We start from the raw sequence: 54,888 nt of genomic DNA on the forward strand, positions 1-54,888 counted from the left end.
CCAAGGCGTCGATCGGGTCCGACTTCCCGCGGGTGCGCGCGACCCGGCGCTGCTCGGCCATCATCTTCGGCGGCACCCGCACCACCGCCTGCCCGGCGCCGAGCAGGTCCCGCTCCAGCCGCGCGGACAGGTGCCGGCAGTCCTCGATCGCCCAGGTCAGCTCGTCACCGAACTCGCGCCGGGCCCACCCCAACGCCTTCCGATGCCCGGCCGTGGTGGCCGCGACCGTCATCTGCCCGACCTGCTTGCCGACCCCGTCGACCGCGACGAACGTGTGCGTCCGCTTGTGCACATCAGCGCCAACAACAACCATGGTGGTTGCCTCCTTCACCTGATCAGTGACTGGACGGTTGGGCCGGTCGGCGGACACATCTCAGTGGGGGCGATGCCACGCTCCTATCAAGTCACGCCGGCCGGTCCGTCACACCGGTCGCCGGCAAAACGCATGAACGCCAACCCAAGGGCGGCACCGACGCTATGAGCCAGACAACCGATGATCAGGACCCAACCACCGCGTGAGCGGTGCTGTCACCCTGACACTGACGTCGACGCTAGGCCGAGGCGACCCAGAGCACCAATGCATGTCACTTCGACTACTCATACGATCAAGGCATGAGACCGAGCGACTTCCGTGCGGTGGTGCGTCTGCTGCCCGTCTTCGTCGTGGTCGCCGAGGTCGGCCAGGTCACCACCGCTGCCGCGGTCCTCGGTATGCCGCAGCCCACCGTCAGCCGCGCCCTGGCCCGCCTCGGCGTGCTGCTCGGGACGCCGGTCGTCGAGCGGGAGGGGAGGGGCATCGCCCTCACGGCGGCGGGCCGGGCGCTGCTGCCCTTCGCGCAGGAGGGCGTCGCCGCGCTCGAGCGGGGCGTCGACGCCGTCACCGGGTCGGGCGTCATCGGGCACGGCACCGTCGGGCTGTCCTTCCAGACGCTGCTCGGCGAGGCCGTGGTGCCGGCACTGATCCGGCGCTTCCGCGACCGGTTCCCCGGCGTGCGGTTCGAACTGTCCCAGGGCTCGCGCCAGAAGGCCCTCGACGACTTCGAGGCAGGCCGGTGCTCCGTCGCCCTCGTGGCCTCCCCGCCGGAGGTCGCCGGCGGGTCGAGCACCGTCCTCTACGACGAGCCGCTCGTCGTCGCCGTCCACCGGTCGCACCACGCGGCCGGGGCCGCGTCGGTGTCCGTCGAGAGCCTCGCCGCGGACGGTCGCGACGACCTCATCGTGCTCAAGACCGGCTTCGGTCTGCGCGGCCGCGTCGAGGAGATCTATGCCGACGCCGGGGTGCCGCTTCGGGTCGGGTTCGAGGCCGAGGACGTCCACACCGCAAGGGGACTCGTCGGCGCGGGCCTCGGAGTGGCGATCCTGCCGGCCTTCGCGCCCGAGGGTGACGTCGTGCCCGTCGCGCTCGACCACCCGCAGGCGCTGCGCACCATAGGCGTCCTGGTGCGCAACCCGGCGCACGACCCGACCGTCGCGGCGTTCGAGGAGTTCGTCGTCCGGTCGGGCCGGACGGTCGCACTGGCGGCGCTCAGCCGGACAGCGTGATGACGAGGGTGATGAGTGCGGCGACGAGCAGCCCGGCGGCGGCGATGCCGGCGACCGCGAGGGTGACCCGACGGTCGCGGCCCCGCTGCTCACGCCAGCCGAGGGTCTGGGCGGCCTCGCGGACCAGCTCGCGGCCCTCGCCGTCGGGTGCTGCCTCGTCCCAGCGGGCCGAGTGGGAGACGTCGGTGATCGACAGCTCGTGCGCCGCCTCGTCGACGCGGACCCGGTGGGTCACCACGGGCTCGAGCCCCTGCTGCCCGAGCCGGTCGGCCGAGCGGGCGTCCGCCTCGTCGACCGTCAGGTCGAAACCGTAGGGCCGCTCCACGACGAGGTAGCGGCCACCCGCGGCGACCGAGCGCACCCGCTCGATGAGGTGCTGGGTGTCAGCGGATCCTGAGGGCATGGGCACTCCATCGGTGGGCGGGCTCGCGCGTGGCTGCACGAGTGTTGTGGCACAAGGCAAACGAGCCTAGCCCTGACCGCGTCACGCCGGTGACCGAGCCCCGCTCAGACCGCCGACGGCGCGTCGAGCGCAGGCCGTGTGCCACCGAGCTCCTCGTTGACCGCCCGGGCAGCCCGGACGGGGTCGCCGTCGAGGAAGGACGCGTCGCACAGCTCGCCGACGTCGTCGCTCGCGCCGGGGCCGGCGACGTGCAGTGACGCGGACGCCGCGATGCGTCGCAGCGCCGGCCCGTGCGTCTCGAACGTCTCGTGACGGTGTGCCGAGAGCACGACCGCGTCCGGCTGGAGCGTCGCGCAGGTGAGGGCGAGCTCGGAGATCGGGGTGTCCGCGCCGAGGTAGCAGGTGCGCCAGCCGAGACGCGAGAGGGCGAGCGACATCGCCATCTGGCCGAACTCGTGGTGCTCGTCGGGCATGCAGGCCAGCACGGCCAGGGGCCCCTCGGTGCGTGCCTCGGAGTTCATGAGCAGCGACAGCCGCGACCGCAGGACGTTGCTCGCGAAGTGCTCCTGCGCGACGCCGATCGCGCCCCGGGACCACCTCTCGCCCATCGCGTGGAGGTACGGCAGGACGACGACCGAGAGCGCATCCTCGAGCTCGAGCTGCGTGAAGACCTGGCTGAGCACCCGGTGCCCGCCGGCCTCGTCGAAGCTCTCGAGGGTCTGCTCGAGCTGGTCGACCCACTCGGTGGGCGTGGTGCGTGAGGACATGGTGGAGGGCTCCTTCACGGGTGGTGCCTCGAGTGCCCGGCTGTCGGGCCCGGGAGCCGAAGCCGAACCGACGCGTCATACCCAGTTGCCCCTCCCTCGTCACACTGGCGCGGAGGGAGCCGTCCACCTCCCACCTCGTCGTGGGCGATGGACGGCTCCGGTCGGATGAGGGTCGGCTCCGTCGAGCGGTCGGACGTGGCCGGTGGTCAGACCTGGGGCAGCCGGGTGACGGAGAAGGATGCGGTCGCGGGGGACGGCACGCCGAAGCGGGCGTTGACGACCCACAGCGAACCGAGCGCGGCCGTCGCGGTCGACGGCACGTCGAGCGAGGGGTCGGTCAGCGTCTTGAGCCACTCGGCGCGCCACTTGTCGCCGTGGCGTCGCATCCGGGTGACGACGACCTCCGCGCCGCCGGCCCCGCGCACGTTGTAGAGCTTCGTGCCGACGAGCTCGAGCCCGTCGCCGCTCGTGATGGCCGGCCCACCCTTCACCATCATCCGCCGGGCGTAGCCGGTCTTGCGGTTGACCTGCCACAGACCACCGACACGACTGTTGTTGAGCACGAGCGCGCCGTCCGGCAGGCTGCGGATCCCGTTGGCGTTGAACGTGTTCGGCGGGCTTGGCGGCCACTGCCCCCGAAGGGTCACGAAGTGGGGCATGCCTCCGGTCGGCCGCCCGCTGCTCGTGAGGCGGAGCATCGTGAGCCGGCCGACGGCCGAGTCGGTGACCCACACCGAGCGCCGGGTGACGACGAGGTCGTTGAGGAACCCCGCACCCGGCACCACGGTGTCGCTCACGACACGACCGGACCTGGAGCTGACCGCCCAGACGTGGCCGACGGCACCGAGGCTGCCGACGGCCCACACGAGACCCGTGCGGTGGTCGAAGAACAGACCGCGCAGCGAGCGGCCGGCCGCCCCGGCGAGGAGCGTGCGCACCATGCCGGTGCGGAGGTTGCCCTTGACGATGCGCCCGTCGGCGACGGACCCGACGTAGAAGGTGGCGCCCGGTCCGGACGTGATGCCCTCGGGCTGCGTGCCGTTCGGGAGGGCGACGCTGTCGGGGAGGTGCCCGCTCGTGCGGCTCCTGGCGGAGGCGACCGGGGTGGTCAGCGCGGTGACGGCGACGGCGGCTGCCGAGCCGAGGACGAGGCGACGCGAGGGGGTGCCTAGCACGGCGTTGTGGTTGTCCATCCTCCATGCTGTTCCGCCGTCTCGAAAGATGTCGAGACGCTGCCGTTGAACCTTTGGCGCGGATGTGCCGTTACACCGCGACGGCACATCCGCGCCTGCTGGACCGGTCCGGTCAGCGGAAGAGGTCGAGCTTGTCGTGCTTCTCGGCGAGCAGGTAGTAGACCGTGACGCGGTTCTTCGTGCGGTCACCCTTGAGCGTCTGTCCCACCTCGACGAGCGAGGCGTCGAGGTCGGCGTCGGACCCGGTCAGGCCGAGCTTCTTCTTCATGAAGCCGTCGCGCACGCGGTCGAGCTCGCTCTTGTCGCTGAACGACACGAGGGAGGAGTCCCGCTTCTGCAGGGCGATCCCGCAGTGGCGCACGATGCCCTTGATCGCGGCGTCGTCGGCGTCGGGCGAGTACTTCTTGACGTCTGCTGCCCAGTCTTCTGCCATGTGTCGTGCCCCTCTTCGTTGAATGGCGTGAACACGGACGACGCTAGACCCAAAGCCTTCGGTTGGTGACGTCTCTTCGCTGAGAAGTCGCGACGAGACCTCCGCCCATCAGACGGTGAGCTTCGCCCAGGTGCGTGGCCCGACGATCCCGTCGGCGGTGAGGCCCCGCGACCGCTGGAACGCCTGCGTCTTCGTCGTGGTCGTCGAACCGAACGTGCCGGTCGCCGACACCCCGAAGCCGCGGTGCGCGAGCAGCTTCTGCACGGCGACGACGGCCTGTCCGGTCGAGCCCTGCTTGACCGTGGCGACGAGGGCCGTCCACGTCCTCGGCCCGACGATGCCGTCGGCGGCGAGAGCCTTCGAGCGCTGGAAGGCGATGACGCGGCTCTCGGTCGTGGGGCCGAACACGCCGTCGACGGTGAGGGAGTAGCCGCGGTGGCGCAGCAGGTGCTGGATCGCCGTGGTGCGGAAGCCGTTGGCGCCTCGCCTGACCGTCGTCCACACGATGGGCGCCGGCGCGGGTGCGCCGCCACCGATGCGCCGGGCGAGGGCCGCGAGCCGGGCGTCGCCGGGACGCACGTTGATCTCGAAGTGCATCTCGTCCTTGCGGCCCGAGTAGTCGCCGCCCCAGCGCACGACGCCGTTGCAGGCGGAGACGATGGAGTGGATCCTCGTGCGCTGCGCGGTGGAGAAGGTGCCCGCCTTGCCGAGCGGGTGGCGGGGGGCGTTGAGGTCGATCGCGGTGCCGCTCGAGTGGTTCGAGAGGGAGGTGCTGCCGGAGATGACGCGGTAGCTGTGCCCCCAGCACCAGCCCTTGACGAGCGCCTCGACCTCGCGGTCGAACCGGCGGGCCACGTAGCCGAGCACCGTGTGCACGTCGCCGCGTCGAACGCCCGCCGGGAAGGTGGCGGCGCCGACGGCGAGGGTGGCGAGCGGGATGGCGGACGACGAGCCGGCCGGCCAGCCGTTCTGTGATGTCGCGGCCTGGGCCGCGGTGCCGGTGACGCCGACCAGGCCGCCGGCGAGGAGGAGGCCACCGGCGCCGCGGATGAGCGTGCGGCGACCGAGTTCGGGCGTGGACGTTTCGTGGAGCTCACACATGACTACCCCTGCTCGTCGTTGGTGCGGGCCGCGGGTGCGTCCGCAGCGCCGAGGCTAGGGGCGGGCGCTCGGCTGGTACATGGGGAGAACTACCCGGCCGGCAGCTCGGTGCCGGAGGCCACGAGGGCGTCACCGACGGCGGTGCGCCAGTAGAGCACCTCGCGGCCCGAACGGCGCCGGAGCACGAGCCCGGCCGCGAGCAGCACCTTGAGGTGGTCGCCGACCGAGCCGATCGCCAGGCCCGTGGTCGCCGCCAGTCCGCTTGTGCTGGAAGGCGATTCGAGCACGACGAGCAGCCGCGCGCGGTTGCGCCCGACGAGCCGTTCGAGCCCGTCGGGTGCCCCGGCGTCCACCCGGGCCAGCGCTCCCGCGACGGGGTAGTAGACGGCATACCTGCTCGGGAGCAGCCAGCCGACCCAGCGCGCACGGTGGTTGACGGGCACGAAGAAGAGGTCGGCGTCGTCGGGCAGCACGCGCGAGGGCAGGTCGTAGTTGTTGATGCGCAGGTGGCCGTCGCCGACCCACTCCCGGTCGCGGCCGAGATCCCTCAGCACCGACGCCCAGCCCTGCGTCGCGAGCCGCGAGGTGCGTGAGACGACGTCGGCGCGCAGGATCCGTTCGCGGCGAGCCCAGTCGGTGGCGAGGACGTGCGTCCAGACCCACTCGAGCAGCTCGACGCCGTGCTCGGTGAGGCCGTCGCGCAGCAGCACGTCGGGCAGGTCGCGCGTGGGTGAGCTCTCGGCGAGCTGCTCGCGCATGACGGCGTCGCCGAGGTCGCGCACGTCGTCGAGCTCCTGCTCGAACGTGCGCCCGCCGGTGGCCGGCGGCAGGCAGAGCCAGTCGGAGATCCACTGCGGCCTCCAGCTGTGGTCGAGCACCACGCGACGGACCGGGTGCTCGTCGAGCATGGCGCGGAAGGCCTCGCCGTGGGCGGCGGCCAGAGCCCGCCCCTCGGGGTCGGACGGGCGCACGAGGTCGTTGAGGGCGCCCACGGTCTCGATGCGCGGCGACACGACGAAGCGGCTCCGGGCCAGCAGGTCGGCCGAGATCTGCCACGTCCCCATGTTTCGCCTCCGTCCGAAACATTAGCCCGCCGGTCGGTCGGGCGGGCACCGTGTGCGGGTGCAGACGTACCGCCAGCTCTTCTCCGTCCCGGAGTTCCGCGTCCTCTTCCTCGTCACCTGCCTCAACGTCGGGTCGTACGCCGTCGCCTCCCTCGCGCTCGGCACCATCACGTTCGCCGCCACCGGCTCACCCGTGCTCACGGCCCTCGCGATGTTCGGGGCCCCGCTCATGCGGATCGTCGGCCAGGCCCTCTTCGGGTCCGGCTCCGACCTCGTCCGCCCCCGCACCGCGCTCGTCCTCGTCGCGACGACGACCCTCGTGACCGACCTGCTGCAGGCGATCCCCGGGCTGCCGTGGGGCTGGCGGTTCGTGCTGCTGGCGGTCGGGCCGCTCATCACCTCTGCCCTCGGGGGCAGCATGATGGCGCTCGTCTCCGACATCCTCCCGCCCGACGGCTTCATCCTCGGGCGCGCGACGCTCAACATCGCGGTCGGCGGCATGCAGTTCGTCGGCTACGGCATCGGTGGCCTGCTCCTCATCCGCTTCACCACCACTCAGCTCTTCCTCGGCTCCGCTGCGGCCCTGCTGGTCGCCGTGGTGCTGCTCCGGCTCGGCCTCTCGGACCACCCGCCGCGCCACACGGGCTCGTCCGTCGTCCGGCGCACGCGCGAGATGAACCGCCGCCTCCTCGGCTCGCCCGTGACCCGTCCGATCTACCTCGCGCTGTGGGTGCCGAACGGGCTCATCGTGGGTTGCGAGGCCCTCTTCGTCCCGTTCGCGGGGCAGGGGGCCGGCTATCTCTTCGCCGTGACGGCCGCCGGCATGCTCGTCGGGGACGTCGTGGTGGGTCGCTTCCTCTCGGTCCCGTGGCGCGACAGGCTGATCGGGCCGCTTCGCCTGCTGCTGGCCGTGCCGTACCTCGCCTTCTTCCTCGTGCCGTCGTTGCCGTATGCCGCCGCGCTCGCCTTCGTGGCGTCGGCGGGCTACGCGGCGAGCCTGCCACTGCAGGAGCGGCTCGTCACGCACACCGAGTCGGGGGCCCGCGGGCACGTGTTCGGCCTGCAGGGCACCGGGCTCATGGTCGGTCAGGCGCTGGGCGCCCTGCTCGGTGGCGCGGTAGCGAGCGCGCTCGGGGTCGGCCCCGAGGCCGCGGCCGAGGCCATGGGCGTCATGGCGGTGGCCTCGGTCCTCGTCTCCGTCGCCCTCACGCCCGGCCTGCGCCGCTCCCGCCCGGTCGCCCCGGCAGTCGCCACGGCAGTCGCCCCGGTGGAGGCCGCCTCTCGCTAGGAGACGATGCCGCGCCGCCTCGCGATGGCGGCGGCCTCGGTGCGACCGGAGGCGCCGAGCTTCGACAGCAGGTTGGAGACGTGCACGCTCACGGTCTTGGTGCTGATGTAGAGCTGCTTGCCGATCTGGCCGTTGGTGAGGCCCTGGGAGAGCAGCTCGAGCACCTCCAGCTCGCGGGGGGTGAGGTCGTGCGACGGCGCGGTGCCGGCGGCACTGCGACCGCCGGCCGACCCCGGCCGCACCTCGTCGAGCTCGCGCAGGAGCGGCTCGGCCTGGAGCCGGACCGCGACCCCACGGGCGGCCTCGGCCTCGCGGCGCGAGCCCGCGGCGTCGCCGGCGCTGCGCAGGGCGGCGGCCAGGCGCGCCCGGGAGCGAGCCGTCTCGAAGACGTGGCCGTAGCGCTCGAACGCCGCCGTGCTCGTGCGCCACGCCTCGACGAGCTCGTCGGCCGTGGGTGGGTCGTCGAGCTCGACCGCGTGGCGCAGCCGGAGCACCTCGGCCTCGAGGCGCGACGTCCACGCCCACGTCTCGCGGCTGGTGTCCTCGAGCGACTCAGCGGCGGACCGCTCGAACTTCGGGCGGCTCGCCTTCTCGACGGCGGGTCGCAGCTCGCCGATCTCGCGACCGCGCTGCGTGAGCTCGTCGACGAGCGCGACGGCACGCTCTCGGAGGGGAGGGTCGGCGGTGGGCGCGAGGCGGGCGACCTGGCCGGCGAGCAGCGCAGCGAGCCGGACGACGGCGTGGTACTCGCCCCACGCGGCATCGAGGGTGCGGACCGCGGCCTCGGTGAGGTCGAGCAGGCCGGTGAGGTCGCCGGCGTCGCCGAGCACGTCGACGGCGGGCATGACCGTGAGGACGACGCACAGGCCGTCGACCGGCCACCACTCGCGCAGGGCGTCGAAGAGATCGGGGTCGATGGGCTCACCGCGACCGGCCCGGACCAGCAGCATCGCGCCGGTGAAGATCGTGCGACCCGGCTGCGGCGCGGGGCGTCCGGCGAGGTCGAGGCGTCGGACAGAGCCGTCCCAGTCGGCGAGCTCGTAGGCGGTGATGCCGCCGAGCAGCCGGCACTCCTGGCCCCACGGCGCCCACTCGCGGTGCAGGCGTCGGGCGACGTCGGCGCCCCGGTCGTAGAGGGAGAGGGCGCCCGGCAGGTCGCCGCGGCGGTGGGCCAGCGAGGCGAGCTGGTGCAGGGCGCGAAGCAGCAGCGGGTCGTCCGGGTCGATGTCGTCGACGAGGGCGCGGAGGTGGGTCTCGACGGCGGCGAGGTCCTCCTGGGCCTCGAGCACTCGCGCCATGATGGTGCGCACCTCGGCGACCGCGCCCACCATGCCGAGACGCTCGGCGAGGAGCGAGACCTCGTTGCCCACGACCGCCGCCTCGATGAACGAGCCCTGGTCGACGAGGGCCTGCACCCGAGCGACGAGCACGCGGACCCGGCGCTCGCCGGCCTCGTCGCCGAGCAGGCACATGGCCTCGTCGGTGAGGGCGATCGAGTCGACGGGCAGGTCGAGGATGCGGGCCCGGATGACGAGCGTCGACAGCAGGTCGGCCCGGACGAGGGGGTCCTGTGCGGTGCCGGGATGGTCGAGGCGGTCGCGCAGCAGGTCCATGGCGCGCACCGACTCGCCCGCGACCATGGCTGCCCGTGAGGCGCGCAGGGTCACCTCGTCGCGCTCGGCGTCGTTCTCGTCGAGCCACGTCAGGGCGCGCTCGAAGTGCAGCAGGGCCTCCTGCGGGCCACCGACGGCCATCGCGGCCTCGCCCGCTGCCCGGCTCGCGCGCACCGCGGTCGGCAGGTCGCCGACCGCGGCAGCGTGGCGCGCCAGCTCCGACGCGGGAGCGAGGTCGGGGCGCTCGGCGAGCACGGCGGCATACGCCCGGTGGAGCCTGAGGCGCTCGCCCGGGAGGAGGCCGTCGGCGACGGTCTCGCCCAGGAGCGCGTGGCGGAACGTGTAGGCCGGGGGCCAGCGCGCCTCGAGCACGTGGTGCTCGACAGCGGAGGCGAGCGCGGTCTCGAGCGTCTCGTCGGGCAGGTCGAGCACCTTCGAGAGCAGCTCGTGGTCGATGAACTGGCCGCCCTTGAGGGCGATGGCGCGCAGCACCCGCTGGGCGGTGTCGTCGAGCTGCTCGACGCGGGCCCGGAGTACGCGGCTCAGGCCGCCGGTCAGGGTCTGGCCCGCCGCGGCGCTCGCCACGAGCTCCTCGGCGAAGAACGGGTTGCCCTCGGAGCGACGCGCGATCTCGGCGGCCGTCGTCGCGTCGGTGGGGGCGCCCTCGATGCCGGAGACGAGCTCTCGGACGGCATCGGCGGGCAGGGGTGCGAGCTCGACGTGCTCGAGCCCGGCGATGCGGGCCCAGACGGCGAGGGTGTCGTGGAGCGGGTGCCGGCGGTAGAGGTCGTCGGAGCGGTAGGTCACGACGAGGCCGACGGCCTTGGCGAAGCCGCGCGTCAGCAGCAGGGTGATGAGGTCGCGCGACGAGTGGTCGGCCCAGTGGACGTCCTCGACGACGACGAGGGAGGGCTGTGCGTCGCCGAGCGCCGACAGCAGGGCGTGCACCGCCTCGGCCACCTGGCCGGGGTCGGTGGTGCGGCCGGCGCGCTCGGGGTCGTGCGACTCGGGGCGGCCGGGCAGGAGGTGGCCGAGGCTCGGGTGGGTGACGAGCACGCGCTCGACGACCTCGGGGTGCCCGGCGTCGACGGCACCGGCGAGCTCGACGAACGGCAGGTAGGCGAGGCTGCTGCCTGCCTGCCCCACGCAGTGCCCGACGGCGGTGAACCAGCCGGAGTCCTTGGCCTCGGTGACGAGCTGCCCGACGAGACGCGACTTGCCGATGCCGGCGTCGCCCGACAGCACGACGACGCCACCGGGCTGGCCACCCGGGGTCGGGCGCAGTCCGATGGCGTCGGCGAGATGGGAGAGGTCGGAGTCCCTCCCGATGAGGGGGCCGGTGCTGAGCGGCATACGCGGAATTCTCGCGTACTCCGCCGACAGCGCGAGGACGGTGGACGACACGGTGCGTGTCGCCGTCGTCACCGCGTGCGGCCCGGGTTGTTCTCCTCACGGGAGATCCGCGCCAGCGTGCGTCGCATGATCTCGAGCGACGAGCTGCTGCGGGGGCGGCGACGCTGCGGGTAGCGGGCCTCGATCTCGGCCTGGACGGTGCGGTAGTCGTAGAAGTGAGTGGTCACGGTCTTTCCTCTGTTCGTGCCTTTTCTGGACTCCTCCAGAGTCGGCTCCTGAGGTAGACCCCCACATCGGGTGAGCTCCCTATCCGTGCGCGCCCACTACCTCAGATCCGCGGTGCCGCCCTACCTCAGACAGGCCCGCCGGCTACCTCAGCCGAGGACGAGGGTGGCGGCGATCGCGAACATGACGAGCGCGATGACGACGTCGAGCACGCGCCACGTCGCGGGACGGGCGAAGAGCGGGGCGAGCAGGCGGGCCCCGTGGCCGAGCGCGGTGAACCACATGATGCTGGCGGCGATCGCGCCCGCGGTGAACCACCAGCGTCCGTCGGGTCCCTGCTGGTTGGCGATGGAGCCGACGAGCAGCACCGTGTCGAGGTAGACGTGCGGGTTGAGCCACGTGAGGGCGACGACGGTGGTGAGCACGCCCCGGCGCGACGTGGCGGTGCCGTCGGCCTCGAGGGCCTTGGGGTGTCGCGCGTTGCGCAGGCACAGCAGGCCGTACCCGACGAGGTATGCCGCCCCGACCCACCGCACGACGGTGAGCAGGGTGGGGTGGGCCGTGACCAGACCGCCGACGCCGAGGACCCCTGCGACGACGAGCACCGCGTCGCTGAGGGCGCACACGGTCACGACGAGGCCGACGTGCCGGCGCGTTAGCCCGGTGCGCAGCACGTAGGCGTTCTGCGCCCCGATGGCGATGATGAGCGAGGCCATCGTGAGGAAGCCGGGCAGGAGGGAGGTCACCGTTCGACGGTACGGGCCGACAGCAATTCAGTGAAGCGAAGGATTCTTCCGCATCATTAGCATGACTTCATGAGGTTGCAGCCCGAGCACCTGGCGACCCTGCTCGCCATCGTCGACACCGGCACCTTCGACGCGGCGGCGCGGCGCCTGCACGTGACGGCGTCTGCCGTGAGCCAGCGCGTCAAGGCCCTCGAGGCGGAGGTGGGGCAGGTCGTCGTCGTGCGCGCCAGCCCGTGCCGTCCCACCGCCGCCGGTGAGGCGCTCGTCCGCCTCGCCCGTCAGCAGGGACTGCTCGAGGCCGAGGCGCTCGCCGGCCTGTCGTCCGGCGCGGAGGGGCGCGTCGACCTGCCCGTGGCCGTCAACGCCGACTCGATGTCGACGTGGTTCGGGGCGGTGTTCGGCGACGTGGCCGGTTGGCCCGACGTCGTGATCCGGGTGCACGTCGAGGACCAGGACCACTCGGCGCGGCTGCTGCGGTCGGGCGAGGTGCTCGCCGCGGTGACGTCGGACCCGTCGCCGGTGCAGGGGTGCTCGACCGAGCCACTCGTGACGATGCGCTACCTGCCGGTCGCGCGGCCCGAGCTGGTCGAGCGCCACCGCGCGGGTCGCGGGATCGACTGGGGCGCAATGCCTCTCGTCAGGTTCAATGGTAAGGACGACATCCAGCAGCGGATCCTCGAGAGGCATCGCGCCAGCTCGGCGCCGCCGACCCACGAGGTGCCCGACGGCACCGGGTTCGCCACGGCCGTGCGCGCAGGGCTGGGGTGGGGTGCGTTGCTGACCTCACAGCTCGACTCGGCCCTCGACTCGGGTGAGCTCGTCCGGCTCGGCACGCGAGACCACGTCGACGTGCAGCTCTACTGGCAGCGCTGGCGCCTGCCCTCCGAGCACCTCGACCGGCTCAGCGCCTCCGTCAGGGCTGCTGCTGCGACGGTGACGTCCCCGCGGAATGCTCGTCCAGCCACTCCCGCCAGGCGGCATACCCGCCGATGACGTCGGTGGCACGGTGGATGCCGAGCTCCTGCAGGGCGGCTGCGGCGAGGCTCGAGGTGTAGCCCTCCTGGCAGAGCACGATGACGGGCAGGTCGTGGCTCGCGAGGGGCAGCGAGGCGTCGCTCGCCGGGTCGAGGCGCCACTCGAGCACGTTGCGCTCGATGACGACGGCGAACGGCAGCTCGCCCTCGGCCTCGCGCTGGGCGGCGGGGCGGATGTCGACGATGACGGCGCCGTGGGCGCGAGCGGCGTCCGCCTCGGCCGGCGTGACCCGGTGCAGGTGCGTGCGCGCCTCGGCCAGCACCTCGTCGATGGTGCGTGGTGGGCGTCCGGGGGTGGGGTCCTGGCTCACCAGTCGACTCCGATCTCCTCGTGCTCCTCGACCTCGAGGACGCCGTCGACGGCACGGTAGTTCGTCATCGCCGTCAGCTTCGGTGCGTAGACGTGCAGGCTCACCGCAGGGTCGGAGCCGGCGTTCGTGACGCGGTGCAGGTGGCGGGTGCCGAAGGTGCGCTGGTCGCCGGGCGTGAGCAGGACGCCGGGACCGGTGACCCGGCGCGAGCCGTCGAGGTCGACCGCTGCCTTGTAGCCGGCGACCTCCTCGGTGAGCACGCCCTGGAGCACGACGAAGGAGCCGGCGCTGCCGCCGTGGTCGTGCCACGGCGTGCCCTGGCCCGGAAGCCACGTCAGCAGCCAGGCCTCGTGGTGCTCGTCGGCGAGCAGGCGGGCGTAGTAGCGGGTGATGGGGTCGAAGTCGACGACTCCCTGCCAGACGGAGCGCTGGCGGGCGAGTCGTCGGGCGGTGTCGGCGAGGTCGACGGGGATGCGCTGGGCGCCGCGGGACATGGTGAGGGCCTTTCGGGGTGGGTGGGGTGTGCGGGTGCGGCGGCGCTCGGGAGGGGTCGGCAGCCCGGTATCAGGCTGGGCGACGGCTCCCGAGCGGGCTACAGGCACACATTCGGCCGTCCCGGCAGCGCGGGTACGCGATGGGCGCGGAGTGGTGGGGGCGGTTCCCTCGCCCACTCACATAACCATTCGTACTCATAATGAAAACGCTAACTTATGCGATCCCGCCAGGCAAGCGGAAGGTTTGCCATTAGGTAAGGCTTACCTATCTAATGTGGGGCGTGCTGAACGCCCTGACGACTCCCACGACTGCGCCCCCGGCCGCACCGTGGCTCGACCTGCCCGGCGACCCGCGCGCCGCCGCTGTCGTGCTGGGCGACCGCGTCGTGAGCCGTGCCGAGCTGCGCGACCTCGTCGAGGACGCCGGGCGGCCCCTGGCCGGGACCCGCCGCCTCGTGCTCGTCGCCATGCAGAACCGGCTCGACTGCCTCGTCGCCTACCTCGCCGCCCTGCGGCAGGGGCACGCCGTCCTGCTGGCCGCCGGCGACCGGCCCGACGTCCTCGAGGGTCTGCGCGCCGCCTGGGACCCCGACATCGAGATCTCCGCAGTGGGGGAGGTCGACGTCCGTCGTGACGCGCCGGCGGCTCCCCTGCACCCCGACCTCGCGCTGCTGCTCAGCACGAGCGGCTCGACCGGCTCACCGAAGCTCGTGCGCCTCTCCTACGACAACCTGACCGCGAACGCCGAGCAGATCGCCGAGTTCCTCCAGATCCGAGAGACCGACTGCGCCGCCACGACGCTGCCGCTGCACTACTGCTACGGCCTGTCGGTCCTGCACAGCCACCTCGTCCGGGGCGCCGGCATCGCGCTCACCGACCTCGCCGTCGTCGACGAGTGCTTCTGGGACCTGGCGCGGCGGGCCGGGGTCACCTCGTTCGCCGGGGTGCCGTGGACCTTCGAGATGCTCGACCGGTCGGGCTTCTCCGGCGTCGACCTCCCGCGCCTGCGCTACGTCACCCAGGCCGGTGGTCGCCTCGACCCCGAGCGCGTGCAGCACTGGGCCCAGCTCGGTCGCGAGAGCGGCTGGGACTTCTTCGTCATGTACGGCCAGACCGAGGCGACCGCCCGGATGTCCTACCTGCCGCCCGACCTCGCCCTGAGCAGCCCCGGCTCCATCGGCGTGCCCGTTCCCGGCGGCAGCCTCGAGGTCGTCGACGGCGAGCTCTGCTACACCGGGCCCAACGTCATGCTCGGCTACGCGGAGCGCCCGGCCGACCTCGCGCTCGGTCGCACGACCACCCGGCTGCGCACCGGCGACCTCGGCCGGGTGGGCCCTGACGGCCTCTTCGAGGTCACGGGCCGCTCCAGCCGACACGTCAAGGTGCTGGGTCATCGCGTCGACCTCGACGTCGTCGAGCGCCGCCTCCGGGACGGCGGACGTGACGTGCGCGTGGCCGGCCGTGAGGGCCTGGTCGCCGTGTCGGTGCGTGGCGGCGAGCGCTGCGGTGCAGGGTCCGGCGTCGACCACGGTGCGGTGCGGCGTGCCGCCGCCGCGGCGGGTCACGTGCCCCTCGGCGCCGTACGCGTCGTCGAGGTCACCGAGCACCCCACCCTGGCGGGTGGCAAGGTCGACCTGCAGGCCATCATGGCGCTGGGCGAGGGAGGCACCGCCACCTCGTCGTCACCCGAGGTGGACGGGGAGGGCGGTTCGGTCGCGCGCATGTATGCCGCAGCCCTGCACCGCGACACAGTGCCCGCCGACGCGACCTTCGCGTCGCTCGGTGGCGACTCCCTCAGCTACGTGGAGGTGTCGCTGAAGCTCGAGGAGCTGCTCGGCGACCTGCCGCCGTCGTGGCACGTGACGCCGGTCGGCCGGCTCCAGGAGCAGGCCGACGACGCCCTCGCTGCGACCAGGCGCGGCGCGTCGGGGGACGACGGCAGCCGGCCGCGCGCGGACCGCGGTGTCGCGGGGGCGGGGCCGACGGCATACGGCAGGGGTCGACGTGCCGGTGTCGGGCGACGACGCACCGTCGAGACCGGGGTGTGGCTCCGGGCGCTCGCGATCCTGCTCATCGTCGGCACGCACGCCGACCTCTTCGCGCTGCAGGGCACCGCGCACGCGCTGCTCGTGCTCGTGGGCTTCAACGTCGCGCGGTTCGCGCTCGCGGCGCCGCAGCGGGCCGCCCGGCTCCGGGCCCTCGGGCGCGGCCTGGTGAGGATCGTGGTCCCCACGCTCGCCGTCATCGTGCCCGCGCACCTCGTGTGGGGCGACTACGAGACCCGCAACCTGTTCCTGCTCAACTGGGCGTTCGGCGAGCAGCGTCTCGGGCCACCATGGCGCTTCTGGTTCATCGAGGCGCTCGTCTTCGCCCTGGTCGTCGCGATCGTGCTCACGGCCGTCCCCGCGGTCGCGCGGCTCGAGAAGCGCTGGCCCTTCGGCCTGCCTGTCACGCTGACCCTGGCCGCCTTCACCCTGCGCCTCCCGCTCTTCGAGCTGCCCGTGCCGCGCATGCAGGGCTCGGCCCTCGTCGTCCTCTTCCTCTTCTTCCTCGGCTGGGCCATCGCGCGGGTCAGCACGCCCCGGCACCGGTGGTGGGTCACCGTCGCTGCGGTGCTGCTCGTCGGCACCTTCTCCGGCAATCCTGCCCGCGACGTCCTGTCGCTCGCGTTCGTGCTCGCCCTCGTGTGGAAGCCGACCACCCGTCTGCCGGCGTGGCTCGTGCCCGCCGTGCAGGTGCTGGCCGCGAGCTCGCTCTACGTCTACGTCATCCACTGGCAGGTGCTCGAGCACCTGTGGGGTCGGCCCGTGCTCGCGTTCACCGGCTCGATGGTCGTGGGTGTCGCGTACTGGCTGCTGTGGACGCGCGTGCTGCCGTGGGTCGGCGAGCGGCTGGCGCGGGTCGGAGCGTGGCCGGCGTGGCGGCAAGTCGCGCACACCTGACCGGAAACCCTGCGGCGCCGTGTCGGTGCCGGCGTCTACGGTCTGCTGGTGACCGTCGAAACGCCCGCCACCGCAGAGGCCCCAGTCACCTCTCGCCGCACCACCTGGCTCGTGCTCGGAGCCGTGGCCGTGACTCTGCTGCTCTGGGCGTCGGCCTTCGTCGCGATCCGCCACCTCGGGCGTGACGTCCCACCCGGCGCGCTGTCGCTGGGCCGGCTGCTCGTCGCGTCCGTGGCGCTCGGGGTGTTCGTCTTCCGCCGGCCACGCACCTGGCCGGCCCGCCGCGACTGGCCGCTGCTGCTGCTGTGCGGCATCGGCTGGTTCGGGGTCTACAACCTCGCCCTCAACGAGGCCGAGCGGCGCATCGACGCCGGCACCTCCGCCCTCATCGTGCAGATCGGGCCGATCATCGTCGCGCTGCTGGCCACCGTGTTCCTCGGCGAGCCGATGACGCGCTGGCTGCTCATCGGGATGGCGGTCGGCTTCGCGGGAGTCGTCGTCATCGCGCGCGGCTTCTCCTCCGGCGACTCGGGCGACATGGTCGGCGTCTGGCTCGCCGTGCTGGCGGCGATCACGTATGCCGTCGGCGTCCTCGCGCAGAAACCGCTCCTCGGGCGACTCCCGGGCCCCGAGGTCACCTGGCTGGCCTGCATCATCGGCGCCGTCGTGTGCCTGCCGTGGAGCGGCGAGCTCGTGACCGTGGTGCGCGACAGCGACGCGGCGACGTTGTGGTGGATCGCCTACCTGGGCATCTTCCCGACGGCGATCGCCTTCTCGACGTGGGCCTACGTGCTCGCCCGCAGCAACGCGGGCACGCTGACCCTGACGACCTTCCTGGTGCCGTTCATCGCCACCCTCATCGCGTGGGCGCTGCTGTCGGAGGTGCCCCCGCCGCTGACGTTCGTTGGCGGCGCCCTGTGCATCGCCGGTGTGCTGCTGACGCGGCGCAAGCCACGACGCCCGGTTGCCGCCGAGACGACCGAGTGAATGCCGCACGTGTGGACAAACCTTCCATTCTGTTCGAACTGGTGTTCTAATAGAGTTGTTGGATCCGACGGCAGGAGGAGGGCGGCGTGCCTTATCAGGAGGCGACTCCTACCGTTCTGGCCCGGATTGCCTATGTGCTGGGTGCCCGCGGCGAGGCCGCTTCGGTGCGCCGCTTCACCGGCAAGGGTCCGCGGGCGACTGCAGACGCCGACGGCTCGTTCCGCGATGAGGGGCTCGACGAGGAGGCGGGGGAACTCGTCGCCGAGATCCAGGCGCTCGAGCGGTCGAAGGCGCGCACCGAGGCACGGCTGATCGCCGCCTATGCAGCACTGCACACGGTCGAGGAGCTCCAGCTCGCGAGACTCCCGCGGACGCCGGTCCCGCTCTCCGTCGACCAGGTCGTGACCCAGGAGATCGCCTCTGCCACGGGGGTCGGCGCCGCGGAGGTGTCGCGTCGGCTCGAGCTGGCAACGACACCGAGACGCCACCGGCTGCTGCGCCAGCGACTGTCCGAAGGCCGCGTCAGCCTGCACCGTGCCCTGCAGGTCGTCGCCGAGACCCGGTCCCTCGACGACAGCGTGCTCCCTGATCTCGAGGCTGCCGTGCTGGCCCCCGCGCCGGACGGCTCTGTGTCGTCGCAGCGCCTCTTCATGAGCCGACTGCGCCGCTGCGTCCGCAGTGCCGACCATCGCGGTGAGGGCGAGCGACGCTGCCCGGCCCTTCGTCGACGCAACGTCCACGGGCGCCTCACCGACGACGGTATGGGGGTGTTCACGGTCGTCGCTCCGGCGGAACGGGTCGTCGGCGTCCTCGACCGGGTCGACGCGCTGGCCCGAGCCACCCGTGCAGCCGGTGACGAGCGCACGCTCGACCAGCTGCGCAGCGACGTGCTCACCGACCTCGCCCTCTTCGGCACGGTGTCGGGCTCCGGTGGTCCCGTCCTCAGCCCGTCGGTCGAGCCATCGGGTATCGACGTCGCGACCACCTCCTCCGCAGGCTCGACCGGGCTCGACGCGGCAGTCCCATCTTCGGCCACGCTTGCGCCGACGTGCGGGTCGTGGCTCGCGTCCGCGCCGCCGGCTGTCGTCCGCATCGTCGTGCCGTTCGAGGTCGCCGTCGGCCTGTCGGATGCTGCGTGCGAGATCCCCGGCCATGGCTGGGTCACCGCCGCGCACGCCCGTCAGATCATGACCGCGCCAGGCTCTGTCTGGCAGCGACTCGCGGTCGACGTCGACTCGGGGTCGTGCGCTCGAGCTGTCCTCCGACCGCTATGAGCCGACGCGCGAGATGGTCGAGCACGTGCGCGCCGTCGACGGCGTGTGCCGCGCTCCCGGGTGCCAGGTGCCGGCCGAACGCTGCGACGTCGACCACATCGTCCCGTGGCCGAAGGGCGAGACGCGGGTCTCGAACTTCGAGTCGCTGAGCCGCGGCTGCCACAACCCCAAGACCGCCCGGGCCTGGACGGTCGAGAAGGTCGACGACGACGGGCTTTGTTGGACCACCCTCGCGCGCCGCGACTACATCACCTACCCGAAGGACTGGCGCGAAGCGCTACGAGATCCCGGCGGCTGTTCAGGTGCGTCGAGTCCGCCGCGCTGCGGCGATACCGGGTGTACTGAGACCAGCAGCGACCCGCCTCCGTTCTGACGAGGCGTGCCCATGCCCCGGCCCACGTGGCTCCTGCTGGATAGCGCGCGGCGGACATGCGTGACGCCGGGTCGGTCGACCCGGCGTCAGCTGGAGGAGTTCGGTTCTGGTCGGCGTGGATGCTCCGGCACGGTCTGGGTCGTCGGTGCGGCTCAGCGGGCGACGGGGACGTCGTGCAGGACCCGGACGAGATCGCGGTCGACCTCGGCGTCCGCGCCGAAGGGGGCGCGTGGCAGCGAGAACGTCCGGCGGTGGTGCGGCCCGAGGGCTGCGACGAGAGCGACGATCATGGCGATGAAGAAGATGATGTCCATGGCAGAAATTCTGCGCCCGCCGCGATCCCGCCACGGGTGGCAGAACTGACGACTGTCGACAAGATTCTGCCAACCGTGCCATGCTGGCCGGATGTTGCGCACGATCGCGGTCATCGCCCAGGAACCGGTCGCCATGTTCGAGCTCGGCGTGCTGAGCGAGGTCTTCGGCATCGACCGCACCGACGACGGCGTCCCGCCCTTCGACTTCCGCGTCTGCTCGGCCCGTCCGGGCGAGCCACTGCGAACGACGAGCGGGCTGAGCATCGTCGCCCCGCTGCCGCTCGAAGCGGCCCGTGGCGCCGATCTCGTCGCCATCCCGGGCGGCGCGGTCGACGGCCCCTATGACGGCGACGTCCTCGAGATCCTCCGTCACACCGTCGAGGACGGTGGCCGCGTGCTGTCCGTCTGCTCCGGTGCCTTCCAGCTCGCCGCCGCAGGCCTGCTCGACGGTCGCGACTGCACCACCCACTGGCGGTATGCCGCGCGACTGGCCGACGAGCACCCGAGGGCGTGCGTCGACCTCGACGTCCTCTACGTCGAGGACGGTCCGGTGCTGACCAGCGCCGGCACCGCGGCCGGCATCGATGCCTGCCTTCACCTCGTGCGCACCGAGCTGGGTTCGGAGGTGGCGACCCGCATCGCGCGACGGATGGTCGTGCCGCCCCACCGCTCGGGCGGGCAGCGGCAGTTCGTCGAGACCCCTTTGCCGGCAGAGCCGTGCGAGGGGCTGCAGGAGGTCATGGAGTGGGTGGCCGAGCGCCTCGACGAGGAGCACTCGATCCCGTCCCTGGCGCGGCGGGCGGCGATGTCCGAGCGCACCTTCGCCAGGCGCTTCGCGGCCGAGGTGGGCACGACCCCGCACAAGTGGCTGACCAGCCAGCGCGTGCTGCGGGCCCGGCACCTGCTCGAGACCACGGACCTCGACGTCGAGCGCATCGCGCGGGAGAGCGGGTTCGCCACCGCAGCCGTGCTGCGCCACCACTTCCAGCGCGAGATCGGCATCCCGCCGGTGGCGTACCGACGCGCCTTCGCCAAGCAGCCCGCGTCCGCGTGAGCCCCTCTCCCGGGTGCGGTTGCAGCGCACCGATTCCCTCGTATGCCGCTGTCTCGGTGCAGCGCTAGACATTCAGATACGCGCCTATCGGCACAGGTCTCGCCGCGACAGAGGTCCTTACCGCGCGTAGGTTGCCGGCCAGTGGGACGACAACGGCGTCGTCCCCAGGCCAGAGGAGCGCCCTCCGTGACCCACCCCTCCGCACCGCCGTCCCGCCCGTCTCGCCCCGATCGCCCGACCCGCCGGCGCGCGCACCGCCTCCGCCGGATCGCCGGCGTCATCGTGCTCGCCGTCGCCGCAGCCCTGATGTCACCCGTGACGACGGCCCGCGCGACAGGCGACTTCTACGGCGCGCCGGCCTCCGTCGACGGGCCGCCCGGCAGCGTCCTGCGGTCCGAGCCGATGACCTTCTACCTCGACCCGCTGCGCGCCGTCCGCTCGACGGCGGCCGCCACCCGCGTCATGTACGCGACCCGCGACCGCACGGGCGCCCCCATCGCGGTCACGGGCACCGTGCTCGTGCCACCCGTGCCGTGGATCGGTCCGGGGCAGCGCCCCGTCGTCGGCTACGCCGCCGGCACCCAGGGCATGGGCGACCAGTGTGCGCCGAGCCGGCAGCTCGCGGCCGGCTCGGAGTACGAAGGCGTCTTCATCTCGGGCCTGCTGGCACGCGGCTACGCCGTTGCCATGACCGACTACCAGGGTCTCGGCACAGCAGGCACGCACACCTACATGGTGCGCGAGGCGCATGCGCACGCCGTCCTCGACATGGTCCGCGCCGCCCAGCGCCTCCCCGGCACGGGACTGCCCTCGGCGGGGCCGGCCATGCTCGCCGGCTACAGCCAGGGCGGCGGGGCCACCGCGGCGGCCGTGGAGCTCGCCCCCTCCTACGCTCCCGAACTCAGGCTGAGGGGCGCCGTGGCCGGGGCCGTGCCCGCAGACCTCGGTGCCGTCGCCGCCAACCTCGACGGCGGTCTCTACTCCGCCTTCGCCCTCTACGCCGTCGCCGGACAGTCCGCCGCCTACGGCCTCGACCTCGACGCCTTCCTCAACGCCCGCGGCACCTCCGTCATCCAGGCCGTCAAGGGCGAGTGCGTGGCCGAGTCCATCGCCCTGCACGCCTTCACCCGCTCGAGCGACCTGACGAAGGACGGCCGCTCCCTCACCGAGCTGGCCGCCGCCGAACCCTTCCGCTCGATCATCGCCGACCAGCGCCTCGGCCGCCTGGAGCCCACGGTGCCCGTGCTCGTCACCCACTCGGCGCTCGACGACGTCATCCCGTATGCCGTCGGGCGGCGTCTCGCGAGCGACTGGTGCGCCCGTGGTGCGAACGTCGCGTTCTCGCCCAACATCACCCCGACCCACGTGGGCGGCGCCGTGCCGTCGTTCGCCAAGCAGTTCGCCTTCCTCGAGGCGCGGGTCGCCGGCCTCCCGCAGGTCTCCGACTGCTGGTGGCTGTGACCGGTCAGGCCAGGGATCGGGGGCCCAGCGACCTTGGACCTCAGCGGTTCCGACGCGCGATCGCGGCCGAGAGGGCGGTTGCGAAACCGCACCACACGGCATACGGCGACAGGGCGACTCCGACCGTCCTATTGACCGACCCGGCCCGGCGGGCGAGGTCGGCGGAGCTGAGCGTCAGCACCGCCGCCTCGGCCGCCGCGGCCCACGGTCGCCGCGCCCGGAAGAAGACGGCGCTCCATGCCGCGTTGAGCACGAGGTTCGTGCCGAACGCCTTGAGGTAGCTGTTGCGGGCCGCCTTGTCGCCCGAGGCGTCGAGCTCGGTGAGCACCGTCGCCGAGCTTGCCGCGATGTCGGCGTAGAGCGCCGTCCACACCACGGGGAACGCGGCCGGCGGTGGCTGCCAGGCCGGCTTGTCCAGCGACGCGTACCAGCGCGAGTCGGGCCGGGTGGCGATCGAACCCGCGAGCGCGGCCGCGGTGACCGCCGCCCCGGTGAGCGCCAGGTTGCGCCACGCCGTGTCGGGCGGCACGGAGGCCATGGCCGAGCGCACCGCCGTGGCGAAGTCCGTCAGCCCGCCCGGCACGTCGACGTGCTGTTCGATGTCGCGCTCCTTGGCGACGACCTCGTGAACGAGGCTCCCCACCAGCGGCTTGGCCAGGCCGGCCGAGATGGGCGTGACGAGGCCGACCCAGTGGCTCGCGAGCCGCGGCGTCAGCACCGGCACCGTGACGACGACCGGTCGCCGCTGCCCGGTGACGTCGGCGAAGCGGCGGATCATCTCGCGGTAGGTGAGCACGTCGGGTCCGCCGATGTCGAACGTCCGGTTCACCTCGGGCGGAAGGCTGCCCGCCCCGACGAGCAGCGTCACGACGTCGTCGACGGCGATCGGCTGGATGCGGTTGTCGAGCCACTTCGGCGCGACCATCGCCGGCAGGCGCGTCGTGAGGTAGCGCAGCATGTCGAACGACGCCGACCCGTCGCCGATGACGACGGCGGCCTGGAGCACGGCCGTCGGAACGCCCGAGTCGAGCAGGATGCGGCCCACCTCGACGCGCGAGGCAAGGTGCGGCGAGAGCACCTCGTCGTCGGGGTGCAGCCCGCCGAGGTAGACGATGCGGCCGACGCCCTCCTCGCGGGCAGCCGTGCCGAACGTCGTGGCCGCGTCGCGGTCGCGCTCCTCGAAGTCGGGGCGGTCGTCCATCGAGTGCACGAGGTACCACGCGGCGTCGACCCCGCTGAGCGCCTTGCGCATGTCGGTAGGGGACGACACGTCGCCCTCGGCCACCTCGACCCGGTCGCGCCACGGGCGTCCGTCGAGCGACGAGCGGTGACGGGTCAGGACCCGCACCGACCACCCCTCGTCGAGCAGCCGAGGCACGACCTGGCCGCCGATGTAGCCGGATGCGCCGGTCACGAGCGCCGTGCGGGTGGTGTCGGGGTCAGCGGTCATCGTTCACCTCGTGAGTGAGAGGGCGGGTGGGAGGAGGACGAGCATCCCCGTCGACCACACGACGTGCGTGATGATCGGGCCGAGGAAGCCGCCGGTGACGCGGCGCTGCAGCCCGGTCACGACACCGATGACGGCGGCGGCGAAGACGAGCAGCGGCACGCCGCTGCCGACGGTGGTGAGGGCGTAGAGCACCGTGGTCAGCGCGACCGGGTGCCGGGGGATCGCGGCGTACAGGGCGCCGCGGAAGTAGATCTCCTCGACGACCCCGTTGAGGAAGGTGATGGCGAGCACCGCGGTGAACGAGCCGAAACGGGCGTGGTCGAGCAGCTGGTCGACGGGCTCGCGCAGCAGCGGGATGCGCGCCACGACGAGTGCGCCGAGCAGGAAGACGGCGAGCAGCAGCGACCCCAGGGCGAGCGACTGGACCACGGGCCGGGCCTGCTCGCCCCGACGCGTACGCCCCATGCCCGCGTGCAGCGGGCCGGACAGCAGCGCCCCCACGATCCACACCGCCGCGAGGCCGAGGGTGGCGACGTAGAAGAGCGGGTCGCCGGGCGTGATGCGCAGCGCCCACGCGAGCACGGCCGAGCCGATGACGAAGGTGACCGCCACGACGACCTGGCGGCGCCGGAAGACGTCGTCCGGGTCGCGGTGGTCACGGTCGACCTTCTGGATGAGCGCCGCGTTGACGAACGCGCGCAGCTCGGCCACGGGCCCCCGCATCGTGTCGACTCCTCGCCTAGCCTCGGGCCCGCTCGTAGCGAGCCAGCGTCTCCTTGCGCTCGTCGTCGTGGTCGACGATCCGCTCCGGATACTCGTCGTCGTACCCGTTCTCGTGCTTCCACGGCTCGTGCGCCGCCGCGCCGCTCAGGTGGCGCAGCTCCGGCACCCAGCGCCGCACGTACTCGCCGTCCGGGTCGAACTTGCGCCCCTGCGTCACCGGGTTGAAGACGCGGAAGTAGGGCGACGCGTCGGTGCCGGTGCCGGCGACCCACTGCCAGCCGTGGTTGTTCGAGGCGATGTCGCCGTCGATGAGGTGGTCGAGGAAGTGCTGGGCACCGACCGGCCACCAGACGTGGAGGTCCTTGGTGAGGAAGCTGGCCGTGATCATGCGCACCCGGTTGTGCATCCAGCCCTCCTCGAGCAGCTGGCGCATCCCCGCGTCGACGACGGGGTAGCCGGTGCGTCCCTCGCGCCACGCGTCGACGAGCCGGTCGGTCTCGGCCCCCGTGTCGTAGGGCAGCTTCGCGAGCTCGGGCCGCAGGTCGTGCCAGGCCGAGCGCGGGTTGTGCCAGAGCACGTCGGCGTAGAACTCGCGCCAGATGAGCTCGGTGACGTATGCCGTCGCCGCCTTCGAGCGCCCGGCCGAGTGGGCGGCGATGTCGGCGAGGATGGTGCGCGGGTGGATCTCGCCGTACTTCAAGGGGGCCGACAGCCGCGAGGTCGTGTCGAGGTCGGGTCGGTCGCGTTCGTCGTCGTAGGCCGTCAAGCCGTCGTGGAGGAACGCCTGCCACCGCTTGAGCGCGGCTGCCTCACCGGCCTCCATGTGCGGCGCCTTCGGCAACGGGTCGCTGCGCACGTCGTCGCGCCGCCAGGCGATGCGCTTGGGGCGTGCGGCGGGTGCGGGTCGCCCGTGCTGGTGCCATGCCCTGGAGAACGGCGTGAAGACCTTGTAGGGAGAACCGGACTGGTTGACGATGCGACCTGGCCCGACGGCATACGGCGTGCCCGTGGCGACGAGCTCGCAGCCCTGGTCGGCCAGCGCCTTCTCGACCTTCTCGTCGCGGCGGCGGCCGTAGGGCGTCGTCTCGCGCGAGACGTGCACCTGGTGGGCGCCGACCTGCTTCGCGAGGCGCGGGATGACGTCGACGGGGTCGCCCTTGCGGATGACGAGCGCGTCGCGGGTGTCCTTCGACAGGGCCTTGAGGGAGGCGAGCAGCCGCTGCGAGCGCGGCGTGTCGGTGTCGAGCAGCCGGGGGTCGAGCACGAACACCGGCAGCACGCGCGTCGCACTGTCGACGGCTGCGAGCAGCGCCGGGTGGTCGCTCAGCCGCAGGTCGCGGCGGAACCACAGGATCGACGTGCTCGGATCGACCATCAGACCGGCGCCTCCTCGCGCTCGACCTCCTGCTCGACCTCTCGCTCGAGTCGCAGCTGGGCGACGTCGAGGTAGGCCGTGGCGAAGCCCGCCTCGCAGTAGGCCAGGTAGAACTCCCACTTGCGGCGGAACGTCTCGTCGAAGCCGAGCGCGTTGACCTCGGGCCAGCGGGCGAGGAACGTCTCGCGCCAGCGCCGCAGCGTCTCGGCGTAGTCGCTGCCGAACGCGTCGACGCCCGTCATCCGCAGGCTCGTGGCTGCCGAGGTGGTCTCGTGGATCGCCTGGAGGCTCGGGATGAGGCCGCCCGGGAAGATGTGCTTCTGGATCCAGCCGTAGGAGTGCTTCGTCGCGAGCAGCCGCTCGTGCGACATGAGGATCGCCTGCACGGCGGCGACACCGCCGGGGGCGAGCCGCTCGTCGATGGTGCGGAAGTAGGTCTCCCAGTACTCCTCGCCGACGGCCTCGATCATCTCGACGCTGACGACGGCGTCGTAGACACCCTCGACCTCGCGGTAGTCCTGGATGCGGATGTCGACCTGGTCGGCGTAGCCGGCCTCGGCCACCCGGACCCGGGCCAGTGCGGCCTGCTCCTTGGACAGGGTGACGGACGTGACGGTCGCGCCGCGACGTGCGGCCTCGAGGGCGAGCGTGCCCCAGCCGGTGCCGATCTCGAGCAGGCGGGTGTGCTGCCCGACCTTGGCCATGTCGAGGATGGCGTGCACCTTGCGCAGCTGCGCCTCCTCGAACGACTGCGTGCGCAGCGGCTGGTCCGGGTCGAAGATCGCCGAGCTGTAGCTCATCGTCTCGTCGAGGAACGTCGCGAAGAGGTCGTTGGACAGGTCGTAGTGCGCCTCGATGTTGCGGCGCGACCCGAGCAGCGAGTTGTTCTGGATCGACGGGATGCGGCGGTCGACGACGCCCCGCAGTCGCAGCCAACCCGGCGGCACGGCCGTCGTCATGCGCTCGGCGAACGGCGTGAGGAGGTCGGCGAGGTCGGTGCCCTCGGCCGCCTTCCAGTCGCCGGCCATGTAGCCCTCGCCGATGCCGATCTTCGGGTGGTGCGCGAGCCGCTCGAAGAGGGCGGTCGGGCGGACGATCTCGAGGGCCGGGCGGTCGGCGCGGCGCGTGCCGCCGTCGAGGAGCGAGCCGTCGGGCATGACGACGTCGACGGGCACGCGTTTGGCCACCTGGGAGAGGATGCTGCGGGCCAGGCGGGCCCGCACGCACAGCACGCGCAAGGTGGGGCGGCGCAGGCAGAGCGGCTGGGCCATGGTGGGGGACTGGGCGGTCATCGGACGGCCTCCTCGGGGTGTCGGGGGCGGGGCACGACGGGCAGGCGGCGCAACCAGAGCCGGATGCCGTGCGCGCGGATCAGGGCGGTCACGCGCTGGGTCATCAGCCCGTGGCGTCGGACGAGTCGGAGCAGGGCGCGAGGGGTCGCCGGCTCGGGGGTGCCGCGCGTCACGGCGGTCATGATGCGCTCGCCTTCGCGCTCGAGGGCGACGGTCACGCTGACGGCACGCGGCTCGAGCACGAGGCGGACGGCATACTCGCCGCTCGTGTCGTTGAAGGGCGACACGTAGAAGGCCTTACCCACCGTCGCCGTGCCGTCGTCGGCGACGTCGAGCAGGTACCCGTGGCGCTCGCCATACGTGTTGTGCACCTCGAAGACGACGGCGAGCAGGCTGTTGTCGGGCCGGAGGCACCAGAAGACCGACAGCGGGTCGAAGGTGTGCCCCAGCACCCGGGCATTGGCGAGCATGAGCACCCGGTCGGTGGGCTCGAGCGTGACGCCGCGCGCCTCGAGGAACCGCGAGACGTCGCCGCGTATGCCGCCGCCGAGCCGTCCGCGGTCGAGGTGGTCGCGCGCGTCGAACCGGGCGAACAGCCTTGCGGGCCAAGGCATCCGGGGCAGGTCGTCGAGGTCGACGAGCCACTGGTAGTGGCCGTACGTGAAGCTGTGGCGCAGGGGGGTGCGGCGTGAGTGGGCGACGGTTCCGTCGACGAGGGCCGGCACCGGGGGCGGCGTCAGGACCGCTGTCACCAGCGGACCCCGAAGGACTCGGCCGCCTCCACGCCCGACCGGCACCCGTCCTCGTGGAAGCCCCAGCCGAGGTGTGCCCCGGCGAAGGCGAGGCGGTCGCCGCCGGCGCCACGCAGCCGGGCCGCAGCGTCGACGGCCTCACGGGTGAAGATCGGGTGGTCGTAGGTCATCCGCGCCGTGACGAGGGACTCGTCGACGCTGCCGGCGGGGTTGAGGGTGACGACGTGGTCGTCGGCGTCGGTGAGGCCGTGCAGGCGGTTCATCCAGTAGCTGACCGTCACGTCGGGCGCCGGTGCGTCGCAGGCGTGCATGCGGTAGTTCCACGACGCCCTGGCCTGCCTCGGCCTCGGCAGCACCGACGAGTCGCGGTGCAGCCACGTCTCGTTGCGCGAGTAGCGGATCGCCGACAGGTCCCGCTTCTCGTCCGGGGTGGCGTCGGCGAGCAGGTCGAGCGCCTGGTCGGCGTGGGTGGCGACGACGACGCGGTCGAACGTCGTGGTGTGGCCGCCGCCGACGATCACGTCGACCCCGTCGTCGTGCCTGGCCACTGCGGTCACGGGGCTCTCCTTGCGCACGTCGGGCAGACGCTCGACGAGCCGTTCGACGTAGGTCGCCGACCCGCCGGTGACGGTGCGCCACGTGGGCGAGCCCGTCACCGTCAGCATGCCGTGGTGGTCGAGGAACCGGAAGAGGTGACGCGCGGGGTAGGACGACGCGTCGAGGTCGCCGCACGACCAGACGCAGGCCACGAGCGGGATGGCGAAGTGCCGCACGAAGTAGGTGGAGAAGCGGTGCTGCGCGAGGAACTCTCCCCACGTCGGGTGCTGCGTCTCGTCGGCGAGGAGGGCACGGGCCGCGCGGTGGAAGCGCGGCACGTCGGCCAGCATCCGCACGAAGCGGGGGTCGGCGAGGCGGCGACGCTGGGCGAACATCCCCTTGGGACCGCGCCCGCCGGCATACGAGAGCCCGCAGCCCCGGCACGTGATGCTCATGCTCATCTCGGTCGGCTGCGTGGGCACGTCGAGCTCGCGGAAGAGGCGGAGCAGGTGCGGGTAGGTCTTCTCGTTGTGGACGATGAACCCGCTGTCGATGCGCAGCGACCCGTCACGGCCGGGCACGTCGTGGGTGTGCGCGTGGCCGCCGAGCCGGCGGTCGCTCTCGAAGAGCGTCACGTCGTGGGTCGCGCTGAGCACGTGGGCGGCCGTGAGGCCCGAGACGCCCGCGCCGATGACGGCTGCTGAGGGTCTGGTGCTGGGTCCCGTGCGGGGTCGGGGGGTGCTGTGGGGGCGGTTCACCGAGGCCTCCTGGCTGATGGGTCCCGGGTGGTTCGGCGCGGCGCCCCGACCGGATTGCGGCGGCCAGCGACCTTGTCGGGCCGTCGGTTTCGACGCGGTTTCGACGTGGTGCGTTGTCCATCCTTCGTCCACACCGTAGAGTGGCTGTTCAAGGTATGTCAAAGGTTTGGGAGTAGGCCATGGTCATCGTGCGCACCGTCACCGTCGAGCAGCCGGTGGACCGCGTCTTCGCCTACCTCTCCGACTTCACCAACACCAACGACTGGGACCCCGGCACGGTCCGCACCGAGCGCGTCGCCGGCGAGGGCGGCGTCGGCACGCGGTACCACAACACCTCGAAGTTCCTCGGCCGCGAGACCGAGCTCGACTACCTCGTCACCGAGCACGTGCCGGGCGAGAAGGTCGCGCTGCGCGGCGAGAACGCGACCGTCGTCGCCCACGACACCATGACCTTCGTGCGCACCGTGATGGGGGGCGGCGGCGCCGCCGGCAGCCCCGGCAGCGGCACGGGCACGACCGTCACCTACCGGGCCGAGTTCGAGTTCAAGGGCGTCGCCAAGCTCGTCGCGCCGCTCTTCGCGCCGGCCTTCAAGAAGCTCGGTGACGAGGCCGAGCAAGGCCTGCGCCGGGCACTCGGACAGCTGGCATAACCATGTACACCATCAAACGTGCGGCGGAGCTGACCGGGATCAGCGTCGCCACCCTGCGTGCCTGGGAGCGACGCTACGGCGTCGTCAGCCCCAAGCGTTCCGACGGCGGCTACCGGCTCTACGGCGCCGAGGACGTGCGCGCCCTCGCCATCATGAACTCCCTCGTCAACGAGGGCTGGTCGGCCCGTGAGGCGGCGGCCGAGACCCTGCGCCGCCTCTCGTCCCGCGACCCGGCCGGCAAGGACGGCCGCGACGGCCGCGAGCGCACCCACGCCGTCCCCCGTCGCGTGGCGCCCCTGCGGCCGGGCAGCCGCTACCAGTCCGAGGACGCCGAGGCCTTCATCCGCGCCGCCGAGCGGCTCGACAGCGCGTCGGCGACCGCGGTGCTCGACGCCCGCTTCAGCCTCGGCACCTTCGAGCACGTCGTCGACGACTGGCTCATGCCGACGCTCGAGCTCGTCGGCGAGGAGTGGGCGCACGGCCGCCTCACCGTCGCCGGTGAGCACCTCGTCTCGTATGCCGTGCAGCGCCGTCTCGCGGCCGCCTACGAGGCCGCCTCGGGCCGGTCCGACGGGCCGACCCTGCTCATCGGCCTGCCGCCGGGCGCTCGGCACGAGCTCGGCCTGCTCGCCTTCGCCGTCGCCGCACGCCGTGCCGGGTTCGCCACCGTCTACGTCGGCGCCGACCTGCCCGCCGAGGAGTGGGTGCGCGCCATCGAGGCACGCCGAGCCGCGGGCATGGTCATGGCCGTGCCGCGACACGTCGACATCGCCGCCGCCCGCAAGATCGTCGAGACCGTCAACCGCAGTCACCCCGAGGTCGTCATCGGCCTCGGCGGCAGCCAGCAGGACGATATCGAGGGAGGCTGCGTGCACCTCGGCCACTCGATCACCGTGGCCGTCGGCGAGATGTCGCGGCGCCTGCGCGTCCCCGCCTGACGTGCGGGTCCTCGTCCTCGGGGGCACCGGCGAGGCCCGGGCGCTCGCCGCCGGGCTCGTCGACCGCGGCATCGACGTCGTGTCGAGCCTCGCCGGCCGGGTCAGCGCTCCGGCCCTGCCCGTGGGAGCCGTCCGCGTCGGTGGCTTCGGCGGGGTCGACGGCCTGGCCGACCACCTCGTGGCCGAGGGCTTCACGCACGTCGTCGACGCCACCCACCCCTTCGCGCACCAGATCACCGCCAACGCCGTCGCCGCCGCAGCGCGCGTCGGGGTGCCGCTCGTGCGGCTGCAGCGCCCGGGCTGGTCGGTCCACCCCCTGGCGGACACCTTCACGTGGGTCGACGACGTCGACGCGGCCCGGCGTGCCGCCGAGGAGCTGGGGCGGCGCCCCTTCCTCACCACCGGCCGTCAGCAGCTCGAGTCGTTCGCGCGGTGGACCGACCGTTACGTCCTCGCCCGCGTGGTCGACCCGCCCGACTGGGCGGTGCCTTCCGGCTGGGAGGTGCTGCGCGCCCGCGGGCCCTACCCGTATGCCGCCGAGCGCGAGCTGCTCGAGAGCCGCCGCATCGACGTGCTGCTCACGAAGGACTCCGGCGGCGCCCTCACCGAGGCCAAGCTCGCTGCGGCGCACGACGTCGGCGTCCCCGTCGTGGTGGTCCGGCGACCGGCCGTTCCGCGGGGCCTGCGGGTCGTGGAGTCGGTGGACGCCGCGCTGGCCGAGGTCGTGGCCGACGTCGGGACCGCACTCGACCCGAAACGCACCTGACGGCATACCTCGTCGCGTACCTTCGTCGCGTGACGGCGGTGCAGCGGGAGCGGGCGCTGTGGGAGCGGCTGCTCCCCGGGCTCGCCGTGCTGCGCGACTACGACAAGGTGTGGATGCGCGGCGACGTGCTCGGCGGCATCACCGTCGCCGCGTACCTCGTGCCCCAGGTCCTCGCGTACGCCGAGGTGGCCGGACTCCCGGCGGTCACGGGACTCTGGGCGGTGGGCCCGAGCCTGCTCGTCTACGCCGTGTTCGGGTCGTCGCGGCGGCTCTCCGTCGGGCCCGAGTCGACGACCGCCCTCATGACGGCGGCAGGCATCGGCGCCCTCGTCACGGGCGCGGGCGGTGTGGCGATGCGGCAGGAGATGGCGGCACTGCTGGCGATCGCCGTCGGGCTGATCTGCGTCGTCGGCTTCCTCACGCGTCTCGGGTTCCTCTCCGACCTGCTCTCCAAGCCGGTGCTCGTCGGCTACATGGCCGGCATCGCGGCGCTCATGGTCGTCAGCCAGATCGGCAAGGTGACCGGCATCCGCGTGCAGGGCGACTCGTTCGTCCAGGAGCTGACGTATGCCGTCACGCACCTGGGCGCCGTGCACGTGCCGACACTGCTGCTGTCGGCGGGGGTGCTCGTCGTCCTCCTCGGCTTCCAGCGCCTGCGGCCGACCTGGCCCGGCCCGCTCATCGGCATGCTCGGGGCGACCCTCGTCGTGGCGGTGTTCGGGCTCGTCGACCGCGCCGGGGTCTCGGTCGTGGGCGACGTGCCCCAGGGGCTGCCGGCGATCCGCGTGCCCGACCTCGGCAACGTCGACGTGTGGCGGCTCCTCCCCGCTGCCCTCGGCATCGCCGTCGTCGCCTACTCCGACAACGTGCTCACGGGGCGTGCCTTCGGGGCGCGCCACCGCGAGAGCATCGACAGCAACCAGGAGTTCCTCGCGCTCGGCGGCGCCAACGTCGCCACCGGTCTGCTCCAGGGCTTCCCGGTCAGCTCGAGCGGCAGCCGCACCGTCATCGCCGACGCGATGGGCGCGCGCACGCAGCTGCACTCCCTCGTCTCGCTCGCGCTCGTCGTCGCGACGCTGCTGTGGCTCGGGCCGGTCATCGGGGCCTTCCCGACGGCGGCTCTCGGGGCGGTCGTGGTCTACGCGGCGATCCGACTCGTCGACATCCCGGAGATGCGGCGCATCGCCGCCTTCCGCCGCAGCGAGCTCGTGCTGGCGCTGTCGACGACGGCTGCGGTGCTGCTCTTCGGGGTGCTGCCGGGCATCGGTGCCGCCATCGCGCTGTCGGTGCTCGACCTCCTGCGGCGCATCGTGCACCCACACGACGGCGTGCTCGGCTATGTGCCCGACGTCGCCGGCATGCACGACATCGACGACCACCCGGACGCCGTGCAGGTGCCGGGCCTGGTCGTCTACCGGTACGACTCGCCGCTCTTCTTCGCCAACGCCGACGACTTCACACGACGCGCGCTGGAGGTGGTCGACGCGGCCCAGCAGCGCGGCGGGGTGGAGTGGTTCCTGCTCAACGCCGAGGCCAACACCGAGGTCGACCTCACGGCAGTCGACGCGCTCGAGGCGCTGCGCGCGACCCTCGAGCGGCGTGGCATCGTGTTCGCCATGGCGCGGGTGAAGGAGGACATGCGGGTGTCGCTCGAGGCGGGGGGCCTCGTCGAGCAGGTGGGTGCGGACCTCATCTTCCCGACCCTCCCCACCGCCGTCGCCGCGTATGCCGCGTGGTACCGACGCGAGCACGGCACGCCCCTCCCGGGGCTGCGCATCCCGCCCGTGCCGCCCCAGCCGAAGGCCGAGGCGTGACGGCTCGGCCGACCGTCGTGGGGCTCCACGTGGCGAAGGCGCGCCGCCTGCCGACCCGCTCGGTGGAGAGCGTGGAGGCCGAGGCAGGTGCCGGTCTTGTCGGCGACCGCTACCACGGCAGCAAGCACCGGCACGTCACGGTGCAGTCGGCCACCGACCTGGCGGCCGCGGCCGAAGCCCTCGGGCGGCCCGTCGACCCCGGCCTCACCCGGCGCAACGTCACGATCTCGGGCGGCGACATCCCGACGAAGCCCGGCACGCGCATCACCATCGGCGACGTCGAGCTCGAGGTCGTGCGGGTGGCTGCGCCGTGCCGCCTGCTCGACGACAACCTCGGCCCCGGCGCCGCGCGGGCGCTGCACGCCCGGGCCGGCACGGTGTTCCGGCTGCTCACGTCGGGCACCATCCACGTCGGCGACGAGGTCGACCTCCACCCGACCCCCTGACGGGACCACGCCGGACCCCGTCGGGAAGTGGGCACTCGACGAGAAGCTTCGGTCGAGTGCCTACACTTTCCGACGCGCGACCGGTGATCGACCTCAGAGCGCGGGTGCCGGACTGCGAGGACTGAGTGCGAGCTCGGCGGCCACGAAGTCGGCGAAGGCGGCGCCCAGCGGCATGTCCGACATGCCCTCGACGAAGAGGAACTGCCCCTGCGGGTTGACCTCGAGGAAGACCGGGTGCCCGTCGGGACGGACCTTGAGGTCGTAGACGCCCATCCGCAGCCCGAGGCGCCGGGTGACGTCGCGGAGGGCGTCCGAGAGCCGTGGCTCGAGCTCGACCGGCTCGACGACCATGTCGTTGGCCAGCCGCCAGTCCAGCTCGGCGCTGCTGATCCGTGCCGCGTGCACCGCGTCGCCGAAGACCATGACGCGCAGGTGGTCGGTGCCGGGCACCTCCTCCTGATAGACCGTCGCCGAGACGCTGATCTCCGCGTCGTCGTCGAGGGAGTCGAGGGTCACCCGCCCCGCCTGCAGCGACGTGCCGAGCAGCCCGGTGAGGGTCTTGGCGATGACCGTGCCGCCGTGGGCACGGGTGAAGTCGCGCACGTCGGTGGGGTCGGAGCTGACGAGCGTGCGCGGCACCGTGAGGCCGACCGCGCTCGCGACGCTGAGCTGGAGCAGCTTGTTCTGGGCGCGCTCCGTCGCGTACGGGTCGCTGATCCACGTGCCGGAGAAGCCGGCCATGAGGGTCCCCCGCAGCGCAGCCCGGTTGTCCTTGACGACGAGCTTGCGCAGCTGCGTGTCGGTGACGGCGTCGGGCACCGTCGGCCGGCCGTGGCAACGGCGCCACCAGACGAGGTCGAGGCCGCGCACGTCGACGGTGCCGCCCTCCTCGGTCGGCAGCGTGTGTCCCGGTCCGTCCACGTTGGACCAGGTGAGTCCCCCGGCGGCCGAGAGACGGTCGGAGGCGATGATGGCCGCGTCGATGTCGTGCGCCTCGCGCAGGTGCTTGCTGATCACGTACGCGTGGAGGTCGCCCGCGAGGGTGACGATCGCAACTCTGGTCATGGTTCTACTCCTTCGTCCTTCGGTCGCCGGGGTGCCGGTCACTCGTCGCAGTCGTCCCAGCCGTCATCGCTGCCGGAGATCGAGCCACCGGGCCAGCTCGGGCGCAGGCCGTCGGGGCCGACCACGGTCTGCTCCCAGGCGTCCAGCCGCGGCGGGTGGACGTAGCCCTCGTGGCTGCGGGTGAAGCGGGCCGACATGGGTGAGAGGTCCTTCATGACAACTCCTCGGTACTGGCCGGGCCTCGGTGACCCGGCACCGCCCGTCAGAGGTGCTCAGCCCGAGGGAGATACGGCGCGGCTGCCCATTTGAGTAGCGCTACCCAGCTGGGCTCTCGTGCGGGAGAGGGCGATGGCGAGGCCCACGGCGAGCGAGCCGGCGGCCACCTTGCGGGCCAGACGCGCAGCGGGGGCGATGTGGGCGCGTCCCGCTGCCGGTCCGGTGCCGAGCGTGCCGCGGTCCTCGACGCGACCGTCGTACGTGTTCGACCCGCCGAGCCGCACGCCGAGCACGCCGGCGAAGGCCGCCTCGACGACGCCGCCGTTCGGGCTCGGGTGGGCAGGTGCGTCCCTGCGTATGGCCTCCCATCCGGCGGCGGCTCGGTCCGACGAAGGCGCCGCGGCCAGCGCGATGGCGCCGGCGACGCGCGCCGGCACCCAGTTCACGAGGTCGTCGAGTCTCGCTGCCGCCCAGCCGAACTCGGCATAGCGCTCGTTGCGATGGCCCATCATGGCGTCGAGGGTGTTGACGGCGCGGTAGCCGAGCAGACCGGGGACACCGAGGAGGCTGCCCCAGAGCAGCGGTGCCACGACGGCGTCGGAGGTGTTCTCGGCCAGCGACTCGATGCAGGCCCGTGCCACCTCGTCGGCGTCCAGCTCGGCCGTGGCGCGTCCCACGAGGTTGCGCACCTGGACGCGCGCGGCCGCGAGGTCGCCCTGGCGGAGCTGCTGGTCGATGGTGTGGGCCTCGCGCGTGAGCGAGTGCCCGCCCAGAACAGCCCAGGTGGCCGCAGCTGTCGCCAGCGTGTGGGCCGGCCCGCACCGGCGGCTCGACCGCTCGGCGACGACGCCGAGGAGCGCCGTCGCGCCGACGAGGACGGCGACGTGCGTGGCCCCGGAAGCGCGGCGGGCGGCATACGTCCTGCGCTCGAGCGCCGCTGCAGCAGAGCCGAACCCGGCGACGGGATGCCAGCGACGTGGGTCGCCGACGGCGAGGTCCAGCAGGTAGCCGAGAGCCAGCCCGAGGGACCTGCTCATCGCAGCACGTCGAGCGCGGCCACCTCGCCGATGACGACGACCGCGGGTGCGCCGATTCCCTCACGGGCACACGTCTCGGCGATCTGGGCCAGGGGAGCACGCGCGGTGTGCATGCTCGGCAGGCCCGCGTCGGCGACGACGGCGGCCGGGGTCTGTGCCGACATCCCCTCGGAAACAAGGGTTTCCGCGACGACCGCCAGGGTCGCCACGCCCATGAGGATGACGATCGTCGTGTTGCTGCGGGCGATCGCACCCCAGTCGAGCGTGCTGCGTGGGTCGCCCGGAGCGACGTGCCCGCTGACGACCGTGAAGCCCTGGACCAGCGTGCGGTGCGTGACCGGGATGCCCGCGAGGGCGGGGGCGGCGATGCTCGAGGAGATGCCCGGGATCACCGCCACGGGGATGCCTCGAGCGGCGCAGGCCTCGGCCTCCTCCCCTCCACGGCCGAAGACGAAGTTGTCGCCGCCCTTGAACCGCAACACGTTCCGCCCCGCGAGCGCATGCTCGACGATGAGGTCGTTGATGCGTTCCTGGGGGGTGAAGTCGCCGCGCGGGATCTTGCCGACGTCGATGACCCGGACGTCGTCGCGGGCGTGGCGCAGCGCGCTGAGCGGAGCGAGTCGGTCGTGGACGATCACGTCCGCCTGACGGATGGCCTCGATGCCCGCCACGGTGAGCAGTCCGGGGTCGCCGAGCCCGCCGCCCAGGAGCGTGACGGACCCGACGGTCCCGCTCGCGGTGGTGACCGTCAGGTCGGCTGCAGCGGGTGCGGTGGAGACGTCCGCCCGGAGCACGACGTCGTACGCGGCCGGGTCGGCCCCCGCGTCGAGGGCGACGAGCCCGCGCTCTGCGAGGTCGCGCAACGAGGTCGGCAGGTCGATGAGCTCGGCAGCAACGGTGACCTGGGCGCCGTCGCGCAGCAGCGCGTGCACGGTGGCGACCGTGTGCGGCACGACGCGGGCGAGCAGGACCGACAGGCCGGTGAAGCTCAGCTCAGGCGACACGGCGCACCCTCCCCAGCTCGGCGAACGCGGCTGCGACGGACCGCGACGTCCCAGCGTCTCGCACGGCCAGCCGGACCCAGGTGGGTCCGAGGCCCGGGAACGTCTCGCCGCGGCGCACGGCGAAGCCGAGACGGGCGAGCTCCTCACGCACCGAGTGAGCGCCCAGCGGGCTCGTGTCGACGAGCACGAAGGGGGCGCCCGAGGGAGCGGCCGCGGACAGCCCGACCGCCTCGAGCTCCCGCACGAGCACGTCGCGGTCGGCGGCGATCGTCATGGCGCCGGCCTCAGCCTCGGCGACGGCGCGATCCGAGAGGCAGGCCACCGTGGCGGCCACGGCGGGGCTCGACACCGACCACGGCGGCTGCACGGCGCGAAGGGCGGCGACGACGGCCGCGTCACCCACCACGTAGCCGGCCCTCAGGCCTGCCAGCCCCCACGTCTTGGTCAGCGACCGGACGACCAGAAGGCCCTCGAGGTCGGGCCCGACGACAGACTCCGTCTCGCCCGGCACGGCGTCCATGAACGCCTCGTCCACCACGACGAGTCGACCCGGCGCCCGCAGGGAGTGCAGGTCGGCGGCCGGGTGCAGCACGCCTGTCGGGTTCGTCGGGTTGCCGACCACGACGAGGTCGGCGCCCTCGTGCTCGCTCCCAACAGCGAAGGTGCGCGGGTCGAGCCGGAAGCCGGTGTCAGGCGACAGCACGCACCGCGTGACGTCGTGCCCGGCGGCGGCGAGCGCAGCCTCGGGCTCGGTGAACTGCGGGTGCACGACGACCGCGTGTGAGGCCCGGACGCCCCGCGCGACCAGCGTGAACGCCTCCGCGCCGCCCGCGGTCGGCAGCACGCACGCGGGGTCGACGCCGTGCCGGGCGGCGATGGCCTCGACTGCCGGAGCAGGGTCGGGGTAGCGGCCCAGGTCGTGCAGCGAGCCGGCGATGACGTCGGCGAGCCAGGGAGGGGGAGCGGGCAGGCGCACGTTGACGGCCAGGTCGACGAGGCCGGGCGCGACGTCGCGGTCGCCGTGGTGGTGCAGGTCGACGCTCACGACGCCTGCCTCGGGGAGCGCGCCGTGGCGGCATACGCGTGGACGGCGTCGGCGAAGCGGGCCGCGAGGTGCGGGTGGCCCGCCCAGTGGGTGTGGAGGTACGACGCGTGGAGGGTCGCGCGTCCGGTGCCGGCCGGGTCGAGGGCGAAACCGTCGGGAGTGCCGTCGAGCAGCCACGCCGTGGCGCCGGTCGAGCGGTCGGCGTCGTCCGCGCTGATCGTCGTCCGGTGGAACTCGTGGCCGGTGACCCGGGTGCCCGGGACCCCCAGCACGGAGTCGCCCGGTGCCACGGCCGTGCGGTAGCCGAGGGTGAGGCGCGGGCCCATGGAGCCGACACCCGGGATGGCCCCGACCATCTCGTTCCCGTCGACGGAGGCGCTGAGGTAGAGCATGCCGGCGCACTCGGCAACCGTCGGCAGGCCAGCCCCCACGACACGACGGATGCCTTCTCGCAGGGCGGAGTTGGCCGACAGCTCCTCGGCGTGCACCTCGGGGAAGCCGCCTCCGAGGTAGAGGCCCGCAGTGCCGGCCGGGAGGTTCGGCGCCGTCAGCGGGTCGAAGACGACCGGCTCGAGCCCCGCGGCACGCAGCAGCTCGTCGGTCTCGGCGTAGCGGAACGTGAAGGCCCGTCCTCCGGCGACCGCCACGACCGGTCGACGCGCACTCGAGCCCGGGCGAGCGGCAGGGCGCGCGGCGTCACCGAGGGCAGCCGATGCGTCCCAGGCCGCGGCATCGAGCTCGGGCGCCGATCGGGCGATGGCCATCAGCTGGTCGAGGTCGACGTGCTCGGCGACGCGTTCGGCGAGCAGGGCCACCGACTCGGCAGCCTCGTCGCGCTCGGCCGCGGGCACGAGCCCGAGGTGCCGTGACGGCGCGGCGATGCCGGCGTCGCGCGGGAGCACGCCGAGGACCGGCACGCCGGTGGACTCGAGCGCCGACCAGACCTCGCGCATGTGGCGCCCCGAAGCTGCCTTGTTGAGCACGACACCGGCCACGCGGACGCCCGGCTCGAAGGTGGCGAGGCCGTGGACGATCGCCGCGGCCGTGCGGGTCATGTGGCTGACGTCGAGGGCCAGCACGATGGGGGAGCGGGTCAGCGAGGCGACGTGCGCGGTCGAGGCGTAGCCGTCTCCGCCGATGCGGCCGTCGAAGAGCCCCATGACCCCTTCGACGACCGCCACGTCGGTGGGGCCGTCGGCGGTGGCGCCGTGGACGAGCAGTGGCGCGACGAGCGCCTGGCTCGTGAGGAACGGGTCGAGGTTGCGGCCGGGCCGCCCGGTGGCGAGGGAGTGGTAGCCGGGGTCGATGAAGTCGGGGCCGACCTTGAAGCCGGCCACGCCCAGCCCGCGGGCGCGCAGCGCGGCCATGAGTCCGGTGGCAAGCGTCGTCTTGCCGTGCCCCGAACCCGGCGCCGAGACGACGACGCGGGGGAGCGCGATGGTGGGCGGCTCCTGCGGGGCGTCGCCGGTGCGTGGCAGCCGGCCGAGGGCGGTGTCGATGGCGCTCACCACTCGATCCCCCTCTGTCCCTTCTGGCCGGCGTCGAAGGGGTGCTTCACCTTCGTCATCTCGGTCACGAGGTCGGCCAGGTCGAGGACCTCCTGCGGGCAGCGACGTCCCGTGATGACGACGTGCTGGTGCCCCGGCCGGTCGCGCAGGGTGGTGACGACGTCGTGGACGTCGATCCATCCCCACGCCATCGGGTAGGTGAACTCGTCGAGCACGTAGACGCCGTGCGTCTCGTCGGCCAGGCGGCGCTTGATCTCGGCCCACCCCTCGCGGGCGGCCTCGGCGTGGTCCTCGTCGGTGCCCTCCTTGCGGCTCCACGACCAGCCGGCGCCCATCTTGTGCCACTCCATGGGGCCGCCCTGGCCGGTCTCGCGGTGCAGCTCGCCGAGGGTCTCGACCGCAGTCTGCTCGCCGATGCGCCACTTCGCGCTCTTGACGAACTGGAACACCCCGACCGACCAGCCCTGGTTCCAGCCGCGCAGGGCGAGGCCGAAGGCGGCCGTCGACTTCCCTTTGCCGTCGCCCGTGTGGACGATGACGAGCGGCCGGTTGCGGCGCTGCCGGGTGGTCAGCCCGTCGGCCGGGACCGTGGTCGGCTGGCCGCGCATCAGGCGGCCCTTCCCGAGGTCTCGCGCGTCGCGCGCGCGGCACCCACGATGGCCGACGCTGCGAGCTCACCGACGGGCAGGTGCTCGGCACCGAGCTGCTCGGCGAGGCGGCCGGCGAGGCCCATCCGGAAGCGCCCGGTCTCGCAGTCGAGCACCACGGACTCGACGCCCTCGTGGCACAGCCGGGCGGCCACGCGGGCCGAGCGGGCGAGGGCGTCCGGGCCGCTCGTGGCCCGGCCGTCGGTGACGACGACGAGGAGCGGGCGCCGGTTCGGGTCGCGCAGCCGCTCGACGCGAAGGGTCTCGTAGGCCGTCCCGAGCCCTTCCGCGAGGGGCGTGCGCCCACCGTGGGGGAGCTCGCGCAGCCGGCGCGCGGCGACGTCGACCGACCCGGTCGGGGGCAGGACGAGCTCGGCGCCGGCTCCGCGGAAGGTCACGAGACCGACCTTGTCACGGCGCTGGTAGGCGTCGAGCAGCAGGGACAGCACGGCGGACTTCACCGCCTCCATGCGCCGGCGAGCGGCCATCGAGCCGGACGCGTCGACGCACAGCAGCACGAGGTTGGACTCCCGGCCCTGGAGCACCGACCGCCGCAGGTCGCCCGGGAGGACCCGCAGTCGGGCGCTCGCGCGCGCCGGGCTCGTGGTGGCCCGGCTCGCGGCCGCGCGGATCGTCGCGGGCAGGTGCACCGGTCCGGTGGGGCGGGTCGTCGAGCCGACCCGGCGCCCCGAGCTCGTGATGGCGGTCGAACGACGCCCGGGGTCGCCGTGCCCGATGCCCTTGGCGCGCAGCAGGCGGGCGCGGTAGGGCTCGTCGGCGGCGCTCACGCCGGACGCGGCCGGGGCACCAGCGGGCTGGGGCTCGCTCGGCTCGCTCGGCTCGCTGCGCTCGGTCGGCGGACTCGCTTCGCTCGCCGCCTCCTGCTCGGCTCGGGTCGGCGGACTCGCCTCGCTCGCCGCCTCGTCGGTCTCGGGCTGTCCTCCACCGTCGGGCTCGGGACCCGGGTCACCGTCGCGCAGCAGCTGTTCGAGCAGGTCCTCGTCGAGACCGGGGGAGTCGAAGGGGTTGCGGCGTCGCCGGTGGGGCAGGGCGAGCCGGGCGGCGGCGCGCACGTCGTCGACCGTCACGGCGTCACGCCCTGCCCAGGCCGCGTGGGCGACGGCAGCCCGCGCGGTGACGATGTCGGCGCGCAGCCCGTCGACCTCGAAGCCCGCGCACACGTGGGCGATCCGCGTCAGCTCGCGGTCCGGCAGTGCGACGGAGCCGAGCGCAGAGCGGGCTGCGGCGATGCGGTCGCGCAGCGCGTCCTGCTCGGCCCGGAACCGCGCCACGAACCCGGTCGGGTCGGCGTCGAAGGCGAGCCGGCGGCGTACGACCTCGGCGCGCAGCGCAGGCTCACGGGGCGCCGCGACCTCGACGGTCAGCCCGAAGCGGTCGAGCAGCTGCGGTCGCAGCTCGCCCTCCTCGGGGTTCATCGTGCCGACGAGGACGATGCGCGCGGCGTGCGAGACGGAGACGCCGTCGCGTTCGACGGTGTTGCGGCCCATCGCGGCCGCGTCGAGCAGGAGGTCGACGAGGTGGTCGTGGAGCAGGTTGACCTCGTCGACGTAGAGGATGCCGCGGTTCGCGGCTGCGAGCAGGCCGGGCTGGTATGCCGTCTCGCCACGTCCCAGCGCCCGCTCGAGGTCGAGCGACCCGACGACGCGGTCCTCGGTGGCGCCGATCGGCAGCTCGACGAGCCGGGCCGCGCGGGTGTCGGCGTCGGCGTTCGCGTCGTGGGGCCCGTCGGGGCAGCCCGCAGCTGCAGCGTCGGCGGGGGCGCAACCGAAGCGGCAGCCGGCGACGACCTGCTGGTGCGGCAGGACGGCGGCGAGGCCACGCACCATCGTCGACTTCGCGGTGCCCTTCTCGCCGCGCACGAGCACGCCGCCGACGTCGGGGGAGACGGCCGTGAGCACGAGCGCGAGGGCGAGGTCGTCCGAGCCGACGACGGCCGAGAAGGGGAAGGTGGCCGGGCGAGCCGCCGGGTCGCTGCCGGCCTGGTTCGTGCCGTCGTTCGTGCCGTCGTTCGTGCCGTCGTTCGTGCCGTCGCGCATGTCGCTGCGAGCCTCCTGCGGGTGCCTCGCCCGCGTCGGTGGACCGGACGCACCCGGCGGGCGCGACCAGCGACGGGAGATGCCCTGGCTTCCCGCGACCGTCAGGTCAGGGGTTCACAGTGGCGGGACCGCTCCGGACTTGCACCGGATTCCTCTCCAGTCGCCACGCGCAGTCTGCCACGTCGCGTCGAGGTCCGGCGGCGCGGTCAGGCCGAACGGGCCACCGAGCCGCGGCCGAGGTCGTCGAGGCCGTCGGGCAGCACCGCGACGACGGCCCGCCAGAGCTTCGTGCCGGAGACGGGCACGAGCACGGGCCCGTGGTCGTCGGCCTCGATGCGCAGCATCCCGGCGTCCGTGTCGAGCCAGGCGAGCCGGCGGGCGACCGTGCGCCCGGCCTCGACGAAGGCGACGTCGACGAGCGCGAGGTGCCAGCCGCCGGCGCGCACGGCGGCGGCGGCAGCCGGCCACGGCGCGAGCAACCCGGCGAGCGCCTCGACGCCCGCTGCCCTGGCAGTCGATGAGCTGGACGCGAGGTCGTCGAGCACCGCTTCGTCGACGACGACGGAGCCGCTGCCGAGACGCGGACGCGGTCCGACGAGCGTGACGCGGGCGATCGCCTCCGGCACGAACTCGGCCGACACCGAGGCGAAGTCGTACGTCCCGTCGCCGAGGTCGGTGAGCAGGGCGGCGTCACCGGCCAGCCAGCCGTGGTGGAGGCGTACGTCCTCGGGCCCGGCGACGAGCACCTGCAGAGTGGCGACCGACCCCGCGACGGCGGCGAGCCCGGGCCGGAGCAGCGGGTGAGGCACCCCGGCGGTCACGGCGCCGACGTCGACGAGACGGCCGAGCGTGGTGTCGCAGGAGTCGACCGCGTCGCTCGAGAGCTCCGCGAGGGTGATGAAGGCCTCGGCGTCGAGCCGAAGGGTCCCGTTCGCGGCGTCGAACTCCACGCTCATGCGGGCACGTGTCCCGGCACGCCGTCCGCCACGCAGCCGGTCTCGCGCACGACGAGGCTCGAGGCGACCGCGTCGATGAGCGGGGCCATCTCGGTGAGGCGCAGCGTGCCGACGTTCGCCGTGAGGGTGACGCCCGTGCCGCCGACCACCGTCGACCACGACTCCGTCGTCACCGACTCGCGGGCAGGAGTCCAGTGGGTGGTGAGGCGACGGGAGCCGGCGTGGCCGCCGACACCGAGCTCCTCGTGGTCGAGCACCAGGTGCTCGGCCACCTCCTCGTCGTGCCGCGCGACCTGGCGCTGCCAGTCGCCGAGCGGCCCGTCGACGGGTCCGGCGGTGAGCACGAAGTTGGTGCGGAAGAGCCCGGCCCGTTCCGGCTCGAGGGCTGCCACGACGCCGGCGTCCTCGGACAGCACGATCGTCTCCCAGGCGGCGGGCACGTCGAAGGTGACGCTGCCTCCGTGCGCGCTGACGGTCGTCAGTCGCGTCGTCGGGACGCGGCCGGAGTCCGTGCGGGCATCAGTCATGGTTGGGTTCTTCCTCCCCTGTGGCGACGTTGTCGCACGGCATCCCCGACGGTCCCCTGACGCCCTGCGATAGCCCATGATGGGGCCGGGAGGGCACGGGCAGGACCGGAACGGGCAGATCCGTCTGCCGATCTTCGTCCGCGCTAGGGTCGCCGCTGTGACCGCCCGAGCGAGTGACGTGCCGATCGACGTCGTGCCGATCGAGGTGGTCGGGGTCGGGGCCGCCGGGCTGGGGACGCTCGACCCCGACGCGCGGCGCATGGTCGACGAGGCCGACGTCGTCGTCGGTGGCGACCGCCACCTCGACATGCTCGGCGAGCGGCCGGGCGTGCGGCTCGTGCCGTGGCCGTCGCCGCTCCTGCCCGGTCTGCGCGCCCTCCTCGACGAGGTCTCGGGCAGGCGCGTGGTCGTGCTGGCGAGCGGTGACCCGCACGTGTCGGGGATCGGCTCGACCCTCGTCCGCGAGCTCGGCACCGACGCCGTACGCGTGCACCCGGCGGTCTCGTCCGTCGCCCTCGCGCGCGCCCGCATGGGCTGGGCCGCCGAGGACAGCGAGGTCGTGACACTGGTCGGGCGTGACGTCGACCGGCTGCGGCGCGACCTCGCCCCGCGCGCCCGGCTCGTCGTGCTCACCTCTGGTGAGGACGCCCCGTCGCGCGTTGCCGCCCTCCTCGTCGACGAGGGGTATGCCGGCAGCCGCGTCACGGTGCTCGGCGACCTCGGGTCGCCCGCCGAGTCGCGCACCGACGGCGTGGCCGCATCGTGGGACGACCGTCCCGCCCCTCGGTTGCACCTCGTGTGCGTCGAGTGCTCGTCGGGACCCGCCACGCGCGCTCCGTCGCTCGTGCCGGGACTGCCCGACACGGCATTCGAGAACGACGGGCAGCTGACCAAGCGCGTCGTGCGGGCGGCGGCGCTCGCCCACCTCGCACCGCGGCCCGGCGACGTCATGTGGGACCTGGGCGCCGGTGCCGGCTCGGTCGGCATCGAGTTCGCGAGGCAGCACCCGCGCAACGAGGTGCACGCCGTCGAGCGCGACCCCGCGCGCGCCGGGCGGGTGCGGCGCAACGCGCGCGCCCTCGGCGTCCCGGGCCTGCGTGTCGTCGAGGCGTGGTCGGCCGACGCCGTCGCGGCCCTGCCCCGGCCCGACGCCGTCTTCGTCGGTGGCGGCGCCACGGCTGACCTGCTCGACGCGTGCTGGACGGCGCTCGCGCCGGGAGGGCGGCTCGTCGTCCACGGCGTCACGGTCGAGACCGAGCTGGTGCTGCACGAAGCACGCCGACGGCTGGGTGGGTCGATGAGCCGCATCGCGGTCGAGGAGCTGGACGTCATCGGGTCGCTGCACGGGTGGAGGCCGGCTCGGTCGATCGTCCAGTGGTCCGTGGAGAAGGCTGTGCTGCAAGAGGATTCGGAGTTCGACACATGACCGTGCACTTCATCGGCGCAGGGCCGGGCGCTGCTGACCTGCTGACGCTGCGGGCCGTGCGGCTCGTCGGCGAGTCGCAGGTGTGCCTCTACGCCGGCACCTACATCGGCGCCGAGGTGCTGGCGCACTGCCCCGACGGCGCGCAGCTCGTCGACACCCAGCACCTCGACCTCGACGCCATCACCGAGCACTGCGTGCGGGCCCACGAGGCCGGGCACGACGTGGCGCGGCTGTGCTCCGGCGACCCGTCCGTCTACTCGGCCGTCGCCGAGCAGACGCGGCGCCTCGACCGGGCGGGCGTGCCCTGGGACGTCACGCCCGGGGTGCCCGCGTATGCCGCCGCGGCAGCGCTCATCGGGCGCGAGCTGACCGTGCCCGAGATCGCCCAGTCGGTCGTGCTGACCCGCGCGCACCGCGACTCGACGCAGATGCCCGCGACCGAGTCGCTCGCCCACTTCGCGCGGTCGCGCGCGACGCTCGTGCTGCACCTCGCAATCCGGCGCACGCGCGAGCTGATGGTGACGCTCGTCGACGACTACGGTGCCGACTGCCCCGTCGTCGTCGTCGCCAACGCCGAGCAGCCCGACCAGCTCGTGCTGCGCGGCACCGTCGCCGACATCGCCGACCAGGTCGAGGCCGCCGGGCTGCGGCAGGCCGCGATCATCCTCGTCGGGCGGGCGCTCGCCGCACGCGACACGGACGACTTCGCCGAGTCGCACCTCTACGGGACGCGAATCACGCGACGCGCGTAAGCATTCGGGCGCACCCCCGTGGCGGCGGCCGTCGGCCTGTGTCAGGATGCGAGGGCCGCAGTGCACGGGAAGTCGGTGTGATTCCGACGTGGTCCTCGCCACTGTGACCAGGGAGCAAGTCCCCACCATCGCCACTGGTGACCTCAGGTGAACAGCCGGGTCGCTGGGAAGGCGGGGAGGCGCGACGATCTGGAAGCCAGGAGACCGGCTGCGGCGTGATCTGTCCACGAGGCATGGAAAGAAAGGGTCAATCTGCCATGACCACTGCTGCATCCGTCGTCCCCTCCACCGCGTCCGCCGCCACCGTCAAGGTCCCCGTGTGGGCCTGGCTGCTGCTCGCCGTCGCCGTCTTCACGATCTACGTGCTCGCTCAGGAGAACGGGGCGCTGCTCAGCGCTCCCGCCGCCGAGATGCTCCACGAGCTGACGCACGACGCGCGCCACGCGCTCGGCGTCCCCTGCCACTGACGTGGCGGTCGGTTTCGGCTCCGTGCTGCGGCGCGGGGCCCTCGCCGGCGCGCTCGCCGGGCTCGCCGCTGCGCTGACCATCTGGCTCGTCGTCGAGCCCGTCATCCGTCGTGCCCTCGTGATCGAGGACCTGCGCGGGATGCACGGGGGGCAGGCGGCCGGGGTGCCGCTGCACGGCGGCGACGAGCCGCTCGTGTCGAGGTCGGCGCAGGTCGTCGGGGGTGCGGTCACCTCGGTGGTCGTCGGTCTGGCGGTCGGCGTGATCTTCGCGGTCGTCTTCGCCCGTCTGCGCGACCGCCTGACCGGCCGCGGCGACCTCGGCCGGTCGCTGGTGCTCGCAACGGTCGGCTTCGGCGCCGTCACGCTCCTGCCTGCTGTGAAGATCCCGGCCAACCCGCCCGCCGTGGGCGACCCGGCGACCGTGGGGCGCCGCACGACCCTGTATGCCGTCGTGCTCCTCCTCGGCGTCGCCATCGCCGTCGTCGTGCCGATGCTCGACCGCTGGCTCGCGTCGCGGGTGCCGGTGCCGTCGACGCGGTGGGCCATCGACGTCGTCGCAACGGTCGTGCTGCTCGTGCTCGTGCTCACCCTGCTGCCGGGCACCCCGGACCAGGTGCCGGCCGACGTCCCCGCCGACGTGGTCTGGGACTTCCGGCTCGCCTCGCTCGCCCAGCTCGGCGCGATGTGGCTGACGCTCGGACTCGCGTTCGGGCTCCTCATGGAGCGCGGCGAGGCCGTCCGTCCCGGGCGTGCGCGGGTCGACGTCGGCACGACCGTCTCGGCGTGACGGCATACGAAAGCGGCTCTCCCGCAAGCTCGCCCGGCGGAACATGCATCGTGCGCGTCTGCCGCGACTGTTGCTGCGGCACGCAGGAGAAGCACCCCGGCGTCGACCACGACGGGCTGCTGGCCCGGCTCGAGGTCGGCGCGGGGGCGCACGCGCGGGTGCTGCGGAGCGGCTGCCTGCTCGCCTGCGACGAGTCGAACGTCGTCGTCGTGACACCGTCGCCGGGGGGACGCCGGGCAGGCGCACGGCCCGTGTGGCTGCGCGCCGTCCTCGACGAGACCACGACCGACGCGATCAGCGAATGGGTGAGACGGGGCGGGCCAGGCGTCGCATGCATCCCGCCCGCGCTGGTGTCACGGGTCTTCGTGCCGAGCGGGATCGCGCTCGAGTGGGCGCCGGCCTGACAGCGGCAGCGTCAGAGCCCGGCGAGTGAGCCCACGGCTGCGACCGCCGCCAGCGCGATCGCGACGGCCGCGACGAAGGTGCCGACCATGAGCGCCACCTTCACGCCCGTCGACTGCTCGCCGCGGGTGATCCCGAGGTTGACGAACACCCCGCCGAAGGCGACGGCGAAGCCGATGGCGCCCTGCACCACCAGCAGGGTCACCAGGGGAAGCAGCGCGAGGAGCTGCAGCGCCACCGGCGTCTCCGGGCCGGTCGCGTACTCCCGGTCGCCGACGACGAGCGCCGGGTAGGCGCGGTTGAGGCCCGCCTTGACCCGGGCCTCCACCGGCCCGGCCGTGCCCGGGAGCGTCAGGCGGTTGCGGGGGAACCCGTGCGGCTTCAGGCGGCTGCCGTCGACGGAGAACCGGTAGCCGCTCCAGAACGAGTAGTCGGTCGACACGACTCCCGCGACACCGGGGATGCTGAGGTCTGCGAAGGCCATGGGGCGTACCTTGGCAGATCCGAGCCCGACGGTGTGGGACCGGCCGGTCAGACCTCGGCGCGCACGTCGAGGCCGATGCCGATGACGTCGCCGTCCTCGATGTCCTCGGCCCGACGGACGGCGCTCTTGAGCGGCACGATGTAGCCGCCGTCCTTGGGCCACAACGAGGTCGACCACTCGGTGCGACCGACGCGCGCCGTCACGGGGATCATGCCCCAGCCGTAGCTGACGTGGGCGACGTCGTGCAGCGCCTCGGACTCGGGCTCGGGCACGCGCACGAAGTAGTAGGGCTGGGGGCCGCGCCACTGGTAGACGGTGCCCTGGAAGTCGAGCTGCATGGGGTCAGGATGTCAGGGCGACCTGCCGACGGCGGGCAGCTCGGGGCCCTCATGCCGCGTCGGAGCTGAACGCGCGCGGCGTCATGACGACCGCGGGGGTGAACTCGACCGGGTCCGGCATGGGGCCGCCCGGCGGCAGGCCCGAGCGTGCCATCGCCCTGGGGAACACGTCGCGGTTGAAGGCCTCGAGCTGTTCCTTGGACTCCCACACCTCGACCAGGTCGAAGCCCTGGTCCGACGGGTAGGCGTAGTGCAGCAGCAGACCCTCGACCTCACCTTCCTCCGAGACGGTCTCCATGATCGCTCGGTGCATGGTCAGGTAGACCTCGATGGGCGCCGGGAAGTGGAGCGTGTATCCGTACATGGCCGTACCTCCGTCCGATCTATCGATGGGACGGCAGCGGCCGCTCGCCTGTCAAGACATCGTGCGACGACGGGTGCCGTCGCATGGCTCACTGGACGAAGCGGGGTGTCCACACCTGGCCGGTGGCGGTGACGCGGGTGCCGGTGGCGCAGACGACGACGAGGCACTTCATGTCGATGGTCGCCGGGTCGAGGGCCTCGAGCGTCGTGACGGTGAGGGTCTCCTCGTCGCGGCCGACGTCGCGACCGACGACGACGACGGTGTCGCCCGAGCGCTCCTCGAGGAGGACCTCGCGCGCCCGGGCGACCTGCTCGGTGCGGCTGCGCGAGGCGGGGTTGTAGAGCGCGACGACGAGGTCGGCGGCGGCCGCGGCGCGCAGGCGCCGCTCGATGACGTGCCACGGCTTGAGCCGGTCGGAGAGCGACATGATCGCGAAGTCGCCGCCGAGCGGTGCGCCGGCGCGGGCGGCCACGGCCTGGGCCGCCGTGACGCCGGGCAGGACGCGCACCGGGACGTCGCCGTAGCCGTGGGTGTCGGCGGCCTCGAACACGGCGGAGGCCATGCCGAAGACGCCCGCGTCGCCGCCGGAGACGACGGCGACACGCTCGCCCTTGCGGGCCAGCTCGAGGGCGTCGCGCGCGCGGTCGACCTCGACGGTGTTGCCCGACGCGTGACGGACGAGGCCCTCGCGCTGGGGCACCCGGTTGACGTAGGGGGCGTAGCCGACGAGGTGGCCCACCTCGGCCAGGGCGGCGGAGGCCTCCGGGGTCAGCCACCGGCCGGGACCGGGACCGAGACCGACGACGACGACCTCACCGACAGGTGCCTCGGTCGGGCTGGCTTCTGCTGGAACAGGACCGGCGGCGGGGGTGCCCGCCGACGAGGCCGCCCGACCGGCTGCGTCGGCGCGCAGATCCTTGCCCGGCAGGACGACCATCGACATGTACGGCACCGACGAGGGGTCCACGTCCGCGACGGGCAGCACGCGCTCGGCCTCCGAGCTGGCTCGCTCGACGTAGCGCGCCTCGTCGAGGCGGCCGGCCTGGCGGAGCGCCTCGCGGACGTTCTCGAAGGTCCGGCCCAGCTTCATGACGACGGCGGCCTCGGTGTCGGCGAGACGGCGCGCGAGCTCTGGCACCGGCAGCGTGCCGGGCAGGACCGTGAGCACGTCCTCGTGTCGGCAGAGCCCGGTCGCGACGGCGGCCGCGCTGCCGCTCACCGACGTGACACCCGGCACGACGGCGGTGTCGTAGCGGCCCGAGAGGCGGTCGTGCAGGTACATGTACGTGCCGTAGAAGAGCGGGTCGCCCTCGGCGAGGACGACCACGTTGCGGCCCGAGTCCAGATGCGCTGCAAGGCGATCCGCCGACTCGTCGTAGAAGTCGGACATGAGCCCGTGGTAGCCGAGCGGGTGGTCGGTGGCGCCGGTGGTGACGGGGTAGACGAGCAGCTCCTCGACCACGTCGTCACGGAAGTACGACTGCGCGATGCGACGCGCGATGGAGTCACCGCGCGGGCCGCTGTGGAAGGCGACGACGTCGGCCCCGCCGATGAGACGCGCAGCCTTGACGGTGACGAGCTCCGGGTCGCCCGGGCCGACGCCGACCCCCCTCAGCCAGCCGCTCACAGCTCCTCCTCGCGGGCGAGCGCGTTGACGGCGGAGGCAGCCAGGGCCGATCCGCCCCGCCGCCCGTGGACGACGAGCCACGGGATGTCGAAGGGGTTGTCGGCGAGGGCCACCTTCGACTCGGCCGAACCGATGAAGCCGACCGGGATGCCGACGATCGCAGCCGGACGGGGGCCGCCGTCCGCGATCGTCTCGAGCAGGTGGAAGAGGGCGGTCGGGGCGTTGCCGATGGCGACGACGGCGCCTTCGACGCGGTCACCCCACAACGACACCGCGGCGGCGGAACGTGTTGTGCCCCAAGCCTTTGCGAGGCCGGCGACCCGCTCGTCGCGGAGCGTGCAGACGACATCGTTGTCGCGCGGGAGTCGGGCCCTGGTGATGCCCGAGGCGATCATGTGCGCGTCGGTGAGGATCGGCGCGCCCGTCTCGAGAGCGCCCCGGGCGGACGCGACGAGCCGCGGGTGCACGGCGATGTGCTCGGTGAGGTCGACGTCGCCGCTCGCGTGGACCATCCGGACGGCGACGACGCGGGCGTCCTCGGGCAGGTGGTCGAGCCGTGTCTCGGCCCGGATCGTCGCGAACGACCGCCGGTAGATCTCGGCGCCGTCCGTCTCGTACGCGTAGCGGCGGGTCGGTGGACCCACCGTCCCGTTGGTCGTCCTCAGGTCCATGACCCCTCCTGCTCCGTCGACCCCGTCGAGTGGGCACTCTCCCTCGCCGAGTGGGCCGCGATCTGGTCCAGCGCCGCGCCGAGAGACGCCGGCGACAGCACGTCGACGTGCGCCGCTGCCGGCTTCCCACAGCGACGCTCGCACCCGCTGACGTGCACGGGGAGGTCCCCGGCTGGCAGGACCGGGGCGAGGTCGCGGGCGAGGGCGCGGGTGTCGATGGCCGAGCGGCTGCACCCGGGGAGGCCGGTGCAGGCGTGGAGCCGGTGCCACGGCGAGCCCGCGTGGGTGGCGAGTCCCGCTGCCTCGAGCGCGGGGAGGTGGCGCGCGCCGTGCTCGACGACGAGCGACCTCCACGGCGTCACGCGTACGGTCTCGGCGACGCGCCAGAGGGCGTCGACGTGCTCGCGGCGCAGCAGGCCGAGGGGGACGGCGACGACGGCGTGCTCGCCGACGGCACCCAGCGGACGGTCGGGCTGGGGCGGTGGCGAGATCGCACACGTGGGGGCGGGCCCGAGACGGTCGGCGAGCTCGTCGACGTGCCAGGCCGTCTCGCCGCCCTTGGTGCGCTCGGCGAACTCCTCCGCGAGCGCGGTCACGGTCCGCACCGCCTCACGGAGCGGCACCGACCAGCCACCCGGCTGCGAGCCCGCCAGGACGACGCCGCGGTCCGGGCCGGTGGCGAGGAACCCGAGGTCGAACGTGCCGCCGATGACGTCGCCGCGCCCGTCGTCGAGGGCGAAGAGGAAGCGGCCGCCGAGGTGAGCCAGCCCGGGCGCGGCGCAGACGGCGTCGTCCAGAGCCGCGGTGAGGGGACGCACGTCACACCGGCCGCCGCCGTCGAGACCCGACAGCGGCGACGCGACGACGTTGCGGACCAGCTCGTGGCTCGGTGCCGGCACGAGGCCGGTCGCCAGGACGGCCGCGCGCGTCTCGGCCGTCAGCGGGTCGGGCAGGCCGCGCAGCTGGAGAGCTGCTCGGGAGGTGAGCAGGACGGTCGGATCCGGCTGTCCCGCAACGACATCGAGAAGTCCGGACAGGGCGCTGACAGACACTGGAAGTCCGGCTGGACGCAGCCGGACGATCGACCCGTCGACAGCGGAGAACGGCCGCGCGACGCCGGGGCAGGCGTCTGCGGCACCTCGGGCTCGGCTCGTCGGGGCGGTCACGCGGCACATCGTAGGGGCGCCCCCGTCCGCGTCAAGGCCGGCGTCTCGGGCTATGGTGGCCCCAGCGTCGTCGACCAGGAACCCGGTGAGAGTCCGGGACGGTCCCGCCACTGTGAGCCGTCACCCGCGAGGGAGGCGGTGAGTCAGGAACTGCCGGCAGCGCCTCACCTTCCTTTCGACCGCGGGGCGTGGACACCCCGCCGAGGAGACCCTGATGACGCGCATCGCGCTGCTCTCGACCTCTGACACCGACCTGCTGTGCGCGCGCGGCAGCGGCGCCGACTACCTGGTCGCGAACCCGACCCGGCCGGGCCACCCGTCGATGGCCGAGGCGATCGAGGCCGCCGACATCGTCGTCGCCCGCGTCCTCGGCGGACCCCAGGACCTCTGCGACGGCTTCCGTCGACTGCGCGGCGCGGGCAAGCCGATGGTGGTTCTCGGTGGCGAGCAGACCCCGAACGCGTCGCTCATGGACCTGTCCACCGTCGCCCCGGGCGTCGTCGCCGAGGCGCACCGCTACCTCGCCGAGGGCGGCGCGGCCAACCTGCGCGAGCTGCACGCCTTCCTCGGCGACACGCTGCTCATGACCGGCGAGGGCTTCGAACCGCCGGCGCCCCTCCCGGCCTGGGGCGTCCTCGATCGCCCCGAGCCGGCGACGGCCACCGCCCCGACTTCCGACGTCGCGGGCGCCGCTCCCCGCCCGCGCGTCGGGATCCTCTTCTACCGCGCCCAGTTCGCCGCCGAGAACACCGCCTACGTCGACGCCCTCGCCGACGCGGTGGACGCCGCCGGCGGCATCGGCGTCCCGGTGCACGTGTCGTCGCTGCGCGAGGCCCCGGCCGACCTGCTCGAGCACCTCGCGGCATACGACGTGCTCGTCACGACCGTGCTCGCTGCCGGTGGCACGAAGCCGGGCACCGCGAGCGCGGGCGAGGACGACGAGGCGTGGGACGTCCGGGCGCTCGCCGCGCTCGACGTCCCGATCATCCAGGGCCTCTGCCTCACGTGGAGCCGCGAGCAGTGGGAGGCGAGCGACGACGGGATGAGCCCGCTCGACGTCGCCACCCAGGTCGCGGTGCCCGAGTTCGACGGCCGCATCATCGCGAACGCGTTCTCCTTCAAGGAGATCGACGGCGACGGCCTGCCGCACTACGTGCCCGACCTCGAGCGGTGTGCCCGCCTCGCGACGCTCGCCGTCAACCACGCCCGCCTCCGCCACACGCCGGCCGCCGAGCGTCGCATCGCGATCGTGCTGTCGGCGTACCCCTCGAAGCACTCGCGCATCGGCAACGCCGTCGGCCTCGACACCCCGGTGTCGATCATCCGGCTGCTGCGGGCCATGCGCGAGGCCGGCTACGACCTCGGCGCCCCCGGCGAGATCCCCGGCACCGGGCCGCTCGAGCCCGTCGACGGCGAGACGCCTGACACGACCGCGGGCAACGCCCTCATCCACGCCCTCATCGAGGCCGGTGGCCAGGACGAGGACTGGCTGACGCAGGAGCAGCTGAGCGGCCAGCCGGTCCGCATCCCGGCCGCCCGCTACCGCGAGCACTTCGAGGCGCTCCCTGACGAGCTGCGCGACGCCGTCACGAAGCACTGGGGCGAGGCGCCGGGTGAGGTCTTCGTCGACCGGCACACCGACGCCGGAGGCGAGCTCGTCGCGGCCAGCCTGCGCGCCGGCAACGTCGTCATCCTCGTGCAGCCGCCGCGCGGCTTCGGCGAGAACCCCATCGCGATCTACCACGACCCGGACCTCCCGCCGACGCATCACTACCTCGCCGTCTACGACTGGCTGGCAAGGGATTTCGGCGCCCACGCCATCGTCCACATGGGCAAGCACGGCAACCTCGAGTGGCTGCCGGGCAAGAACCTCGCGCTCTCGGCGGCCTGCGGCCCCGACGCGACGATCGGCTCGATCCCGCTCGTCTACCCGTTCCTCGTCAACGACCCCGGCGAGGGCAGCCAGGCCAAGCGCCGGGCCCACGCGACGATCGTCGACCACCTCGTGCCGCCGATGGCACGAGCCGAGTCCTACGGCGACATCGCCCGGCTCGAGCAGCTGCTCGACGAGTACGGCAACGTCTCGGTCATGGACCCGGCCAAGGCTCCGGCCCTGCGCGCCGAGATCTGGACCCTCATCCAGGCCGCGCAGATGCACCACGACCTCGGTCTCACCGACCGCCCCGACGACGACGAGTTCGACGAGTTCGTCATGCACGTCGACGGGTGGCTGTGCGAGGTCAAGGACGTCCAGATCCGGGACGGCCTCCACATCCTTGGCGAGGCCCCCGCGGGGGAGGGCCTCGCCAACCTCGTGCTCGCGATTCTGCGGGCCAACCAGGTCTTCGCCGGCGCCGTCGGTGCCGTGCCGGGCCTCCGGACGGCGCTCGGGCTGAGTGAGGGGGAGTCCGAGCGCTCGTCCGTCGATGTCGCCGAAGCGCAGGCGTCCGCCCTCGTCGCCGCCCTCGCCGAAGCGGGCTGGGCCGAGGACGCCGTGCCCGGGATCATCGCCGAGCACCTCGGTGACCTCCCGAACGTCGACATTGAGGGCGTATGCCGTTCGCTGGCCTTCGCCTGCCGCGAGGTCGTGCCGCGCCTGCTCGCGACGACGCGCGAGATCGACGCCGTGCTCCACGCGCTCGACGGCGGCTACGTGCCGGCCGGTCCCTCGGGCTCACCGCTGCGTGGCCTCGTCAACGTGCTGCCGACCGGGCGCAACTTCTACTCCGTCGACCCGAAGGCGATCCCGAGCCGGCTCGCGTGGGAGACCGGGCAGCGGCTCGCCGACGATCTGCTCGCCCGGCACCGCGCCGACACGGGCGAGTGGCCGCGCTCCGTCGGGCTGTCGGTGTGGGGCACGTCGGCCATG

At 73.2% G+C, this 54,888-nt stretch carries 55 protein-coding genes and 3 riboswitches (1 of these 58 only partly in view); of the genes, 20 read left to right on the plus strand and 35 right to left on the minus strand.

Features of this window, described 5'->3' with window-relative positions; all coding sequences use genetic code 11:
• Window positions 1-331: IS110 family transposase (locus ACXR8F_RS06045; protein WP_458799173.1), on the minus strand; the 331-nt coding region annotated here is incomplete at its 3' end.
• 281 nt (window positions 332-612) lie between these two features.
• Here ACXR8F_RS06045 and ACXR8F_RS06050 point away from each other — a divergent pair.
• Complete coding sequence (locus ACXR8F_RS06050) at window positions 613-1,542, plus strand: LysR family transcriptional regulator (protein WP_045192891.1); 930 nt, start codon at window positions 613-615, stop codon at window positions 1,540-1,542.
• Here ACXR8F_RS06050 and ACXR8F_RS06055 read toward each other — a convergent pair.
• From ACXR8F_RS06055 to ACXR8F_RS06080, 6 genes are all read right to left on the minus strand, one after another.
• The gene (locus ACXR8F_RS06055) at window positions 1,526-1,945 is read right to left on the minus strand and encodes a hypothetical protein (protein WP_458799174.1); all 420 of its coding nucleotides are present in this window, start codon (window positions 1,943-1,945) and stop codon (window positions 1,526-1,528) included. The two genes, ACXR8F_RS06050 and ACXR8F_RS06055, sit on opposite strands and share 17 nt — an antisense overlap.
• A gap of 104 nt (window positions 1,946-2,049) precedes the next feature.
• Window positions 2,050-2,712 carry a cobalamin B12-binding domain-containing protein gene (locus tag ACXR8F_RS06060; protein ID WP_052677499.1) on the minus strand — a complete coding sequence of 221 codons (663 nt, stop codon included), beginning with the start codon at window positions 2,710-2,712 and terminating at the stop codon, window positions 2,050-2,052.
• A 206-nt stretch (window positions 2,713-2,918) separates the two neighbouring features.
• Window positions 2,919-3,905, minus strand: coding sequence for an NHL repeat-containing protein (locus ACXR8F_RS06065; RefSeq protein ID WP_045192893.1), 987 nt, complete (start codon window positions 3,903-3,905; stop codon window positions 2,919-2,921).
• A gap of 112 nt (window positions 3,906-4,017) precedes the next feature.
• Entirely contained in the window at window positions 4,018-4,338 is a 321-nt protein-coding gene (locus ACXR8F_RS06070; RefSeq protein ID WP_458799175.1) for a DUF2853 family protein, read from the minus strand.
• A gap of 108 nt (window positions 4,339-4,446) precedes the next feature.
• Window positions 4,447-5,439, minus strand: a complete 993-nt coding sequence (locus tag ACXR8F_RS06075; RefSeq protein ID WP_052677500.1) for a peptidoglycan-binding protein — start codon at window positions 5,437-5,439, stop codon at window positions 4,447-4,449.
• 89 nt (window positions 5,440-5,528) lie between these two features.
• Complete coding sequence (locus ACXR8F_RS06080) at window positions 5,529-6,503, minus strand: ArsR/SmtB family transcription factor (RefSeq protein WP_045192895.1); 975 nt, start codon at window positions 6,501-6,503, stop codon at window positions 5,529-5,531.
• Window positions 6,504-6,561: 58 nt separating this feature from the next.
• Between ACXR8F_RS06080 and ACXR8F_RS06085 the strand changes: the two genes are divergently transcribed.
• A complete protein-coding gene (locus ACXR8F_RS06085) occupies window positions 6,562-7,791 on the plus strand; it encodes an MFS transporter (protein WP_045192896.1) in 1,230 nt (409 codons plus the stop codon).
• Here ACXR8F_RS06085 and ACXR8F_RS06090 read toward each other — a convergent pair.
• The 3 genes from ACXR8F_RS06090 to ACXR8F_RS06100 form a co-directional block, all read right to left on the minus strand.
• On the minus strand, window positions 7,788-10,808 hold the full coding sequence (locus tag ACXR8F_RS06090; protein ID WP_458799177.1) for a helix-turn-helix transcriptional regulator: 3,021 nt from the start codon (window positions 10,806-10,808) through the stop codon (window positions 7,788-7,790). The two genes, ACXR8F_RS06085 and ACXR8F_RS06090, sit on opposite strands and share 4 nt — an antisense overlap.
• 17 nt (window positions 10,809-10,825) lie before the next feature.
• Complete coding sequence (locus ACXR8F_RS06095) at window positions 10,826-10,984, minus strand: hypothetical protein (protein WP_458799178.1); 159 nt, start codon at window positions 10,982-10,984, stop codon at window positions 10,826-10,828.
• 147 nt (window positions 10,985-11,131) lie between these two features.
• Window positions 11,132-11,728, minus strand: a complete 597-nt coding sequence (locus ACXR8F_RS06100) for a LysE/ArgO family amino acid transporter (protein ID WP_458799179.1) — start codon at window positions 11,726-11,728, stop codon at window positions 11,132-11,134.
• Between the two features lie 69 nt (window positions 11,729-11,797).
• Here ACXR8F_RS06100 and ACXR8F_RS06105 point away from each other — a divergent pair, with 69 nt between their 5' ends.
• On the plus strand, window positions 11,798-12,721 hold the full coding sequence (locus tag ACXR8F_RS06105; RefSeq protein WP_458799180.1) for a LysR family transcriptional regulator ArgP: 924 nt from the start codon (window positions 11,798-11,800) through the stop codon (window positions 12,719-12,721).
• Here ACXR8F_RS06105 and ACXR8F_RS06110 read toward each other — a convergent pair.
• Together ACXR8F_RS06110 and ACXR8F_RS06115 are read right to left on the minus strand one after the other, a co-directional pair.
• Window positions 12,642-13,073 (minus strand): rhodanese-like domain-containing protein, encoded by a 432-nt coding sequence (locus ACXR8F_RS06110; protein ID WP_458799181.1) that lies wholly within the window; start codon window positions 13,071-13,073, stop codon window positions 12,642-12,644. The genes ACXR8F_RS06105 and ACXR8F_RS06110 overlap by 80 nt on opposite strands.
• A complete protein-coding gene (locus ACXR8F_RS06115) occupies window positions 13,070-13,567 on the minus strand; it encodes a cysteine dioxygenase (protein WP_458799182.1) in 498 nt (165 codons plus the stop codon). Before ACXR8F_RS06115 ends, ACXR8F_RS06110 begins: the two co-directional genes overlap by 4 nt.
• Before the next feature lie 281 nt (window positions 13,568-13,848).
• On the opposite strand from ACXR8F_RS06115, the gene ACXR8F_RS06120 reads away from it, so the two are divergent.
• The 4 genes from ACXR8F_RS06120 (at window position 13,849) to ACXR8F_RS06135 (ending at window position 19,143) form a co-directional block, all read left to right on the plus strand.
• A complete protein-coding gene (locus ACXR8F_RS06120) occupies window positions 13,849-16,509 on the plus strand; it encodes an AMP-binding protein (protein ID WP_458799184.1) in 2,661 nt (886 codons plus the stop codon).
• A 48-nt stretch (window positions 16,510-16,557) separates the two neighbouring features.
• The gene (locus ACXR8F_RS06125; protein ID WP_458799186.1) at window positions 16,558-17,496 is read left to right on the plus strand and encodes a DMT family transporter; all 939 of its coding nucleotides are present in this window, start codon (window positions 16,558-16,560) and stop codon (window positions 17,494-17,496) included.
• Between the two features lie 134 nt (window positions 17,497-17,630).
• Window positions 17,631-18,770: a hypothetical protein gene (locus ACXR8F_RS06130; RefSeq protein ID WP_458799187.1), complete on the plus strand. Its 1,140-nt coding sequence runs from the start codon at window positions 17,631-17,633 to the stop codon at window positions 18,768-18,770.
• A gap of 13 nt (window positions 18,771-18,783) precedes the next feature.
• On the plus strand, window positions 18,784-19,143 hold the full coding sequence (locus ACXR8F_RS06135) for an HNH endonuclease signature motif containing protein (protein WP_458799188.1): 360 nt from the start codon (window positions 18,784-18,786) through the stop codon (window positions 19,141-19,143).
• A gap of 152 nt (window positions 19,144-19,295) precedes the next feature.
• On the opposite strand, the gene ACXR8F_RS06140 is transcribed toward ACXR8F_RS06135, so the two are convergent.
• A complete protein-coding gene (locus ACXR8F_RS06140; RefSeq protein WP_458799189.1) occupies window positions 19,296-19,457 on the minus strand; it encodes a hypothetical protein in 162 nt (53 codons plus the stop codon).
• 91 nt (window positions 19,458-19,548) lie between these two features.
• On the opposite strand from ACXR8F_RS06140, the gene ACXR8F_RS06145 reads away from it, so the two are divergent.
• Both ACXR8F_RS06145 and ACXR8F_RS06150 read left to right on the plus strand, forming a co-directional pair.
• Complete coding sequence (locus ACXR8F_RS06145) at window positions 19,549-20,511, plus strand: GlxA family transcriptional regulator (protein WP_458799190.1); 963 nt, start codon at window positions 19,549-19,551, stop codon at window positions 20,509-20,511.
• 186 nt (window positions 20,512-20,697) lie between these two features.
• A complete protein-coding gene (locus ACXR8F_RS06150; protein WP_458799191.1) occupies window positions 20,698-21,972 on the plus strand; it encodes a lipase family protein in 1,275 nt (424 codons plus the stop codon).
• 40 nt (window positions 21,973-22,012) lie between these two features.
• On the opposite strand, the gene ACXR8F_RS06155 is transcribed toward ACXR8F_RS06150, so the two are convergent.
• From ACXR8F_RS06155 to ACXR8F_RS06180, 6 genes are read right to left on the minus strand one after another with little or no spacing between them, the layout of a single operon-like run.
• Window positions 22,013-23,422 carry a tryptophan-rich sensory protein gene (locus tag ACXR8F_RS06155; protein ID WP_458799192.1) on the minus strand — a complete coding sequence of 470 codons (1,410 nt, stop codon included), beginning with the start codon at window positions 23,420-23,422 and terminating at the stop codon, window positions 22,013-22,015.
• Between the two features lie 3 nt (window positions 23,423-23,425).
• On the minus strand, window positions 23,426-24,145 hold the full coding sequence (locus ACXR8F_RS06160) for a CPBP family intramembrane glutamic endopeptidase (protein ID WP_458799193.1): 720 nt from the start codon (window positions 24,143-24,145) through the stop codon (window positions 23,426-23,428).
• A gap of 16 nt (window positions 24,146-24,161) precedes the next feature.
• Window positions 24,162-25,520 carry a cryptochrome/photolyase family protein gene (locus ACXR8F_RS06165; protein WP_458799194.1) on the minus strand — a complete coding sequence of 453 codons (1,359 nt, stop codon included), beginning with the start codon at window positions 25,518-25,520 and terminating at the stop codon, window positions 24,162-24,164.
• Window positions 25,520-26,812, minus strand: a complete 1,293-nt coding sequence (locus tag ACXR8F_RS06170; protein ID WP_045192904.1) for a class I SAM-dependent methyltransferase — start codon at window positions 26,810-26,812, stop codon at window positions 25,520-25,522. Before ACXR8F_RS06170 ends, ACXR8F_RS06165 begins: the two co-directional genes overlap by 1 nt.
• Window positions 26,809-27,564, minus strand: coding sequence for a DUF1365 domain-containing protein (locus tag ACXR8F_RS06175; RefSeq protein ID WP_458799195.1), 756 nt, complete (start codon window positions 27,562-27,564; stop codon window positions 26,809-26,811). Before ACXR8F_RS06175 ends, ACXR8F_RS06170 begins: the two co-directional genes overlap by 4 nt.
• On the minus strand, window positions 27,561-28,859 hold the full coding sequence (locus tag ACXR8F_RS06180) for an NAD(P)/FAD-dependent oxidoreductase (protein ID WP_458799196.1): 1,299 nt from the start codon (window positions 28,857-28,859) through the stop codon (window positions 27,561-27,563). The genes ACXR8F_RS06175 and ACXR8F_RS06180 overlap by 4 nt, the downstream gene beginning before the upstream one ends.
• 179 nt (window positions 28,860-29,038) lie before the next feature.
• Here ACXR8F_RS06180 and ACXR8F_RS06185 point away from each other — a divergent pair, with 179 nt between their 5' ends.
• The 5 genes from ACXR8F_RS06185 to ACXR8F_RS06205 are packed head-to-tail and all read left to right on the plus strand — an operon-like array spanning window position 29,039 to window position 33,473.
• The gene (locus tag ACXR8F_RS06185; RefSeq protein ID WP_458799197.1) at window positions 29,039-29,509 is read left to right on the plus strand and encodes an SRPBCC family protein; all 471 of its coding nucleotides are present in this window, start codon (window positions 29,039-29,041) and stop codon (window positions 29,507-29,509) included.
• A gap of 2 nt (window positions 29,510-29,511) precedes the next feature.
• Window positions 29,512-30,447, plus strand: coding sequence for a MerR family transcriptional regulator (locus ACXR8F_RS06190; protein WP_458799198.1), 936 nt, complete (start codon window positions 29,512-29,514; stop codon window positions 30,445-30,447).
• A gap of 1 nt (window position 30,448) precedes the next feature.
• On the plus strand, window positions 30,449-31,213 hold the full coding sequence (locus ACXR8F_RS06195; RefSeq protein WP_458799199.1) for a cobalt-precorrin-6A reductase: 765 nt from the start codon (window positions 30,449-30,451) through the stop codon (window positions 31,211-31,213).
• 29 nt (window positions 31,214-31,242) lie between these two features.
• Window positions 31,243-33,027 (plus strand): SulP family inorganic anion transporter, encoded by a 1,785-nt coding sequence (locus tag ACXR8F_RS06200; RefSeq protein ID WP_458799200.1) that lies wholly within the window; start codon window positions 31,243-31,245, stop codon window positions 33,025-33,027.
• The gene (locus ACXR8F_RS06205; RefSeq protein ID WP_458799201.1) at window positions 33,024-33,473 is read left to right on the plus strand and encodes an MOSC domain-containing protein; all 450 of its coding nucleotides are present in this window, start codon (window positions 33,024-33,026) and stop codon (window positions 33,471-33,473) included. The genes ACXR8F_RS06200 and ACXR8F_RS06205 overlap by 4 nt, the downstream gene beginning before the upstream one ends.
• Window positions 33,474-33,566: 93 nt before the next feature.
• On the opposite strand, the gene ACXR8F_RS06210 is transcribed toward ACXR8F_RS06205, so the two are convergent.
• From ACXR8F_RS06210 to ACXR8F_RS06255, 10 genes are all read right to left on the minus strand, one after another.
• The gene (locus ACXR8F_RS06210; RefSeq protein ID WP_052677502.1) at window positions 33,567-34,538 is read right to left on the minus strand and encodes a hypothetical protein; all 972 of its coding nucleotides are present in this window, start codon (window positions 34,536-34,538) and stop codon (window positions 33,567-33,569) included.
• A 38-nt stretch (window positions 34,539-34,576) separates the two neighbouring features.
• Window positions 34,577-34,753 (minus strand): hypothetical protein, encoded by a 177-nt coding sequence (locus ACXR8F_RS06215; protein ID WP_458799202.1) that lies wholly within the window; start codon window positions 34,751-34,753, stop codon window positions 34,577-34,579.
• A 57-nt stretch (window positions 34,754-34,810) separates the two neighbouring features.
• A complete protein-coding gene (locus ACXR8F_RS06220) occupies window positions 34,811-35,791 on the minus strand; it encodes a cobalamin biosynthesis protein (protein ID WP_458799203.1) in 981 nt (326 codons plus the stop codon).
• Complete coding sequence (gene cobA / locus ACXR8F_RS06225; protein ID WP_458799204.1) at window positions 35,788-36,795, minus strand: uroporphyrinogen-III C-methyltransferase; 1,008 nt, start codon at window positions 36,793-36,795, stop codon at window positions 35,788-35,790. Before cobA ends, ACXR8F_RS06220 begins: the two co-directional genes overlap by 4 nt.
• Complete coding sequence (cobC, locus tag ACXR8F_RS06230; RefSeq protein WP_458799205.1) at window positions 36,785-37,840, minus strand: Rv2231c family pyridoxal phosphate-dependent protein CobC; 1,056 nt, start codon at window positions 37,838-37,840, stop codon at window positions 36,785-36,787. Before cobC ends, cobA begins: the two co-directional genes overlap by 11 nt.
• Entirely contained in the window at window positions 37,837-39,348 is a 1,512-nt protein-coding gene (locus ACXR8F_RS06235; protein ID WP_458799206.1) for a cobyrinate a,c-diamide synthase, read from the minus strand. Before ACXR8F_RS06235 ends, cobC begins: the two co-directional genes overlap by 4 nt.
• Complete coding sequence (gene cobO / locus ACXR8F_RS06240) at window positions 39,345-39,956, minus strand: cob(I)yrinic acid a,c-diamide adenosyltransferase (RefSeq protein ID WP_458799207.1); 612 nt, start codon at window positions 39,954-39,956, stop codon at window positions 39,345-39,347. The genes ACXR8F_RS06235 and cobO overlap by 4 nt, the downstream gene beginning before the upstream one ends.
• Window positions 39,956-42,052, minus strand: a complete 2,097-nt coding sequence (locus ACXR8F_RS06245) for a putative cobaltochelatase (protein WP_458799208.1) — start codon at window positions 42,050-42,052, stop codon at window positions 39,956-39,958. The genes cobO and ACXR8F_RS06245 overlap by 1 nt, the downstream gene beginning before the upstream one ends.
• An 80-nt stretch (window positions 42,053-42,132) precedes the next feature.
• A riboswitch (cobalamin riboswitch) is annotated at window positions 42,133-42,204 on the minus strand.
• A 54-nt stretch (window positions 42,205-42,258) separates the two neighbouring features.
• Window positions 42,259-43,008 carry a hypothetical protein gene (locus ACXR8F_RS06250; RefSeq protein WP_458799209.1) on the minus strand — a complete coding sequence of 250 codons (750 nt, stop codon included), beginning with the start codon at window positions 43,006-43,008 and terminating at the stop codon, window positions 42,259-42,261.
• Complete coding sequence (locus ACXR8F_RS06255) at window positions 43,005-43,535, minus strand: hypothetical protein (RefSeq protein WP_045192920.1); 531 nt, start codon at window positions 43,533-43,535, stop codon at window positions 43,005-43,007. The genes ACXR8F_RS06250 and ACXR8F_RS06255 overlap by 4 nt, the downstream gene beginning before the upstream one ends.
• A gap of 157 nt (window positions 43,536-43,692) precedes the next feature.
• Here ACXR8F_RS06255 and ACXR8F_RS06260 point away from each other — a divergent pair, with 157 nt between their 5' ends.
• The 5 genes from ACXR8F_RS06260 to ACXR8F_RS06280 all read left to right on the plus strand — a co-directional run bounded on the left by ACXR8F_RS06260 (window position 43,693) and on the right by ACXR8F_RS06280 (window position 47,371).
• Entirely contained in the window at window positions 43,693-44,961 is a 1,269-nt protein-coding gene (locus tag ACXR8F_RS06260; RefSeq protein ID WP_045192922.1) for a bifunctional cobalt-precorrin-7 (C(5))-methyltransferase/cobalt-precorrin-6B (C(15))-methyltransferase, read from the plus strand.
• Complete coding sequence (locus ACXR8F_RS06265) at window positions 44,958-45,713, plus strand: cobalt-precorrin-4/precorrin-4 C(11)-methyltransferase (RefSeq protein ID WP_458799210.1); 756 nt, start codon at window positions 44,958-44,960, stop codon at window positions 45,711-45,713. The genes ACXR8F_RS06260 and ACXR8F_RS06265 overlap by 4 nt, the downstream gene beginning before the upstream one ends.
• A 41-nt stretch (window positions 45,714-45,754) precedes the next feature.
• A riboswitch (cobalamin riboswitch) is annotated at window positions 45,755-45,940 on the plus strand.
• 30 nt (window positions 45,941-45,970) lie between these two features.
• Window positions 45,971-46,180 carry a CbtB domain-containing protein gene (locus ACXR8F_RS06270; protein WP_045192924.1) on the plus strand — a complete coding sequence of 70 codons (210 nt, stop codon included), beginning with the start codon at window positions 45,971-45,973 and terminating at the stop codon, window positions 46,178-46,180.
• A gap of 1 nt (window position 46,181) precedes the next feature.
• A complete protein-coding gene (locus tag ACXR8F_RS06275; protein WP_458799211.1) occupies window positions 46,182-46,967 on the plus strand; it encodes a CbtA family protein in 786 nt (261 codons plus the stop codon).
• A complete protein-coding gene (locus ACXR8F_RS06280; RefSeq protein WP_458799212.1) occupies window positions 46,964-47,371 on the plus strand; it encodes a hypothetical protein in 408 nt (135 codons plus the stop codon). Before ACXR8F_RS06275 ends, ACXR8F_RS06280 begins: the two co-directional genes overlap by 4 nt.
• A gap of 11 nt (window positions 47,372-47,382) precedes the next feature.
• Here the strand turns inward: ACXR8F_RS06280 and ACXR8F_RS06285 are convergent, their stop codons facing one another.
• From ACXR8F_RS06285 to ACXR8F_RS06310, 6 genes are all read right to left on the minus strand, one after another.
• Window positions 47,383-47,853, minus strand: coding sequence for a hypothetical protein (locus tag ACXR8F_RS06285; protein WP_458799213.1), 471 nt, complete (start codon window positions 47,851-47,853; stop codon window positions 47,383-47,385).
• Window positions 47,854-47,900: 47 nt separating this feature from the next.
• Window positions 47,901-48,191: a DUF1905 domain-containing protein gene (locus tag ACXR8F_RS06290; RefSeq protein WP_458799214.1), complete on the minus strand. Its 291-nt coding sequence runs from the start codon at window positions 48,189-48,191 to the stop codon at window positions 47,901-47,903.
• Window positions 48,192-48,240: 49 nt separating this feature from the next.
• On the minus strand, window positions 48,241-48,555 hold the full coding sequence (locus tag ACXR8F_RS06295) for a hypothetical protein (RefSeq protein ID WP_045192932.1): 315 nt from the start codon (window positions 48,553-48,555) through the stop codon (window positions 48,241-48,243).
• Between the two features lie 88 nt (window positions 48,556-48,643).
• Window positions 48,644-50,182, minus strand: coding sequence for a precorrin-2 C(20)-methyltransferase (locus tag ACXR8F_RS06300; RefSeq protein ID WP_045192933.1), 1,539 nt, complete (start codon window positions 50,180-50,182; stop codon window positions 48,644-48,646).
• Window positions 50,179-50,853 (minus strand): precorrin-8X methylmutase, encoded by a 675-nt coding sequence (locus ACXR8F_RS06305; RefSeq protein WP_458799215.1) that lies wholly within the window; start codon window positions 50,851-50,853, stop codon window positions 50,179-50,181. The genes ACXR8F_RS06300 and ACXR8F_RS06305 overlap by 4 nt, the downstream gene beginning before the upstream one ends.
• Window positions 50,844-52,019: a precorrin-3B synthase gene (locus ACXR8F_RS06310; protein WP_458799216.1), complete on the minus strand. Its 1,176-nt coding sequence runs from the start codon at window positions 52,017-52,019 to the stop codon at window positions 50,844-50,846. The genes ACXR8F_RS06305 and ACXR8F_RS06310 overlap by 10 nt, the downstream gene beginning before the upstream one ends.
• Before the next feature lie 39 nt (window positions 52,020-52,058).
• Window positions 52,059-52,191, plus strand: a riboswitch (cobalamin riboswitch).
• Between the two features lie 42 nt (window positions 52,192-52,233).
• Here ACXR8F_RS06310 and cobN point away from each other — a divergent pair.
• Window positions 52,234-54,888 carry the 5' portion of a cobaltochelatase subunit CobN gene (gene cobN / locus ACXR8F_RS06315; protein WP_458799217.1) on the plus strand. 1,020 nt of this gene lie beyond the right edge of the window, so only the first 2,655 of its 3,675 coding nucleotides appear in the window; it begins with the start codon at window positions 52,234-52,236; its stop codon lies off the right edge, out of view.

The sequence above is a fragment of the Terrabacter sp. AAH1 genome (assembly GCF_054456855.1).

What these genes read in the sequence shown, in the direction of transcription:
- ACXR8F_RS06050 (WP_045192891.1), top strand. Translation starts at nt 613, where the DNA reads ATGAGACCGAGCGACTTCCGTGCGGTGGTGCGTCTGCTGCCCGTCTTC.
- ACXR8F_RS06055 (WP_458799174.1), bottom strand. Translation starts at nt 1,945, where the DNA reads ATGCCCTCAGGATCCGCTGACACCCAGCACCTCATCGAGCGGGTGCGC.
- ACXR8F_RS06060 (WP_052677499.1), bottom strand. Translation starts at nt 2,712, where the DNA reads ATGTCCTCACGCACCACGCCCACCGAGTGGGTCGACCAGCTCGAGCAG.
- ACXR8F_RS06065 (WP_045192893.1), bottom strand. Translation starts at nt 3,905, where the DNA reads ATGGACAACCACAACGCCGTGCTAGGCACCCCCTCGCGTCGCCTCGTC.
- ACXR8F_RS06070 (WP_458799175.1), bottom strand. Translation starts at nt 4,338, where the DNA reads ATGGCAGAAGACTGGGCAGCAGACGTCAAGAAGTACTCGCCCGACGCC.
- ACXR8F_RS06075 (WP_052677500.1), bottom strand. Translation starts at nt 5,439, where the DNA reads ATGTGTGAGCTCCACGAAACGTCCACGCCCGAACTCGGTCGCCGCACG.
- ACXR8F_RS06080 (WP_045192895.1), bottom strand. Translation starts at nt 6,503, where the DNA reads ATGGGGACGTGGCAGATCTCGGCCGACCTGCTGGCCCGGAGCCGCTTC.
- ACXR8F_RS06105 (WP_458799180.1), top strand. Translation starts at nt 11,798, where the DNA reads ATGAGGTTGCAGCCCGAGCACCTGGCGACCCTGCTCGCCATCGTCGAC.
- ACXR8F_RS06115 (WP_458799182.1), bottom strand. Translation starts at nt 13,567, where the DNA reads ATGTCCCGCGGCGCCCAGCGCATCCCCGTCGACCTCGCCGACACCGCC.
- ACXR8F_RS06135 (WP_458799188.1), top strand. Translation starts at nt 18,784, where the DNA reads ATGGTCGAGCACGTGCGCGCCGTCGACGGCGTGTGCCGCGCTCCCGGG.
- ACXR8F_RS06140 (WP_458799189.1), bottom strand. Translation starts at nt 19,457, where the DNA reads ATGGACATCATCTTCTTCATCGCCATGATCGTCGCTCTCGTCGCAGCC.
- ACXR8F_RS06145 (WP_458799190.1), top strand. Translation starts at nt 19,549, where the DNA reads ATGTTGCGCACGATCGCGGTCATCGCCCAGGAACCGGTCGCCATGTTC.
- ACXR8F_RS06155 (WP_458799192.1), bottom strand. Translation starts at nt 23,422, where the DNA reads ATGACCGCTGACCCCGACACCACCCGCACGGCGCTCGTGACCGGCGCA.
- ACXR8F_RS06160 (WP_458799193.1), bottom strand. Translation starts at nt 24,145, where the DNA reads ATGCGGGGGCCCGTGGCCGAGCTGCGCGCGTTCGTCAACGCGGCGCTC.
- ACXR8F_RS06165 (WP_458799194.1), bottom strand. Translation starts at nt 25,520, where the DNA reads ATGGTCGATCCGAGCACGTCGATCCTGTGGTTCCGCCGCGACCTGCGG.
- ACXR8F_RS06170 (WP_045192904.1), bottom strand. Translation starts at nt 26,812, where the DNA reads ATGACCGCCCAGTCCCCCACCATGGCCCAGCCGCTCTGCCTGCGCCGC.
- ACXR8F_RS06185 (WP_458799197.1), top strand. Translation starts at nt 29,039, where the DNA reads ATGGTCATCGTGCGCACCGTCACCGTCGAGCAGCCGGTGGACCGCGTC.
- ACXR8F_RS06190 (WP_458799198.1), top strand. Translation starts at nt 29,512, where the DNA reads ATGTACACCATCAAACGTGCGGCGGAGCTGACCGGGATCAGCGTCGCC.
- ACXR8F_RS06210 (WP_052677502.1), bottom strand. Translation starts at nt 34,538, where the DNA reads ATGACCAGAGTTGCGATCGTCACCCTCGCGGGCGACCTCCACGCGTAC.
- ACXR8F_RS06215 (WP_458799202.1), bottom strand. Translation starts at nt 34,753, where the DNA reads ATGAAGGACCTCTCACCCATGTCGGCCCGCTTCACCCGCAGCCACGAG.
- ACXR8F_RS06220 (WP_458799203.1), bottom strand. Translation starts at nt 35,791, where the DNA reads ATGAGCAGGTCCCTCGGGCTGGCTCTCGGCTACCTGCTGGACCTCGCC.
- cobO (WP_458799207.1), bottom strand. Translation starts at nt 39,956, where the DNA reads ATGCGCGGCCAGCCGACCACGGTCCCGGCCGACGGGCTGACCACCCGG.
- ACXR8F_RS06245 (WP_458799208.1), bottom strand. Translation starts at nt 42,052, where the DNA reads ATGCGCGACGGCACGAACGACGGCACGAACGACGGCACGAACGACGGC.
- ACXR8F_RS06250 (WP_458799209.1), bottom strand. Translation starts at nt 43,008, where the DNA reads ATGAGCGTGGAGTTCGACGCCGCGAACGGGACCCTTCGGCTCGACGCC.
- ACXR8F_RS06255 (WP_045192920.1), bottom strand. Translation starts at nt 43,535, where the DNA reads ATGACTGATGCCCGCACGGACTCCGGCCGCGTCCCGACGACGCGACTG.
- ACXR8F_RS06265 (WP_458799210.1), top strand. Translation starts at nt 44,958, where the DNA reads ATGACCGTGCACTTCATCGGCGCAGGGCCGGGCGCTGCTGACCTGCTG.
- ACXR8F_RS06270 (WP_045192924.1), top strand. Translation starts at nt 45,971, where the DNA reads ATGACCACTGCTGCATCCGTCGTCCCCTCCACCGCGTCCGCCGCCACC.
- ACXR8F_RS06285 (WP_458799213.1), bottom strand. Translation starts at nt 47,853, where the DNA reads ATGGCCTTCGCAGACCTCAGCATCCCCGGTGTCGCGGGAGTCGTGTCG.
- ACXR8F_RS06290 (WP_458799214.1), bottom strand. Translation starts at nt 48,191, where the DNA reads ATGCAGCTCGACTTCCAGGGCACCGTCTACCAGTGGCGCGGCCCCCAG.
- ACXR8F_RS06295 (WP_045192932.1), bottom strand. Translation starts at nt 48,555, where the DNA reads ATGTACGGATACACGCTCCACTTCCCGGCGCCCATCGAGGTCTACCTG.
- ACXR8F_RS06305 (WP_458799215.1), bottom strand. Translation starts at nt 50,853, where the DNA reads ATGGACCTGAGGACGACCAACGGGACGGTGGGTCCACCGACCCGCCGC.